Origin of the sequence: Chitinophaga sp. YR627 (genome assembly GCF_900114995.1) — a bacterium.
In the GTDB taxonomy this organism is placed as follows: domain Bacteria; phylum Bacteroidota; class Bacteroidia; order Chitinophagales; family Chitinophagaceae; genus Chitinophaga.
This window is the reverse complement of record NZ_FOUX01000006.1, coordinates 692,058-749,728: the sequence shown is the minus strand read 5'-3', so window position 1 is coordinate 749,728 and position 57,671 is coordinate 692,058. Positions and strand designations below refer to the sequence as shown.

Sequence of the window (57,671 nt, the reverse complement as noted above, 5' to 3'; positions counted from 1 at the left end):
CAGTGCTATCGGAATAGCACAAACCGGCCACAGATAAATCAGGGGAATAGCTACCTTAGGATCATAAAACGGGCCTAGAGCTACCGCTACAAATGTAAATAACATAATAGCCAGCAGAATATACATCAGGATCTTAAAACCGCGGGATAATGCAAACACTTTCATACAGTACAGGAGATTGTCTTAATTCCTGTAAATATATGCTGGGAAATCCACCTGATGAAACGTTTTGTGTTATCTTCTGTCTACCACTTCAAACCAGGGGATGCCCAGTGCACCCTTCTGGTAGTGAAGGCCCGCCCGGCCTTTTTCCGGCAGCATCAGATAAACCGATTTTCTCACGACAACATTTTCGTTCTGCCGGGAATGCTCCCACGGTCCAAGCTCAAGCGTATAACTATCGGCAGCACCGCCGGTTGAAGACTTTTTCTCAAGGACGACAGCCTCATAATATACGGGGGCATCGTTTGCTAAGCAATTTATTCAGCAATATGGTCAGGAAAATCCCATTCCCTGCAAATGCCAGCAACATAACAGCAGACACCGTATAAAACAGCTTCTTATTTACTATAAAACGACGTATACACCTCCACATTAGCCAGGTAAGTGCTGCAAAGATCAAAGCTGCCGGCGTCAATACATCCACATAATGGAGGATTTCTATAAAATTACACGCAGCCATCAGACCAGCTCCTACTATTAATGGAATAAAAAATACACCGGATAACCCTTCTGACGGGTTCATTTCTGGTGTTAGAACGTTTTTGTGTCTCGCTATAAGGTATAATGACAAAGGTGTACAACAAAAGAGCACAAGTCCCAACCAGGGATATCCTGCAGAAAAATACCCTGAGAGTACAGCCAGGACGATACTGGTCATGCCAAGCAGGCGCATTTCTCTTTTAGACCTCTTTATGCTGCGGATCATTTCAGGGTCATAGTGAATATTAGTAAACTCCATATGTTTTGGTGATTATTACTTTTAAATAGACAGGGAACTTTTCTTTTGGAGATCTCTCAGCAACCTTTATTTCAGGCAGTAGTCTTTCCGCTTATACATCTATTACATATAGTCCATCTCTTTCAATTACCCAGCCTCCAGCATCTTCATCACTTTCCACAAATGCTCGCATTGCTCCAGGTCTTTGACAGGTGACAACTCAAGTACCGACTGACGGATATGATTCAATACCGCCAGATCAGGTTGCCTACCTTCCAATATTACCATACAGGCCAGGGCCGTCTTTAATACTGTCGCTTTTACCCGGATGCTATGCGGGGAATACCGTGCCGGATGCAGGTGAACATAACGGCCCGGCTCAATGCCATGCAATAATATCCAGCGGGAGCTATCGGACAAAGTGATCTCTATATAACCACCATGGTCCTTTAAATGTTGCAGATATCCTGCTTCATCAGAAAGTCCTGCAGCAATCAGCTGATCAGTAACTTCCCGGAAGATGTCCGGCAGGTCCAGCAGACCATAATAAATATCCATCTGGGAATTGCCCAATACCTTTAACCGTTCGGGTAGTGTCTGTTCGGTCACGTCGGTTAGTTGCCGCCGTATAAATCCCCGATGGTGTTTCAGGGCATTAAAAAGGATATTATCGGCATTCATCGCTTGTCTGACTGGATTCATCATAAAATAAAAAAAAACGTCACAAAGAATGTGACGTTTTTTCCAATATACAATTAATTGTACATCTATCGCCAACCGCCCCCGAGGGAACGGTAAAGATCTACTACAGCGTACAGCTGATCTCTTCTGAGATTGCTGACTTCCAGTTCACTCTGCAGTACATTACTTTGCGCGATGATCACTTCCAGGTAACTGGCACGGCCACTTTCAAACAGCTGGCCGGCATTGTTTACAGCCTGCTGAAGTGTCTTCACCTTAGTAGAAGCGATGTCATATTGCGATTTGAGCTTTTCTATTTTCACCAGTGCATCTGCCACCTCTCCTGTCGCTTCCAGTACGTTCTGACGGAAACGGAGTACGGATTGTTCCCGCTCGATCTTAGCCACTTCAAATTGCGTCTTCAGATTTTTACGGTCAAACAGCGGTTGTGCGATAGCACCAGTTGCCAGTCCGAAGAGAGAAGTAGGTACCTGAAACCAGTCGCTGAACTTCACGGCATTGAGACCACCACTAGCGGTGATCACCAGGGATGGATACATATTTGCCTTCGCAACGCCTACTCTTGCATTTGCAATGTTCAGGGCCAGTTCGCTACGCTTTACATCCGGACGACGGCTCAGCAGATCAGAAGGGATACCGGCTGACAGTTTATCTGTCAATGGATACTCATTCAGTTTGGTATGTCTTTCTATCGCCGCAGGCAGTTCTCCTGACAGGATACGGAGGGCATTTTCCTGTACGGTCATGTCCTGTTCGATCTGCGGGATCAGCTGAGCGGCTGTCAGCTGTTGCGCTTCTGCCTGTTGTACGGCCACCAGCGTTACCTGTCCGGCGTCATACTGTAAACGAATAATACGCAGGGTGCTATCGTTCAGTTTCAGGTTATTCTGTGCTACTGCAAGCTGTTCATCCAGCATCAGCAGGTTATAGAATGCCTTTGATACGGTAGCCACGATATCTGTCTGTAACAGCTTACGGGATTCTTCTGTCTGCAGGAAAGCAGCCAGCGCTTCTTTCTTCTGATTTTTGATCTTACCCCAGATATCTGCTTCCCAGGCAAACTGGATATTCGCGCTGTAGTCTTCCAGGTGTTGTGTACCCAGGAACTGACTCAGACTGATACCATTCAGGCTGTTATCGGAAGGACGGCTGGTGCTGGCAACAACATTCAGTTTTGCAGAGGGGAGATTCAGCAGTTTTGCCTGTTTCATCTGCAGTTTGGCTGCCTCCACACTCAGGATGGCCGCCTGCATATCATAGTTCTTTTTGATAGCATTATCGATCAGCGCTTTCAGGGTCGCATCTGTAAAGAAGTTCTCCCATGGAAGATCTGCGATGGTGGTGGAATCAGCTGTTGCACTGTTTCTGAATGCAACAGGTAACTCGGGTTGAGGCGCCGGCGTATCCTTCGACACTTTACATGCCTCCAGTAGACCGGCACTCAACAAACCTATAAGGAAATATTTATTTATCTGTGCTTTCATACTAATTCCGGTTTAGCGACTTTCGCCTTTTCATTGTTTTCCACGGAAGTGGGCGTACCACTTACCTTTTCCTGCAGGTACTGGAACATCACGAAGAGTACAGGGATCACGAACAATCCAAGTATTACTCCGCTCACCATACCACCCGCAGCACCGATACTGATAGAGTGGTTACCGATCGCAGAAGGACCATTATCACTCATCATCGGGATCAGTCCCACGACAAAGGCCAGGGATGTCATCAGGATCGGACGTAACCTCAGTCTCGCGGCCTCGATCGCAGCAAATACCAGGTTCTTACCGGCCTTTCTTCTCTGCGAAGCATATTCCACGATCAGGATGGCGTTCTTAGCCAGCAACCCTATCAGCATCACCAATGCTACCTGTACATAGATATTGTTAGAGATATCTGTGAAACGGATAGACAGGAACACACCCAGGATACCTGTAGGGATTGAAAGGATCACCGCCAGTGGCAGAATGTAGCTTTCGTATTGTGCTGCCAGCAGGAAGTATACGAACAGCAGACAGAGTGAGAAGATGATCACGGATTGTCCGCTGGAAGAAATTTCCTCTCTGGTCATACCGGAGAACTCATAAGAATAACCGGTAGGCAGGTATTGCTCTCCTACTTCCTGTACTGCTCTGATCGCATCACCAGAGCTGTAACCTGGTTTCGCCATCACGTTCAGACCGATAGAGTTGAACAGGTTGTAACGGGAAGTGGTTTCAGGACCAAATACACGTTTCAGGGTTACCAGTGATTTCACAGGCACCATTTCACCCAGTCTGTTTTTCACGAAAATACCTTCCATGGAAACAGGTGCTGCACGTTCATCTTTTTCTGCCTGCATCATCACCCTGTAGTATTTACCAAAACGGTTGAAATCACCCGCCTGGCTACTACCAAAGTAAGCGCCCATTGTCTGCAACAGATCTTTAACGTTTACATTCAGCTGTTCTGCTTTTTCCGCTTCTACTTCCATTTCATACTGTGGATAGTCGGCACGGAAAGAAGTGAATGCGAACGCTATTTCAGGACGTTTCATCAGTTCACCGATAAAGCCCATCGCGATACCACTGAATTTATCCAGTTTACCACTTGTCTTATCCTGCAACACGACATCCAGGGCATCTACGTTACTGAAACCCGGTACTGTTGGGAAGGTGAATACGAAGAAACTACCATCCTTAATAGTGGCCAGTTTACCTCTTACCTGGTCCATGATAGCGTTGATGTCTTTTACCTCACCTCTTTCCTTTGCTGGTTTCAGCAGGATAAAGGCCACACCCGCAGAAGGGCTGGAAGACTGTGTCAGGATGTTAAAACCAGACAGTCCCATCAGTGCACTTTTAGATGGCAGATCACCCAGTGTTTTCTCTACGTCCTTGATCATGGTCGTAGTTCTGTCAAGGGATGCACCTGCAGGCATTGACATGGAGATCGCGATAAAGCCCTGGTCTTCGGATGGAATAAATCCAGTTGGGGTTTTCCTTACCAGGTAAATTGTTGAAACAATGACGATGATCAGGCCGACAATACTTACCCATTTATGACGGATCAGGAAACGCAGGCTGTTCACATACTTGCTCGTCATGCGATCAAAACCCCTGTTAAATCCGGCAAAGAATTTCTCTTTAAAAGTCGCTTTATGCGTGCTGTCATGCCCGCCATGATGTGTTTCTTTCAGGAAGAGGGCAGCCAGTGCAGGACTCAGTGTCAATGCGTTCACCGCAGAGATCACGATGGCGATAGCCAGTGTGAAGGCGAACTGACGATAGAACACACCGGTAGAACCTTCCATGAAACCTACAGGCAGGAACACAGCCGACATAACGAGTGTGATGGAAACGATCGCACCGCTGATCTCACTCATGGCAGAGATAGTCGCTGCTTTCGGAGGGAGGTGTTTCTTTTCCATCTTCGAGTGCACCGCTTCCACGACGACGATGGCGTCATCCACCACGATACCGATAGCCAGTACCAATGCGAACAATGTCAGCAGGTTGATAGAGAAGCCCAGCAGTGATATGAAGAAGAAGGTACCTACGATCGCCACGGGTACAGCGATAGCAGGGATCAGTGTGGATCTGAAGTCCTGAAGGAATATAAATACCACAATGAACACCAGAATGAACGCCTCGATCAGCGTGTGTTTTACCTGCTCTATAGATAGGTCAAGCGTATCTTTTGTATTATAAAGGATCAGGTATTTCACTCCCTTAGGGAAGTCTTTGGATGCCTTCTCCATGAATTTCATGATAGCGATCTGGATCTCGTTGGAGTTAGATCCTGCCAGCTGGAAAGACGCAATGTTTACGCCCGGCTTTCCGTTAACACGGGTATAGTTACCGTATGTATAAGCGCCAAATTCTACTCTGGCAACGTCTTTCAGACGCAGGAAGGAACCATCACCATTGGATTTGATCACGATGTTTTCGTAATCTTCCGGTTTGGTGAGTTTACCTTTATACTTGATCACATATTCGAAAGACTCTGCACTGCTTTCACCGAATTTACCGGGAGCAGCTTCCAGACTTTTGTCCTGAATAGCAGCCATCACTTCTTTTGGTGCAAGATTATAAGCGGCCATCTGTTTAGGATTCAGCCACACCCTCATGGAGTAATCTTTGTTACCACCGAAGATCAGCGCCTGACCTACACCAGGAATCCTTTTGATATCAGGAATGATGTTGATCTGTGCATAGTTGGCGAGGAAGGTCTGATCGTATACTTTCGGATCTTCTGAGTACATATCTACCACCATCAACAAGCTATTCTGCTGTTTGGCGGTGGTTACACCTGCCTGTACCACTTCAGCGGGTAGCTGAGCAGTCGCCTGCGCTACCCTGTTCTGTACGTTTACGGCTGCCTGATCGGGGTCAGTACCCAGTTTAAAATATACGGAGATCACCAGTGAACCATCGTTACTGGCAGTGGAGTTCATGTAAATCATGTTCTCCACCCCGTTGATGGCCTCTTCGAGTGAAGGAGCCACTGAACGCAGGATAGTTTCCGCGTTGGCGCCCGGATACAGAGCGGTTACCTGTACAGCGGGAGGAGCGATATCAGGGAATTTCTGGAGCGGAAGTTTCCACAACCCCAGGATACCCAGTATCACCATTATGATTGAGATCACCGTTGCTAAAACGGGTCTTTGTATGAATTTCTGCAACATAATTTTTTATTTTAGGAGGAAGGACTGCATGTAACGATCAGCTCTGTGGTGCAGGCTTAGCCTTCTCCGGTTTGATTTCCATACCTTCTTTCAGACGGTCAACACCAGATACAACAACCTTGTCGCCTGATTTTACGCCATCACTTACCAGGTACTGATTGCCAGTGCTACCGATAACGGTGATGGCCTTACGAACAGTTTTATTGTCCTTATCTAAAGTGTATACGAAAATTCTGTCCTGTACTTCGACAGTAGCCGCCTGCGGTACAAGGATAGCTCCTTTATACTCGCGCAGTAATCTTACTTTACCGGTATTACCTGTACGGATCGTACCTTTTGCGTTAGGGAATACGGCACGCAGCGTGATAGCGCCTGTGTTCTTCTCAAACTGTCCGTCGATCATATCTACCTTACCTTTTTCCTCATAGATATGATTGTCTGCCAGTACCAGTACTGCTGGGGGCAGGTTTTTCAGTTTCTCTTCCAGGGTAGAACCTGCGTAGTTGTCTTTGAAGTTGAAGAAATCGCCTTCACTCAGAGAGAAGTAAGCATAGATCTCGTGTACGTCAGACAGTTTAGTCAGCGGCTCAGGATCGCTCAGGGAGATCAGTGCACCGGCTTTCTTTGGAATACGGCCGATATAACCACTCACAGGAGCAGTGATATTCGTGTAGCCCAGGTTGATAGCTGCAGAAGCTACCATTGCTTTCGCCTGTTCTACATTGGCGGTAGCTACTTCATGAGCCGTTTTAGCAGTACGCAGCTGCATATCAGACACCACTTTGTTATTCACCAGCGGTGTTACCTTGTCTATTTCCAGCTGAGCGTTCAGCACAGATGCTTCTGCTGCATGTAAAGCTGCTTTGGCATTGTTGAGCTGTTCGCGGTAGCGATGTTCGTCTATTTTAAATAAAGGTTGACCTGCTTTCACATAAGCGCCTTCATCTACATATACTTTTTCCAGGTAACCATCTACCTGTGAACGGATCTCTACATTTACCTTACCTTCAAGTGATGCGGTATAATCGTTCTCTGTGTTCGCATCAGCTGCGCCGATCGTTACCACTTCCGCCGGAGTAGCAGCAGGGGCTTCGTTGTGCGCAGAGGAAGACTTACAGCTGTACAGGCCTACGAGGACTGTCAGGACAAGCATGCTCCGAATTAATACATCTTTTTTCATGTTTATGTTTGTTGAGTGTAATTGACAAAAAGTTTCCCCGGTTGCATAGCTGACTATGCAAGCAGACATGAACAGTAAATACATGTAATACCCTGGTCAATGCGAGGGCTGCATTGATTACAGTGCGTTGTTGTTGTTGAAGGTAAAGCGAGCGTTCACACGACGATCGTCGGCGGATCGTGTGGATAATACGAATCAGTGAAAGTTTTGTCGTACGAACAGTAAGATGGTATATACCACCTGGATACGACAATCATAAAAAAGTACCTGTTCACGGTCCTTTCGGGCAGATAAGAAAGCTTACGTGCCTTCTGCTGCGGTTGATTTCTTTTTTATCTTGTTACCATCATTTCTGACACTAACAGATTTTCTAACATTGTTAAAGGTACGTTCTGAAACGATCGTTTCAAAATTTGCGCAAAAAAAAAGCGAAATTTTAAAATGGACTTTTCAAATGTAACTTGGTATATCCTGCCATCTTCTTTACAAGATTGGCATCTTTAAACTGGAGATATGATTGTTTCCAGCCACAAAAGCCATTGAATATAATATGTGCCAGGACAGCAGGTTCTTTGTCATCTGACAACTCTCCCTGTTCTTTTGCCCTTCTCAGGAGGTCGGTAAAAATACCGATCGTTCTGTCACTGGCTGTTTTGATCACGCTACGTACCTCATCATCATCTCCTGCCAGCTCAAAGGAGGATTTCATCCCCATACAGCATTTGCAGTCATAAACGATACCCGCTACGTAGACATCGATGATCTTTTCCATTGTCTCCAGGGGAGAAAGCTCCTTCAGGGTGAGGACCGACTCATAGTCCTTTGCCGCCAGGTAACCATATGTCCGCAGACATTCCAGGAAAAGGTTATGTTTATCGCCGAAAGAGTTATAAAGACTGCTCCTGTTGATCTGCATAGCTTCCACCAGATCCTGCATGGAAGTGGCATTGTAGCCCTTCTCCCAAAACACGTCCAGTGCTTTTGCTATCTTTTCCTCAGGAATAAAATCTTTATCTCTGGCCATAACGGGAACAAAGTTACATTCTGAAACGATCGTTTCAAAATATTTTTTTCTCTGTCCCCGCAAGATGGTATGAACATGTTATCTGAAACGTACTGAAAACCCGACATTTATCACATAGTCGGCAAAGGCGGCATCGCCGTTCACCTTATTGGTAGGCGTACTTCTGGCTTTGTCTGTGTTGCTCTGCGTCCTGTCCCTGCGTAAAGCGACGGGAACACCCGCAAAGACGTTCATCTTCTTAAAAGCATAGGAAACGTTGGGCTCCAGGGAAATTACATATCCCGGACGACGGAAATCACCGCTGCCACCAATCAGGTCATTGACCGGAATACCTTCCAGTCTGGCGCCTAAAGCGGCGCTGAAACCCTTTGTCATATAATTTACCCCTGCCCGCGCCATATACTGGTCAGGCACGCTGCAGATAGCCTCATTGGCCAGTGCGGGCGTCAGTGTTTCCCTGTAGGTACGCACCCCGTTCTGTTCCCTTGGATTGCTCAGATAATAGAAATTACCATACACCCCAAAATGCCTGGAAAAGTACTGATAGAGGTTCAGTTCTGCGGTCAGTCCGGTACCACCGTCTCCCAGCTGAATAGACTGGTCAACAGTACGCAGTTGTTTCGTACCATTGGGACCGACATTATACCAGTAATCCTGGTAATCATAATCACCGGTAGCAAATTTAATCCCCAGTCCTGCCTGGATATTACCCTTTTTATGCTTTTCCGGGTCCAGCAACCAGCGGTACACCGCAATACGCATGTCTCCCATCCCATAGGAATGCATACTGTGACGCTGGTTATAGTTATTTACCCCGTTTACCAGACCATGTTCATATAACGAAGACCTGGTATTTGCCAGCAGGGGTACATCCAGCATCACGCTCCAGCGGCTGTTGATCAGACGTGTCAGCGTGAGGTCGATGGCTGTCTGATGGTTAATTACTTCTGTGCCGTTCAGCACTCTCTCTTTCTGTTCCTCAGCACCTTTAAAATGTTTGTAAGACTTAAAATACCGGGCGCCCATACTGAAGATCCATTTGTCAGAACGATCCTCATCCGGATGGGTAATGGTACAGGTGGCCGGTCCGTTACCGCGTAAAGCGACACAACCCTGTGCCTGGACGCGTGAAATCACTCCTGTGCAGATCACTGACAGGAAAGCAGCTGATAAAATTCTGTTCATAGACTGTTCTATTTATGTTTAGAGAGGACATAAATTCATTGTTCAATAGTCACTTCATTGTTCAAATAGCATAGTGGAATACATCACTGTTCACATAACAAAATAAAAGGTATAGTGTACTTAATAACGCTAATGTGTGATCCTGGTTGAATGCTGTAATATTGTTAATAGAAATGTAAACAATTTCCCTGATATAGGGAAATATATTTCTTATGGTCACATTCCGGATGATAGCCACTTTTATCGCTTCTCTCCCAATCCCATAGCAGTCTATCAGCATAATATTGCAATAAATATTGCTTTCCGGATTAAAATAAAGGAGGGGCATTGATCGTCTACGCTATAAAACAGGGTCTGATCATACTCATCCTACATTGATCCTTCATTAAAAAACGGAAGATCTACGATGGATAACTATAGGTGAACACACTTCAGACACCGGCTCCTTATTTATCAATATAGCGCTTATCCATGCAATATCAGTCAATACTACCAGACAGTGTGCTCCGGGAACAGATAGGTCAATACTGGGTCACGGAAGGGCAGATCCCGGCCGGTCAATCCATGACATTCCGCTCCATGGTAGACGCCTACCCAGGTATGATCTTCCTGGAAGATCCTGCTGCCTTTTTTCCTGAACATCCTGGCACTGAAAGACCTCATATCTTCCTGCATGGCGCCAGTACTTTCTGCTTTGAAAAAAAACTGACGGGAAACGTAAAGATCATCAGTGTACATTTCAAACCAACCGCCATCTGCTCCTTATTTGGTATTGCCGGTCATGAACTGGCCAATAATGTGACGGACCTGGATAGTCTCTGTAAGAATCACCTGAGTGACCAGCTACTCAATGCGGCAACTACGACTGAAAGAATTGTCCTGCTGAATAATTTCCTGACAGCACAATGGCAACAACATCAAGCCGTAAATACCTCAAAAACACAGTACGCATTAAAGCTGCTACAGGAAGGAGATACCACCGTTTCCCTTCAGTTATTACAACAGCAGTTACACCTGACAGAACGCTCGCTCGAACGCCTCTTCCGGGAGCAGATCGGTCTTTCTCCAAAACTGATCTCCCGCATCATCCGCTTCCAGAAAACTGTTAACGCATTAAGTCGGCCGGACGCGGAAAGTCTGGCAGCGATTGCCTATAAATACGACTATGCCGATCAGTCACATTTCATCCGCGAATTCAGGACATTTTCCGGTACCACACCTCAGCAGTTCCGGCAACAGGCAGGCGCCGGTGTCGAGAATTTCATAGAATGGAATGACTAAAAATGTCGGTTTTATCCTATACCACCCCTCCGGCGGACGATAACTTTGCCCTGCTAATCTGATATACAAAGAGACAATACATGGCTAAAGTATTATTGCTGAGCATTCCTTCTCACGGACATATGAATCCGACACTGGGACTTGCAGGCGCATTGGTAAAACACGGAGAAGAAGTGACCTTTTTCAGTTCGGAAGAATTCAGGAAACCGGTGGAGGCCACCGGCGCCACTTTCATCTGTTATAAAGAGGACCTCAATATCTTCAAATTCTCACAGGGACAGGCAGCAACAGCAGCTGGAAAGATAAAGCCTGCCGGTAAACCAGGCTTTATCAATGCCTTATTACAACCCGAACGTTTCGTAGATCATCTGATGGAACAGATCAGAGACATGCAGTTTGATTATATCGTACATTCCGCCGCATACCCCTATGCCAGTTTGATCGCACAGGCCTTGAAAATACCGGCCGTTTCCTCCTTCGCAGTATTTGCGACGATGAAGGATTTTGAAAAGATGCGGAAAGGTAAAACCTGGACGCCCGCGGATCTGATCCCTTTCAGTTGGAAAATCCGCTTATTGTACCTGCTTTTCTATCGTAGAAAGTTTGATAAAGTACGCAGGTATTTCCAGGACAAATACAAAGTACGGATATCTACAGACCTGCTCAGTCACTTCTTCAATAAGGGCGAACTGAATATCATTTACACCTCCCGCTACTTTATACGGGACAACAGCCAATATGATAACAGCTTTATTTTCGTAGGAGCACCGGTATATGAGAAAAAATACCAGGTGGATTTTCCGTTTGAAAAACTGGAGGGTAAAAAGGTGTTATACATCTCCCTGGGAACTGTTTTCGGTAATTATGCCGCAGGCGTATATGAACTCTTTTTTAAAGCATTCGCAGATATGGATATCACAGTGGTCATGACGGCCTATGGTGTAGATCTGTCTGCCATGACAATACCTGCCAATTTCATTGTACGGGATTATGTACCACAGTCCGCCATACTGGAACGTAGTGCAGCTGCTATTACACATGCCGGGATGAACAGCATTGGTGATCTGCTATATGCGAATGTACCGTTTGTGTCCATTCCTATGGGCGCTGATCAGTTTTTCCTGGCAGAGCGGGCAGCCGAACTGGGCGCCACCATTGCACTGGACGTTCATACCCTGACAGCAGCAGAATTGAGAGCGGCAACAGAGAAAGTAATGACGGATAAAAGTTATGTCGAAAGTAGCCGTAAGATCAGTGATTCTTTCCGGGAAGCAGGGGGTTATGAAAAAGCGGTGAAAGAGATCTTTAGCTGGAAACAAACAAAAGGGATCAGACAATAACAAAAGCGAAATACGCAGTCACAAAATGCAGTAGTGTACACCAGCAACTGTCTGCTGACCAAATTGTAATGGGGTGTTTACCGTATGGTTGACACCCCATTGATTTTAGAAGTTGAAAACGCAGTTCAGTGCGCCGATATTAGGTTTATACGATGTTGCCCCCTTCATATAAAAGGTACTGATCTCAATATTGTGACGTTTTTTAGCGCCTACACCGATACGTAATCCGATATTTGCAGCTGGTCCCACCGTACTTGCAGTCGTGTGCAGATCATCATAATCGATATAGTCGTAATATCCTGCCGGAATTGTTCTGTCTACGGAACTGGCGTGATAGGAAAATCCGGCTCCAACAAAAAAGCCCATTCTGCTCTGGCACCCCTTCGCAGAACCCGCACCAATGTTAAAATTGAATAGGAGCGGTACATTCACCATAAATCCCAGGTTATTATAGCCATACTCTCCCGTATAGCTGTCATAGTAGTATTCATCTACGCCGTTGATTCCCACACTCAATGGGATGCCTAAGGATAAGGCGGTGTTCTCTGTTTCCGCAAAACTCATGCGGATTGAATACATCAGCGTACTGGAGACTTTGGTTTCAGTTTTGGAAGATCCGTCTACAAAAACGCCCGTTCCTATGCCGTGAATGAAACGCTGGGCATGTACAGAATAAACGCATGCAAGACATGCAGCGGCTAACAAAAAGATCTTTTTCATGGGTAATAGGTACAGTTATAATTTAGGTAATATGCGCTAAATATAAAACATCCCGATGAAATAAATTAACTTTGCCGCGTTAAATTTACCTGATACCTATGACTGAAACGTTGTGCTGATACTATGCCTCAGCAGCAGTTAAATACCAGTCCGGTTGAATGCTAAATCCCTACCAATGAACTACTATAAAATCATACAGGACGAGGCTATCTTACGCTCGTTCATAGACTGGTTACCCGATCTGGAAGAAGGCGAAGCCTATTATGTCTCTTTACTGGCAAGGAGTAAATATTCCGATGCCATTAAATCTGACAAACAGCAACTGAAACGCTTCACCAGCAGAAAAGAAGACCTTTATTCCAAGATACTGCAACTGGAATGCCCTATAGGCGCTTATACACAGAAAGGGCAGGCGATACCACAGGAAGCACTGGCGATCTATATTACACCGAATCCGAGGAGTTTGTATGATGCCATGTTCAGCGGACTGACAGCCCTGGCAAAGTGCATACAAAATCAGAACAAACATGTGAATCCGCACCAGGAGATAATGAGTGAGATCCAGAAGAATAAGAGCAGAAGCTGTTATGTTGATTTTGATTTTGATATCAAGGATGAGGCGTTTGCGGCTAATCTGAAAACACTGATCTACGAACGCGTCGGACAATCAGCCAAAGTACAGTTTGTCGAAACACGGGGCGGTTTTCACGTACTGGTAGATCCACTCAGTGTTGAAGAAGCTTTCCGCAAACGCTGGTACCAGAGTATCGCGGAACTACCGCATGTTGACCAGACGGGCGATCAGATGATACCGATACCCGGCTGTTCGCAGGGTGGATTTGTACCACGTCTGCTGTAAATAAAAGATGCCGGAGCAATATGTCTCCGGCATTACTTTTTACCTGCCTCTTATACTCTCCAGAAAATCCTGATAATTAGAATAAGGTTCTTTACTACGGCCGTTCGGTTTCAGGTAAAGCATCCCCTCCCGGTTGTCCAGTATCACGTTAAAATGATTGAGGATCTGATTACCGAACAAAGTCGTTCTGCTGCCCGGCTTGTCAGGAGGATGCGCGTTGGTCACAATATCCGGAAAGACAACACCCGCAATCTCCGCATTCAGCCGCACAATCTTCCGCCCATTGACCATAGTTAAACTATCCAGTTTTTGCCACAGCTGTTCATGACGGCTAAAATCACTTCCCAACGCCATAGTCGCATCCCTGCCGGTGTCAAAAAGGAACCAGAAAGGATAGGACTTCCCTCCCACTACAACGACGGCCTGGAACTTCGGCCTGTTCTGTTCAAACCATACCGCTTGCTTTTTAAACCTACTGCTGTAGACAGGTAGTTTTTGATGGATGATCATCCTTTTCTTATCATAGTCTATCTCGATGATCTTCTCGCGGAAGAGGGAATTACCGATGATCAGGTCTTCTCCTTCCTGCATATTGCCTACCTGTACCAGGCGTACTGTTTTCCAGCTGATAGTGCCGATCGTAAGCGTGTTACCGGAGCTTGTCCGCGTTTCATTGGTACCCTGTGTATTGGTGACTACCGTATTACCATCAAACTGTAAACCTAATTTTTCCGCTACCTGCCTGTTAACGCAGGTAGTACCTGCGCCCAGGTCAAATTGTATATTGACGGTTTTACTATCGTTCAGGATGCCTTTCAGATAGATCCGCGAACCATTCAGTTCAAATGGCAATGTATCGGGCGCAGGATGGGTGCTATTCCCACTCAACTGCGTGAGCGTATCCTGTATAGATGCGATTTTTATAAAGCAACTGTCTTTTCCGTTTAACAGGGTAATGAAGTCGTATACCTTTCCGGGTTTGGTATTGAAGCGTATACTATCCTGATCGGTTTTCAGCGTGACCTGACTTTGTCTGAAAGGCACATTGACATAGTAAATGTCCGGTTTGGCGTTGGGGTCAAGCTGCCAGTTCAGGTGCACATATGCACCATCCGTAATAATGGCATTAGCGTTGCCGGCTTTAATAAGGGGCAGGCGTTGTGCCTTTGTCGTGAGACTGAACAGGCAAAAAGCTGTTATGGAACAGGAAAGAAGAAGATGCTTCATAGTTGGCATACGGAGTCAAGAGATATGCCAACTATGAAGATACTATAAATCAATGAGTTAAAATATCACATGCCGCATAGGCGTCCGGCATTGGACAATGATATGTCCGGCGTTGGGACAAATCATGTTCCTGAGCACCATTATTGTTTAGGCTTCGGCGACATTTCCTCCAGTATATTATACACCACGCCTTTCGTCGGATGCTCTTCCAGCCATATGGTTGTTCTGCTGAATTCCTTCTTCGTTTCCAGTGCCACAACCGTATCCGCAGGCTGATCTTCATATTTAGTGCCTTCCCAGCGTGCTTTACCACCTGCAAAGCTAAGCAGTGCTTCCCTGCTTCCTGTCGCCACCCTGAAAGTATAAACGCCAAACTTCATGTCACGAACCACTCGTTGCGTCTTCGGTTCTATCAAAAGGGTATATACCGGGTGTCCTTCTACCCCTACCATTACCATCTTGGCGAGTTTATCCATTTTGTTGATGACCTTCACCATCGGCGTACGCTCAACAGGGTCTTCTGCACTCGTCTCCTCTATCGGAGCGAGCCTGCCACTTGTACTAACGGACGCACCGTCCACGGTGGTAAATGACTTCGGCATATCGTTCGAAACCGGCTTTGGCGTTTCCTCCGGTCTGGTATTCTTTGTAGCTGCCAGGTAAATACCCACCAGTACAACCGCAATGACCACGTACGCAGCAATAGGCAGGGGTGGTTTACTGGCTTTAACGTCATCCAGCATTCCCTGGTTGTTTTCCAGCAATTGCAGGGTCTCAGGGGTGAGCCCTTCTATTTGTCTGGCCAGCTGGGCATAGATCACGTGATCGTTCTTACTGTTGTGTTTATTAAAGACGGTAAGCGCCAGTTCCTGCAGAGCAATGGCAATTGAGTTACGCAACTCATCCAGCGGCCCCTCCGTCCGGTTAATCATATTGATATCAATACGGGTTTCCGCCCATTTCTTCAATGTCGATAAGGATATCGCATGCGTGTTGATGGCGTTTTTCTGGGCAATGATCTCATCGAGCAGCGCCACAAAAGACTTGATAACCGGCAGATACTTAGGGTCATTTACGTCCGGCTGAGATGTACCGGAACCGTTAAAGTTGGTATTCATGGAAGGTGTATAGGGATTGTCCTGGGTAAAAATAGAAATAATATATTATAATTTTTTACAAAATATCTATATCGGACAAGTTCTTTATAAGATTCACTGCATCTTTATGCAGCCTGAAAAGCACGAAAGTAGCCGGGATTTATCAGGCATAAAAAAGCCCGGTTGGTTACCGGGCTGATTATCAATTTTTTTTGTATCCGATTTCATGATTGTCAGCATGCAGCCAGACCGTATATCTATCTGCCAGCTCCACAGCCACAGAAACATCTGGTAAAGGTGACAGGATCTCCTGTAGCTTCTTCTTGGCATCTTCAATTTTATCCTCTGCATTCTTTATGCTTGACTTAGCATTCTCCGCCTTTTCATTCAGGCGATGCAATTCATTGAATACGTCGGTGGTAACCAAATTGCTCTTTTGCGCATTTATGAGCTGGACCTGATAATCTTCCATCGCCTGTTGAGACAATTTCTTCAATCCGGGAAGATTTTCGCTATGTTCAATCAAAGTTGATAGAGATGTTCGAAGATCTCCTGCTCTGTCTTGGTATGTGGACATAAGTAAAATGTTTATTGTTTTATGTTGAATCGCCTTATAATGGCGTTTTAGCCTCTTTTTTTATATCCTGGAAGGTCCTTATCTGCAGATTTTCTCAAACTCCGGGGCATAAAGTAACACATCTTTTTCAGGGCCATCTGAAGGAGTGACTGCAGCAATAACCTCTGCTACTATAATCCGAAGTATCATGAGGGGCATGTAGCCAATGATTTTCACGTATTCTCTCTACAATATAAGCACTCTTTGGATTTTTAAGCGTTCAGGAATGGTTAAAACTTTACAAATGTCGGGCCAGCAAAGTAAGGATATAGTATGATATGGATTTTATTGCGGGAATACAGCCCCCTGTAACCAATCCGGCTAACAGTGGATCCTCCCTGAAGTGTACGCATAATTTACGACCTTTACCCTATGGAAAGGTTGATACAGATCACTGCTGATGGTTCACATACCATCGCCATTCCGGACATGCATGTTACTTTCCACAGCCTGCTCGGAGCGATACAGGAAAGTGTGCATGTTTATATCAATAATGGCCTGCATCATCTGCCGGCAGATCTCCATGCTATATCCATCCTGGAAATGGGATTTGGTACCGGTCTGAATGCCCTGCTGACCTTACGTGAAGCGATCGCCTTGCAGCGTAATATTTACTATCAGACAATAGAACAGTATCCGCTGACAATAAAAGAAGCCGCCTCACTGAATTACCCGGAACAACTGGGAGAACCGGATCTCGAACCTTTTCTGCAATCGCTGCATACAAGTGCATGGGACCAGGATGTGCAGTTACACCCCTGTTTTACTTTACATAAAACACATGTTTCCCTGCAGGAAGCTGTTTTCAGCCAGTCGTTTGACCTTATTTACTATGATGCGTTTGCCCCCAGTGCACAACCGGAGTTATGGACGACCGCTATTTTTACAAAGCTGTTTGAACGATTAAATCCGGGAGGAATACTGGTCACCTATTGTAGTAAAGGCGACGTAAAAAGGGCTATAAAGGCAGCAGGATTTGTACTGGAAAAGAAAGTACCCGGACCCAAACGGAAGCGGGAAATGGTCAGGGCGAAGAAACGTTCCCTTTAACGACTCCATTTGCCCGTTTAGCGATTGCCATTGTGTACGGCGCCTTCCTGTTCCTAGCTTTGGATCATTGATCAATACAACAGTGACATCACGCGCGTGGGTCATCTTACCAGCCCCCGATTGTTCACTTTCAATATTGTTGTATGAAACAGCTGAATAGCGGTGTAAAACACACCACCTGGTTTGAACGCGATATCGCATTGAACCTGAGTTTCAAAGAAAGCGGTATCCGTGCTATCTGTGGTATACTGGCGCCGGTCGCAATGGCAGCCATTCATCCCCTGTGGATATTTTACGTCGTTCCTTTTACGGTATATATGTACATCACGGCGTTATCTCATTTCTGTCCGGTGAAATATCTCTGGGGGAAATTACCCTCCCATCGACAAAGACATACGTCACTGGACTGGCCGGCAGATCAGGCCTCACAGATCGATCCAACATTAGGGTAAATAACATATTGCTGCTTAGCAGTAAAGTCATGTGCCAGGTAGATTCATCGTGCGCCGGCATCACAGATAGTGGTGCCGGCTTTGGTTTGTCTCCCCTGCCCTGCTGAAAAAATATATTTTTTAGTTTCAGGAACATATCATTACTTTGAAGTACAAAGTGCTTTTACAGCAAGCAATTATTGGCATAAAAAGAGCAACTGTAATATCAATAGCCTGGAATAAGCTGGACGCATTTTTTTATGACATACCGGAGCAGGAAAACAGCTCCGTACAGGATACCTATACACTTATCTCTCAAACGATACGCTATGATGACGCAAAACAAACGGCTTGCCGGTATTATATTTACCGCCGCCCTCTTACTGATGGTACCACTGGTGGCCATGCAGTTCACAGCCGAAGTAAAATGGTCCTTTTTTGATTTTCTGGTGGCCGGTTTCCTCCTGTTTGGAACGGGGCTTTTACTGGAACTGATACTAAGAAAAGTAAAGACAATCCGGCAACGTATTATCCTCTGTGCTGTGCTGTTTATAACACTGGCACTGGTATGGGCAGAACTGGCAGTCGGTATCTTCGGTACCCCCTTTGCCGGTAGTTGAAACAAAGTACAACCGTTTCGCAGATTCTGTTATATTTGCTGTCCATTTGTTAACAAAACCCTTGTGAACAGAGTTATGCAAACAGTATCTGCGAAAACCTTTAGTGTCAGCTTCCCGGAGATTTATAATAATATACGCGTAGCGTGGGAAAGTATAAAAGCAGAGCAGATAAAAGATAACAACTATGTTTCTTTTATTACTGCCGGTCTGAATAAGGTCAGTTTTTATAAAAAGTACCCCGGCGCTGATCTGACCGCCCGCTTTCATGCAAGTTGCCCGGAACAACGTGGTACCCTGGAAGGGATCAGCGACAAGACATTATCTGTTGCCGGACATACCGCATTGGTACGTACCGCCAGATCTACAGACGGTTTCTTCTTTTATTACTTCGGTCTGGTACAGATCAATGAGAAATATTGTTACACGATCATTGCCGATTGTGATACAGAAGAAGCGGCGAAATATGAGCCTATATTTGACGAAATATGGCAAAGCCTGCAATACTTTGGTGATCCCGAAGCGGGATTAAAGGAGCAGGAAGCGGGTATTGACGAAATACTCTCCAGATACACTACTTCTGAAGAAACGGAAGAGAAAAGAGAGAAAACACCCATTACGCCTTTTAGCATACCCGCTGATGGAAATGACTACTGGGAACTGGATGATTATCAATTGCGTTTACTGCCAGGCGGCGACGTCTCTGTGTCCGATGGCGATGGCGCATTGTATATTAAGCTGGAGGCTGAAATGCCTGATTTCGACGAAGCAAAACACGGACACCTCCTCAACGATTATGAGCATGGGAAGGTCTATCTGCAGTTTTACTTCAAAGGCGTCTATAAAAACGGTATTCCTACAGGTGTGTTTACCTTCGAAGATGAACGGGATAGCTCTTATCTGACCTACCTCTGGAAAGGTGGGTTTCACTATAGTCTGCAGTTCACAGGAGAGGTTACTTTACAGGACGGATGGCTGGGGATAAACGGCCATTTCGAAAACTATCCCGTAAGTATCGCAAAGAAACTTCCGCTGGAAGAGATCAACTGGGGCAACTACCGTTTCCTGAGCATAGCAGAACTGGAAACAGCGCCTGCTTCTATCGTGCGTCATGTACAACTGACCGACCCTTATCCGGCGTTACTGCATGAGACACTGGCGCCGCTCAAAGAGATGGAAACATTGCATATTTCCTTTTCTGCGGATAAGGATTCGGCAGCAGATTTCAAAGAAGTACCCAAGCCTGTTAAACACTACAAATCACTCCGTAAACTGACCCTTTCCGGTATCAGAGCAGTAGATACGCTGCCGCAATGGATCGGTGATCTGAAAGAACTGGAGCATCTCTATGTGTCAGAAAGCAGGATAGAAGGGATCCATCCTTACATCTTCCAGTTGCCCAAACTGAAATTCTGCTACCTGAGTAATAACCAGTTACAGTCTATTTCACCCGGACAGTCAGATTCCCTGGAAACCCTGACAATAGAAAATAACAAACTTACGTCATTGCCGGATTCCCTTACAAAAATGCCAACACTGAAATGGCTGAGTATCAAAGGGAATCCTTTTACGAAACTACCTCCCGGACTGGAAAACATCGAACATCTGGACCTGGAACTGGAGAAGAAAATGGCGCTGCTGGATTATAGTTATAAAGGAGCTGACGACAAGGGCACCGTTCCGATTGATCATACACTCTTCCCGGCGAAATATGACGATAAACTGCGTAAGCAGGTGGAACAGGCTATTGCGGCACAGGAACTCCAGCCTTATCAGCAGGGACTGACAGAACTGGCCCGTAAAGCCGTTGCTTTTGCAACAACAAAAGAAGATACTTATTCGGGTAAAGGGAACAGCCGTTTTGGCGGACTCCCGGACTTACCTGCGGGTGTCCCCTACCCTTCCTTCAAAGACTATCAGGGAAATGAAAAAGGCATGCAGTTCATTGCACAGATCAACTGTACCGATATTGCCCATTTGCAGGATTACCTGCCCCGTACCGGCATCCTGTATTTCTTTATTGAGGACCAGGAAGATACAGACGCTTCTGTGATCTACTACGACGGTGATCTGTCCACCCTGGAATCAGCCGGTCAACTGAATATCACAGAAGATTACATCTATGACCAGCATGGCATATATACGCCTTATAAGGTCATTGCAGATAAATATGCCAGTCTTCCGTTCTTTTACAATGCCCGGGATTATTACGAGCCCTCCTGGCCGGAACTGGAGGCACTGGATGAAGCGGATGAAGCTACGGATGCACTAAAACAGGCATTAGAGCCTGAATTTAAGGCTATACACAGTATCAATAGTTATGTTTTCAAACAGCACGATACGCCGGAAAAAGAGGCCGTACATGCCTTAAAAGGCAATCCGGAGGACTGGATGGTGCTATTGCGGGTAAGTAGTGATAGTCAGCCGGGATTTTGTTTCTGGGATGCGGGAGAGATTTATTTTGTGATACATAAGAGCGATCTGGCGAAGAAGGACTTTTCGAGGGTGTACTGCGGACTGGAAAGCAGCTGATCTATCTGATATAAATAAGAAGGGGCGACAGATGATCTGCCGCCCCTTCTTTTATTTAAGGTTATATGCAATCAAACCCAATCCAGCGTCACCGGTGTGCCATAGATATACCCCATATCAGTATGCTCACTATAAGGCTTCGCCCTGCCGCTATGCCGGGCCGCCTGCTGATAACACTGCTCCGCTTTCTGCTGATCTCCCTGCAGATGATATACCAGTCCCAGTAACCAGTTATTACTGAAAATAGACGATATCCCCAGAGACTTCTTCAGATAATCTTTTGCATCGTCCAGGTGCTGTGTCAGGATCGCTGCCTCTCCTATCACACGCATCGCAAAATAAGCTTCATTATTTGTTTCAAGTACATCCAGGCACCATTCGATCGCCTGGTTATATTCTCCTATGCGCACAGCGCATAAAGCAGCCTGCTCGGCACAGGTATTTTCATAGGCCAGCTTCTCCGGTTTGAATGGAATACCTTTGGCAAATACTTCCATCGCCTGGCGATAGGCTTTCTCTTTGAAAAGTAATTTACCACCCTCACTATACGCCAGGTAATAACCCGGTGCCACTTCCATCGCTTTCTTAAAGCATGCCCATGCACCCTGTACATCTTCAGCAGCCAACAGACGTTGCCCTTCGTTGACTAACAGGATACCTTCTTTCGTCACACCTTCTTTGAATATTGACTCCCCTTTCTTCAACGCCGCATAGATACCGCCGATATTCAGGTTCAGGTTGTCATGATGTTCTTTCTCTACCGGATAATATAAATCAGTGCGGAAAGCCGAAGCAAAATCATGCCATGGCAGGAAGGCGTTTGTCGTTTTATAGGCTGATAGATCATCATACTCATACAGTGCGGTAATCAGGGTATCAGGCGCAAACTCGAAACAATGCAGGTCATAGAACCAGGACAGGAAAACAGGGGCGTCAATCTTCCGGCGTGACAGCTTATTCAGCATCTCATGATCGTCTGCCCAGGCATAGGCGAGATAACGCACCGATTCCTTCCCCAGGGTCTTCTGTAATTCATCGACCTGTAATTTGTCAATCGTGGTGTTGCCGGTCACATAATAAGCGATACCATCTCCACCCCAGCCAGCGACACTGTCGCGGACCGTCAGGTTACCTTTTACTACGAGCAGATCAATATACAGACCGTCGACATCCAGGCTGTCTACGTCCAGATCACCGTCACAGAAGTAAATACGGCTATAGTCTTCGAAGTACGAAGGTTCATCTTCATAGTTGTCCAGGGACATGATACTGACGCCGCTTTTGCCATCCCAATAGTCAAACAGCTGCTCCAGTCCCATACGCTCCAGTACCTCCTCATAGGTCAGTTCCTCCAGCCTGTGTTTTTCAAGAAATGCCTGTTTGGCTGGATCTTCCTCATCTTCCTCCTCCTCTTCGTCCGTCTGATCTTCATCTCTGCCAGACGGGAAATCTTCGTCTTCATCCGGCAGCTTTACAGTAGCCATAAAATCTGCAAGTGCCTCCCGCTGCTCCAGGATGGAAGCAAGTGCAGTGCGTAACGCTTCGTCATCCTGTTGCGCAAAAGGTTTATCTATATGAATGATGTGCATCTTTCCCAATGCATCGCTGACAAAGAAAGTCCTTTTATCGCCTTCTTTGATCATACCCACGATCCAGCAGGCGTATAAAAGGCGTATCTCCTGTTCCAGGAACTCGCTTTTCCTGCCGGAGAACAGCAGACTGGTAGCTAACATCCTGTATAATGTATTATCTGCGCTGCTGTAATCTGTATAGCAATAGCTAAGGACGGTCAGCTGCTCATCTTCCCAGTAGGCAGCACCTCCTTTGAGCCAGAACTCCCGGAATGCAGGAGGCATGGAAAACCCTGCTGTTGCTTCCATTCTGGCTAAGTCGGCCGGAGCTACTTTACTACGGTTTGCGTTTTTGGGCGCCTGCTTTTCCAGATAGGTGATCAGGGCAATAATGTCTTTGTGTAAATATTCGGGGATCTCTAAATTACTGGCGTTCATGTTTGATCAATGGTTTCAACTGATATGTGATAGTGCTGAAAAGCCGCTAATATATAGCAAATAATATTAATTGTAAATAGTTCATCAGGGATCTGTACAGGTCTTCTCCGGAAAGTCGGAAAGAGGGGAAAATACTCTTCAAACAAAAAATTGCCGTAAATTAGTAATAAGAATCAGCAGATCAGGCGTTTCTATTAGCCGCGTACCTCATAGCCTTATCAATCCTCTTATTTCAGATCAGATTTTAATCTTATTAACGTGCCCCAAAAGTTTCATCGTCTCCGTTCAGTCACCTGTGCTGTTGAATATCGTCATGGAACATATGGAACAAAATAATTGAATGCATAAATCTCTCCTATGTTTTCAGAAAATGATAAAATGTATATCATCGATGTCCTGGCGAAACGGCTGGGAACAGAAGGTTCTCCCCGTGCAGCCATTGCAGGTCCTTTCGGAGGCACCACGCTGGCCACAGACCTCATCACCGAAGGCTCTGTATACCGTATCGCAATGGATGCCGTGCGTCTTTGTATCCTCGACGGATTTAACAACACGCCGACATGGATGGAAACGCTGATCACTGCCTTCCAGTTAACGCTGGATGACAAGATCAAAGAGATCTGGGAATATGCCAGAATACCACCGCCACCGACAGCCAATCCCTATATACAAACGGTATTGAACAATACGATCCCGTTTGTCAACCGTACGCTGTTAAGAAATCATCTGGACCGGCTATCCCAGCCGATGGCCAATACACAGCCTATCCTGGTTGTGAATGGTGGAGACAAATCAGGGAAGTCCTACTCCACCAACTACATCGACCATTTTTCCAATCTGAAAAATACAGTACTGGCCTGCAGCGCCAAACTTGATAAAGAAATAGGGCTGGATCTGACAGCGGAGAAACTGGCCAAAGACCTGGTATCACAAATGGCCATGTCCACCAGCGATATACCGGGGCCGGAGGAGAACATGCGCGCATACGCCGAAACACTGGCAAACTGGGTATTAAATAAAGGCTCACAGATAACAGGTATGAACTGCTGGTTTGTGCTGGACAACTTTAAAAAGAGTCCATTTTTACATCCCAGTACAGACTACTTTATTACCGCACTTTCCTATAAGATCACATTGGGCATGTTTCAAAAAAGATGCCGCCTGATACTGATCGGATTTGACCGTGCCATGCTGACCGTAGAACCGGGCAAAGCAGATGAAGAGATCATCCGGCAATGTAACCGTAATGATGTGGAAGTAGTCGTAAAGGAAATATGCCAGCGGGCGATCAGGACAATAGACGCAAGGATTATAACAGACTTCCTCCTGAACGGACTCCCCACCAACGATACTAAAATGGCGGTACTCAACGGCAGACTAAGATCACTTCTGCAGGCCATTAACAGACTCAATGAAATACTGGCGCCACACCCTGGACCGGACTATGCCACCTTCCTGCTGGAGATGCTGAAAGACCTTCCCGATACGGATGAAAGGAAGGCCGAACTGGAAGAAAAACTACAGGATCTTAATGACAGCCTAAGTTAAGCAGCCATGGAAAAAAATCAGACCACAGCAGACATACTCGCCCGATACGCACAGAAGCGTAAGGAAAAGGAAGCTGGTTCTCCTAAACAGGAACATAATCCGCAACTCCAGTCTTACCTGCAGGCAGCAGCTGTACTCCATTGTTTTGAACCGGAGACCCTGCTTCCGATCAATAGTCAGTATGTGCATCCCCAGGTACGGGTGTTACTCTATGATTATATCACACACGTAGCCGGCGGACTGGGATCAGGATCATTTGCCCTGAAGATGCCCGTTCGTCAGCAGACGCTAAAGGAACTCGGTACTAAAGCTGCCATGGCGGAGGTGCTAAAAGCCAATCCCAAACGTACAATAACCGACCTCCAGCAAACATTTGAAACGTATGTCAATAGTCCGGAGCCGGACTATGAGATCGCAGACATGAAATACCAGGAACTGACCCTGCTCTGTCAGCTGGTGACCTGGCTGGATGGTCTCGATCCACAGTTACCACCCCTCTCTGACCTCCTCCCCTTACTGGAAAAGAAAAGTGTGCTTGCCGGGTTTGAACACCTGGTAGATAATAATTTCATGGGGCGGCAGGACGAACTGCAACAACTGCGTGAGTTTATTCATATCAGTGATAAAAAGCGTACGCTTGCAGGCAAGATCCTGAAAGACCTGCTTGTCAATAACCCCGAGGCCGGCCGTAAACCGATCCTTTCTGTCTGCGGACCAGGCGGCATCGGTAAGTCAGCCCTGCTGGCACGGCTACTAATGGAAAACAGCGTTGGTAAAAAAGCGCAGCGTATTCCCTTTGCCTATCTTGCCTTTGACCAGCCGACCCTCCGGATCGAAGCGCCTTTCACCATACTCCTGGAAGCCATCTCACAATTGGAGTTACAGTTACCCGACCATAAAGCACACTTTGACGATTTCAGGGATCAGGTACGCAACTTCCGGGATGATCAGGGCAACATCAAGTCAAGGGGTCTCTCCTTTGATACCAGGGCCGGACGTATTAACGTCAGTCTGGGTATCAACCAGTCCCTCTATCAAAACTTTGGCGCCCTCTTACAGGAATTACAAACAGACTTCAATCAGGCAGTAGTACTGGTACTGGATACTTTCGAAGAAGTAGAATACAGGGATAAAGAGAGTCTCTCCGGTTTCTGGACCATGTTGCAGGAGATCCACCAGGTATATCCCCTGTTCAGCGTGATCATTGCCGGCCGTACTTCCGTCCGGGATATGCGGGGAGATACCGGTTTTGTAGAAGAAATACACCTGGAACATCTCAAACCGGCAGATAGTATTCAGCTGCTCAAAAATCTGGGTATCGAAGCGGCTACAGCCGCAACGGTTGTAGAACATATAGGAGGCAACCCCTTGTCACTCCGTCTGGCGGCGAACCTGATCACTTCCATGAAGGCCAGCGGCGAAAAGCTGGCATTTGACGATTTTACCTATAACAGCGCCCTGACCTTCGAACTGAATGAGCAGCTGATCCAGGGGCAGTTGTACAACCGTATACTGAACCACATACACGATGAAAATGTAAGAAAGCTGGCACATCCCGGCATGGCTTTAAGGGTGATAAGTCCCGAAATCATATTAGCGGTGCTGGCGCCTATCTGCGACCTTCCGGTGAGTAACCTGGATGAGGCGATGCAGCTCTTTGAAGACCTTAAACGGGAACATGCACTCGTCAGGATCGGACCGGAGGATACGCTGATCTATCGCCCGGAAATACGTCAGGCGATGATTAAGTTATTACAGCAGGATAAATTCGACCAGCTGCGGGAACTGCACCGGCAGGCGATCTTTTACTACTCAAACAAACAGTACCCGGACCAGCAGAAGATCGTTGCCGGCAGAGCGGAAGAAATGTATCACCGGCTGGCATTAGGGGAAGATCTACCAGATGATCTTCGTACCAGATGGATGGATGGGATAGAAAGTTCTGTTGTACAGAACCTGCAGGAATACTCCGCTACTATGCAGGCATGGCTCGCATCTGTGATCAGTCTAGAAGTATCCAGGGATGTATATGCGCATGCTTCGCTGCTGGAATGGGAGAACAATATCACCCGTAAAGTACAGAAAGCGCTGGCGCAATACAATATCGACGAAGCGCTGCAACTGTTACACGAAAGACCTGACCGGTCAGCAACCAGTCCCCTCTATGCACTGGAAGCGAAAGCCCTGCTGATCAGGGAAGATCTGGAAGAAGCGGACTGGATACTGCAGCAGGGGATTACAAAGATTTCCGGCGAAGCTAATCCCGGCAGACTAGCGGAACTTTTCTGGTTGTATGCGCAGGTATGGCTGCTGAAAGGTAATTATACAAGTCCGATCGTTGCATTGGAAATGGCGGGAAAAGCAGCATCAAAACTAGCTTCTCCCATCGCGCAGATGCAGATATTATGTCATCTGCTGAAGATCACGACAGACAATAACGGCACCGCTGCACAGATACGTGATTTGCGGACAAGGCTCAATAACGCCGCCAAAAAACTAACAATTCTCTACAATCATCAGGACGCGTTCGTGATACGGATGGCCAAGTTCTATCTACAGGAAGAATTCCCTGATACCTATGACATGCTGGACATGTTTGAGCCGGATACGCAGGAGGTATGGAATGACATGCTGACAAACGAAAATATCCGCGGACTGGATGAATCCCGGGGAAACTGGGAACAGGGAGATCAATTTGAAACCTTTGAAGCACTTGCATAATGGCATATTTAGATCCAGGTGAAGTAAATGATCTCAGCGTGGCGATCGCGTCCGCGACAGATCCGATCGCCAACAGGGGCGCATTATATCAGTCAGTCGATCCCAGGGTCATGATGGTGATGCCCATCGGTGGAGGGGCCATCCTTCCGAAACTGATGACGGAGATCGCCTTTATGAACAACCTGGAAAGGATCACCACCGGACAGGTCCCTTTACAGATATTTCTGCAGAATGCAGCCCTGCTGGTCAGTGTGGTACCGGCCAGCGAGAAGACGGTCCGCCTGCTGCTGGAAAAGGTCATTCAGTTATCCTCCGGCGCCCCGCCTGTCAATATTTCCCTGGCTCCGATCATCAACCAGACCTTTATTCACCGGGATGATACTGTCACCTTCTCCTTTGTCGATAACGCGCTTAAAACGGCTAATTCCGTCTTTAAACTACGCATTCCCGCTATTGAGCATGGACAGCCCCGGCTGGATCAGAGTGGTAGTCCGTTACAATTTCTCGGTACCGGCTGGCTACTGACAGATTCTTTGCTCATCACCAATCATCATGTCGTCAATGCCCGGCAGGATGGAGAAGGTGAAGCGGCAGAAGCAGACCTCCTTTTACAGGGAAGTGGTGCAGGGGTGATCAGTGATTATAATGTGGAAGGTGTAGCAGAGAATTTGCCTGTTCAGGCGATAAAACTGGAAGCCTGGCAGAAAAGCCTTGATTATGCGGTTATCCGTATCCCTCCCAGCGGCAGAACGCCGCTCCGGAGAAATCTGGTGACCATACAGGTACAACATGACCCGATACCCGTCAATATTGTCCAGCATCCGGGAGGACGCAGTAAACGCTATGGCATCCGTAACAACCTGGTCTATGCATCTACGCCAGAGAGCTTATGTTACTTTACCGATACGGAATCGGGTTCTTCCGGAGCACCCGTACTCAATGATAAATGGGAAGTAGTGGCTTTACACCGGGGGGCTAAATATGTAACCGGTGTCCGGTTCCAGGGTAAGGATACGGCCTACGTAAATGTAGGCACGCACCTTAAACTGATTATCGACGATATACAGCAACGATACCCTGCATTAGCCAATGAGATTTTACAGGGATGATTATTCATTCATGCCGGCTAAAGGCGGCGGGAGCAGGTTTGCGTACCTCGTGGATCAATCTTTTATTATCTGTGTATAAGCATGTACACGGTAACCGGATGTGTATAATAACTGCCGCCATCAGGGAAAATAATTTACGCAATCCGGAAAAAGACAGGGATTAATAATGCCTTAACATAGTACTTCTATATTTGCTCCCATCAAAACAGTGATCTGATGGCATCCTCTCCGCTGACCGATATTTTGCTACATGACTGGCTGACTGGTGATGATTCGCATTTCAGGCCCTTATTTGAGCACTATTTCCCCCGTCTGAAACGTTATGCTGCCGGCTTTAGCGGCGACGCTGTAACGGGCGAAGAACTGGCCATGAATGTCCTGCTGAAGGTATGGCAGCAGAAAGAACGTATCAGTACCGTAAAGGATTTTGATAGTTATCTGTTCACGATGATGCGCCATGAGGTCATCAGTATGATACGCCAGCGGAAAACGATCACAGATAGTCTTACTGACAGTACGGCCGAAACACCGGCGCCGGAAAACATCAATGATACAATTAGTTACCGGGAACTATTACGCCGTTACCGGCAGTGTCTGGACAAGCTCCCTCCCCGCCGCCGGGAAGCATTTATCCTGAACCGGGAGAAAGGTATGAGCTATGCAGAAATAGCTGCCGCACTCAATGTCTCCATCTTTACCGTACAAAATCACATTGCCTCTTCCCTGAAGTTCATGCGCGCAGAACTGGATGATTATGCCGATTTTCTGCCCGTACTACTCTTATTTGCCTTGCCAATGTTAACTGTATATTAATTCAACTTTACCGGATAGTTTGACGCCTCCTTTGCCTGCGTCCTTTAGGATGAACAAGCTATTATGGTCCATCATCCACCTGGCAGAGCACAGCTCATCGCCTATTTTGAAGGTAAGATTACAGACGCCGCCACTAAGGAGGCAATAGAAGCATATATTGCTGCGGATACTGATCCGTTGCTGGTACAGGCCTGTATGCAGACTGCCTGGGAAAAGATCCGTGAAGCGGATGTATCTGACAGTACACCGGCGGACTGGCACCGGTTCCGGATGTTGGCGGGTATCCGTACATCACGGAACAGATTCCTTCGTCCGATGTTAGCAGCTGCGGCCACTTTATTATTACTCCTTTCTTTATCCTATATCTATTTTATGCTGCGCAAACCGGCTGTGACGATTCCACTCGCCTGGCAGGAGATCACTGCTGGTCCGCGGGAATTGCGTACTATCCGCCTGCCCGATGGTAGTGACCTGACCCTTTTCCCGGGATCAACGGTCAGCTATAGTAATGAATATAATAAAAACGCACGTGCGATCAGGCTGAAGGGACGCGCCTACTTTAACGTCGCTACTGTTGCCGGTAAACCGTTTACTGTTTCCGCTGGCAACTATACCACACAGGTACTGGGTACCTCCTTTGAAATATTTGAACGACCGCAACGACAGGAGCTGTCTGTTGTACTCGTATCCGGTAAGGTCAGGTTGTTGAATGCACAGCAACAGCTCTTATCTGATCTGCGTCCGGATGAGCAGATCACCATCCACACAGACAATGCCCATTTCAATATCCTGCCGGTTACCGCGCAAAATATGGTTGCCTGGACCACAGGAAAGCTCTCCTATGATCAGGCGACGCTGGCAGATGTATGCCGGGAACTGGAGAAATGGTATGGGGTCAATATTACGATACAGCGGCCGGCGCTGGAGAAGAAACGTATTACGGCCGACTTTGAACACCTCTCCCTCCCAGCTGTTCTGCATATCCTGTCAGAGACCGCGGGCTTTAACTATACAGAGAAGGACCATCACATAGCAGTGTACTAACAAAAATAAAAACGCCCCGTAGCAGCGGGGCGCCTTTCGCAACTGACTGGTTTATCAGCCAAGTAACGAGGTATGCAGGCGTGAACCACCTGCAAGGAATTCAACTGTAAAATAATGAAAACATTTTTAATGCATCGATTACTGATGCTTGTTTTCCTATTGGCTGTCTGTAGCAGGCTATTTGCACAGCAGCCCCTGGAAAAGGTACTGACCTTCAAAGGCAGCGCCATCACTGTACAACAGTTCATTCAACAGGTAAAAAGTCAGCAACAGCTGCAGTTTACCTTTGATGAAGATGTGAATGCCCTGCTGTCCCGCACGGTGCATATCCGCAAAAACACTGTCTCTTTAAAAGAAGCCCTCGACTGGCTAGCCACAGACGCCTCCATCCATTGCCGTATCCTCAATAACTATGCGATCCTCAGCGTGCTGCCTGCCCAGCAGAAAACACCTGCAGCCACACCCAATCCGACCTCTCTGGAACTGCCTCAGCCCTCTACCAAGGCACTGGGAGAAGTCGTGGTAACCGCCCTGGGTATCAAAAAAAGCGAACGTAACCTGGGATATTCCGTTGCACAGCTGTCTTCCAAAGACGTCAGCGATGTACCGCAACCCAATGTATTGAACAGCCTCGCGGCCCGCGTACCAGGTGTAAGTATCCGTAGTACAGGGTCGGATCCGGGTTCAAGTGTGATGGTGACCATCCGCGGACAATCCTCTATCAGCAAAGACAACCAGCCGCTGTATGTAGTGGATGGCGTACCGGTAGCACCGGCTATCCAGAATCCCGCACAGGCAGTAGATGGTAAACAGACCATTGACTATGGTAGTCCGATCAGTGATATCAGTGCAGACGATATCGCCAGCATCACCGTATTGAAAGGCGCCAGCGCAGCTGCCTTATATGGTAGCCGCGCCGGATCAGGTGTTATCCTGATCACGACTAAATCGGGTGCTGCGAAAAAAGGTCTGGGCGTTAGCTTCAACTCCAGCGCTGTATTTGACAAAGCCTGGATGTTCCCGCATTTCCAAAATGAATTTGGTTCCGGTGACTGGACTGGCAGCGACAATACCATCAGTACCGGCGCCTGGGGACCTAAACTGAATACCGGTCGTAAACTGGTACAGTGGAATAGTCCGCTGGACGAAAACGGCGACCCTTTACCATTAGACTGGGTGGCTTATCCAGACCGTGTAAAGGACTTCTTTCGTACGGGTCATACCTTTACCAATAATATCGCCGTATCTAAAAGTACAGACGCCGGCAACTTCAGACTGTCCTATGGCAATCTGCAGAACCGTGGTATCGTGCCGAATACAGATCTGAAACGTGATAACCTGACCTTCTCAGGCACCTATCATCTCAATAAATCCATCCACCTCAGCACCAACCTTGCCTATACCAATAACCGTAGCGCCAACCGTCCTTCTGCCTATACAGAAAGCGTGACCATGCAGGTATATAAACTGACGCCAAACGTCGATATCCATGCACTGCGTAACTACTGGATACCAGGTAAAGAAGGGTTGCAACAGTACAACCCTTACAGCACGGATGACAACCCTTACCTGATCGCATATGAAGAAACCAACAGTTACACCCGTAACCGCATGACGGGTAACGTACAGGCTTCTTTTGATATCAGACCTGATCTGACACTGATGCTGCGTACGGGACTGGATTATTATGCACTGAGTGAAGACCAGCGCAGACCGTTCAGCGCCAAGAGAAATCCTAAAGGCGCCTATGTGCTGGAGAATGACAATTTCAAGGAGCAGAACAGCGATTTCCTCCTGACCTATAAACCGAACCTGAACAGCGATTTCAAAGTATCTGTGGCTGTCGGTGGTAACCGTATGGACCAGGAAAGCACCTCCAATCAGCAATCCACCGGAAGTCTGACACTGCCGGGTGTATACAACCTGTCCAATGCCGCTGCAGGCGCATTAGTGAATACCCAGTCCTTCCGTAAAAAGCGGATCAACAGTATATACGGTATCGGTGAGGTAAGTTACCATAACTACCTTTTCCTGAACCTGACGGCCCGTAATGACTGGAGCAGCACCCTGCCTAAACAGAACAATTCCTACTTCTATCCTTCCGTATCCCTGAGTGCGATCCTCTCTGATATGCTGGACATCAAATGGCAGGACCTCTCTTACCTGAAACTGCGTGCCAACTGGTCACAGGTAGGTTCTGATACGGATCCTTATCAGCTGTACAACACGGTACCATTTGATACCGACTGGGGTAGTGTAAAACGTGCAACTATCAGTTTCAATCAGAAAAACAGTCTGCTGAAACCGGAGATCGCCACTTCCTATGAAGCCGGTGTAGATGCAAGCTTCTTTAAAGACCGTGTAGGCTTCAATATCACCTGGTATAAAACCAACAACCGCAACCAGATCATCCAGGTACCTACCACCATTGCTTCCGGCGCCAGCACGATGCTGATCAATGCAGGTAATATCCAGAACAGCGGATGGGAAATCGGGCTGAACCTGGTGCCTGTAAAAAGCACGGCTTTTACCTGGAAATCTGACATCAACTTCACCCGCAACGTCAATAAAGTGATAGAACTGACACCGGCGGTGACCAGCTATATGTTGGGTAGTACAGACGGTAGCAACATCGAATACCTGATCAAAGAAGGTACTAAAATGGGCGATTTCTACACCAGGAGCTGGGTGAAAGTAAAAGAGGGCGCTTATGCCGGACAGGCATTACTAAATAGTAATGGTTTACAGCAACAGGATGTTGATTTTGTAAAGATCGGTAACTACAATCCGGACTTTATGGTTGGTTTCAACAACAATTTCCGTTACAAAAACCTGAGCTGCAACTTCCTGATCGACTGGCGCAAGGGCGGTTCCTATTACTCCTATGTAGCGAAAAGCCTGATCCAGGATGGTCGTACGACCAATACCCTGCGCGGACGTGATGCGGCGCATGGCGGTCTGACCTGGACTGATGCCAATGGTACTGTACGCGATGACGGGATGATCATGGAAGGTGTGATCGCTAATGGCGATGGTACTTACAAACCGAATGACGTGATCATTGATGCCGCGACCTATTATGACAATAAATACTGGAAATATTACGAGAATGAGACTTACAGCGCTACTTATGTAAAGCTGAAAGAAGTATCACTCACCTATGCATTTGGTCGCGGTGTAATGCAGCGTATCCCATTCCTGAGCAACCTGTCCCTTTCGCTGATCGGCAACAATCTTTATACCTGGGCAGCAGCAAAGAATGGCTACGATCCTGAGATCACGATGAGCCTTTCCAGCCAGCGTTACCAGGGTGTAGGTCACTGGACCTTACCAGGTACCCGCTCTTACGGTGCTAAACTCAGTTGCAATTTCTAATCAATGACAATCATGAAACGATCTAATATACTATATAGTCTGCTGACAGCAATGACGCTGACAGCCTGTACAAAAGACTTCGAGGAAATCAATACCAACCCTAACAGTCCGTCTGAAACCAGACCGGAATATCACCTTACCGAAGCGGTGACACAAACGGCCTATGCCTATGCGGAGAATGGTTTTGCAAGAAGACCAGCTGCCCTGGGCCGTTATATCACCCTGATCCGTAACAATGATTATGAACTGTTCCGCTGGACGGCGGTAGACTGGTCAGATATCTATCAGCGTGCGATGATCATCAAAACCATGCAGCAGGAAGGAGCGGCAAGCGGTCAGCCGGCATATACCGCTGCCGGTAATGTCCTCCTGGCATTCAACATGGCCTACCTGACGGACCTGTATGGCGACGTACCTTATTCCCAGGCCTTACAGTCAGTGGAGAACGGTAATATCAAGCCTGCCTATGACAAACAGGAGGAGGTGTATAAAAGTCTGCTGGCTGTATTGAAAGAAGCCAATACACAGCTTAAAAACGGCGGCGCTGGTCTGAATGCAGGTGCGGATGCCTTATTTGGCGGCGATCTGCTGAAGTGGCGTAAACTGGCGAACTCCCTGCGACTGCGGATGCTCTTACGTTGTTCAAAAAACTATGCTGCTGCCTTTACGGAGATGCAGGAGATCCTCAATAACAAAACCGAGTATCCTATTATGGAAAGCAATGCGGATAATGCGGAAGTAGCTTATCTCGGTGTTAAAAAGGATGATAGCTGGGCTGGCGGACCACTGAACATGATTGACAATGATTTCCTGAAAACAAAAGCCAGTAAAGAACTGGTAGACGTACTGATTGCACGTAATGACCCGAGACTGGAACTCTGGATCGCTCCTGTGAGCGGTAAAGAGGGTGCTACCATTGATCAGCACCAGTATGTTGGTATCCCGCATGCGTATACCAATCCGGCGGACTATAACGGTGGCGAAACCCATCAGTCTACCCTTTCTTCCTTCTTCAGAAAAGACAAACCGGCCACTTTCAAGGCGAGTCTGATGGTCTATTCAGAAGTATGCTTTATCCTGGCGGAAGCGATGCAACGCGGTAAGGTGACTGTAAACGGTAGTACGGCAGAATCCCTGTATAACAACGGTATCCAGTCTTCTATGGCCTATTACGGACAGACAGACGAGGCTCAGAAACGCGACTACTATAACCAGGCTATTGTAAAATACAATGGTACACTGGAGCAGCTGATCACCCAGAAATGGATCGCGATGACCTTCAAAGGTGCTGAGGGCTGGTTTGATTTCAGACGTACCGGTTATCCGGCATTCGTCGTAGGACCGATGGCTTTCCAGCCACAGTTCCCGGTACGATATGCGTGGCCAACCTCTGAGCAGGACGTAAATCTGGACAATTATAAAGCGGCGATCAGTGTATTTGGCGCAGATGACATCAATACAAAAATGTGGTACCTGAAATGAGTATGGATATGGAAAAAAAGACAGTTGCCAGAAGGAAATTCCTTTCCGGTTTTATCAAAGCAGGTGCGTTGCTTCCGTTTACGGGAGCAGCCGCCTTTGCCAAAGCCGCTACCCCTCCTGTGGTGCAACATACGGAGGGATATATTGCAGGCAATACACCTGACAGGATCATTCTCACGATCACGCAGGACCCTGCCACCAGTGCCACGATCAACTGGCGCAGCGCAGCAGGTATCAATACGGCTTATATAGAATATACCACAGCGGATGCGCACCCTGAGTTTGCGGCCAATGTGAAGCGGCTTACGGCCAATAGTGAAGCGTTTAAACTGGAAGCACTGGATGTGGTTTATCATCGGATCACACTAACAGGCTTGCAATCAGCTACATTATATACCTACCGGGTAGGCAGTGACAACGGCTGGAGCGAATGGCTGCAATTTAAAACAGCGGCGGCCACACCCGGTAAAACTTCCTTTATTTACCTGGGTGATGCACAGGTGGGTATCCGTCCGTTCTGGAGTCGTGTGATCAGGAAAGCGTATGCACAGTTGCCCGATGCGCAGGCGATCATTCACGCCGGGGATCTGGTGAACCGGGCCAATAATGACGAGGAATGGGGACAATGGTTTGAAGCAGGCGGATATATCCACGGCAGCATTCCTTCGCTGGTAACGCCGGGCAATCATGAGTATACCCACGAGGATGGCCAGCCACATCTGTCACTCTTCTGGAAAAAGCAGTTTTCCCTGCCGGGAAATGGTACCGGTGATGCGCAGCTGGAGGGATCGGTATTTTATGCGGACATACAGGGAGTGCGGTTCATTTCCCTGAATACGATGATGATGGAAGAGGCCAGCTCAGATGCGCTGATCGACACACAGGTGAAATGGCTGGAAGCAGCGTTGGAAAACAATCCGAATAAGTGGACGGTGGTAACGATGCATCACCCGGTATTTTCAACGAAAAAGGGGCGTTATAATGAGAAAGTGCGGGCACATTTTAAGCCTGTCTTTGACAAATACAAAGTAGATATCGTCTTACAGGGGCATGACCATGCCTATGGACGTGGTATGCAGCAGGTAGCCCCTTACGGCACCATGTATGTGGTATCCGTAAGTGGCTCCAAGATGTATGAATATGAGAAAATGGAATGGGCTGATATTGTAGCCGGGCATTTGCAGATGTATCATCTCATTACCATTGAGAATGACCGGCTGAGTTTCCGTTCCCATCTCGCTACGGGTGAACTGTTTGATTCGTTCATCCTTGAAAAACGGCGTAACAAGCCAAACAGGTTATTGCCTTTTCAGCCATCCGTTGTCGCGTAACCAGTTTTCCAGTCTGTCTAACCAGTGTTCATCAGGATTGCTGGTTCTCATCCCAAAGCCATGACCGCCGCGCTGGTAAGCATGTAGTTCCGCAGGAACGTTATGCTTTACCAGTGCGGTATAAAAGGCGATACTATTCCCTACTACTACCCCTTTATCGTCTGTCGCGTGTACCAGGAAGGTAGGCGGCGTTTGATCCGTTACCTGGAGCTCATTACTGAATGCCTGTACGGTTGCCGGCCTGGCATCTTTACCGATCAGGTTATTCTTTGAGCCCTGGTGTGTAAGACTATCTGCCATGCTGATCACGGGATATACTAGCACCAGGAAGTCAGGACGCAGGCTGGTCTGCTCCGGATTGGGAATATACGCGTGATCGAAATGCGTACCGGCTGTAGATGCGAGATGTCCGCCGGCAGAAGACCCCATCAGTCCTACCCTGTTCACATCGATATGCCATTCTTTCGCCCGCTGGCGTACCAGGCGGATTGCCTGCTGCGCATCCTGTAGAGGACCGATTGTGCGATCCCGCATAGTGGCATCGTCCGGCATTCTGTATTTCAGCACGAGGACAGTGATCCCCATTTCATTGAGTCTTCGGGCAAAATTGATCCCTTCATGCGTATAGGCGAGAAAGCTGTAGCCACCACCCGGACAAACGATCATAGCAGCGCCGTTTGCCTTATCTGCCGGTGGCAGGAAGAGCTGTACTGTCGGAACGGATACTTTTTCAAATGACAGGCTTCCGTTATTATCGTTTTTTACTTCCTTATCGGGTACATTACGGCTGTTGACAACACTATCCGGATACAGCGGTATGAACTGCTGTGCTTTGGAGGCACCTGCGATCAGGGTCATAGCTGTCAGACAGATAAGACGTTTATTCATGTGGAATCTTTTCTTTTGCGAAAGATAAGGCAACAATATCGCATCTTATAAAAAAAACTATATTGCGAAATTGTTGCTAACGTCGTTCTTCCTGGTAACCTGTCACCTTATGGAAATTACAGACTGTCTGCATCATTTCCCTAAATCCTGCATATGAAACGTTCGTGTCTGATCCTGACCATATTACTATATCTCTGTCTATCTACCCTGGCGCAGACAAAAGACACGCTTCCTGCACAAAACCCGTATGCTAAATTATATTATTCCAGGAGTGATATAGAACAGCTAAAGAGAACGGCAGATTCTCTGAATCTCAAATACCTGGAATGCGTGCCTAATCCTCTATATCATTCACTTCCACAGACAGAGGGAACCGTTGTCACATTAAGCGGAGTCAAAAAGGAGGACAAACCTAAACTGGAAGATCTGCTGAAAAAAGGAGCTACTTTACAGGAGATACGTGCTGCTGAACTGAGTATAATCGAGGATAGCGCACATGTTCTTATCGCCTATGAAAACAGTTACGACCAACGCAGGAAACAAATGGTCACCACCATTTATAGTGGGGATGCAAAAAGAATCACGAATCAGGAACTTTCCGACCTCTTCTCTCCTTCCGATACCTGGATGTATGTTTCGCATTTTTGGAATGATAAATATTCTTTCGTGGCATGGCGGCGAGATCATTCCTTCAGTAGCATACAGTTACCTGTGGAATATGCAAAAATGATACAGTATGTCGATTGTATGGTAGATCCCTGTATCAGTATCACGTTGTATGATCAGCGGGAAGAAGGTGCGACCAATGAGTCCCTTAAGAAGCTGGTAACTTATATGATGCTGAAAAACCCCAGACCGGCGGATCTGGGAGATGATCCTAATCTGACCCTCAGTGACTACAATTACCTGTACAATGACCTGAAAACAAATGCCCGGACAAGAGAACTATTCGACGGGGCTATAAAGGAAGCCATAGAAAAAAGAATCGGAAACGAAACCCTGGAGCTGTTGGCAGATGGTAGGTATTCCCCGGATACGCTTCTGCTGCTTAAACGCATACGCCAGGTGGTCGGCTTCTGCAGCATGGACAATGCACCCAGCCTACACACAAGAGATATTGCCAAACTTGCAGCACAAACACATCAGTGGCCGGTGTTTATCAGATCACACCTGGATATCATGAACGATCGTTTCCAGCGTAACAGCGATGCCAGTTATGGAAAAGTCATCCGGGGAACACACTTTCCTGAACTGGAATTACTGGATATTCCCGTGCAACAGCTATTGCTTGGTACCGTCTTCTGGGCGAGTGATCTGGCAGAAGGGCATTATTGGGGTAACATCGGCCGCCTGGGACGCGCCTTCACGGAATCAGCGCATGCCGCAGATTTTGAGAAACAGGTACTAAAATGTATGCAGGATGACTCGCTTGATCCAATTAACCGTTGTCTGTTTTTCATGTTATATACCAGCTATTGCTTCGAGCTAAAAGATACAGCTGCATCATCAGAAAAAATAGCGGCGCTGAAGGCTGATGCAGCTGCTTATCCGGAATATATCAGCAGGACCATCCACAAGCTACATTGATGTTAAAATAGCCGGACCAAAAGTTAAAATTACCTGTATTATCTGCATGAACATCAGCTGGCCGAACTGGCGGATGCAAATGGTATGAGCAATGGAAGTGTCAGGGCTGCTGATTTTCCTGCCTATATCAGTGCAACACTGGGTTACCCATAATAAAAAAGGAAAAGGAGTATCAGCTGAACCGTGTGATACCCCTTTTCCTTTAATAAGCTGATCCCTTAATAACTCATATATACTGTTACAACAGCATGATGGTTATTCGTATTGGTGGCGTTCACGATATGCGTGCCACTGGCTACCACCGTAGTACCTGACTTCACCGTGATAGAGAATTGCTCTCCCAGTTCTCCAGATGCATAAAATTCATAGAACTGCCGGCCGGATACGATTTTGCTTTGGACAGGCGTTGGATAGTTGACACCAGAAGATTCATTCTTTATACTGGCGGTCAGACCGGCATAAGACTGGCTTGGAGAATCCACGTACACGTGAAAGTTCATCACCGCTCTTCTGGCGGCTGGTGTTGTCAGCTGACTGAATACACCTGCACGGAAGCCTGAAAATACAAGGGCGCAGCATACTAATAAAAGCGCAATACTCAGTTTCATTTTCATAAAATGGATATTTTAGTCGTGCTAAAATATCGTGCACTGATGCAATCCGGCTGCGGAGAATTTGTTATTATTTCTGGTAAGCGCCGATAGCAGGAATTGCTTTAATATTGTTCCAGTACTTTCCGCAGAATTGCCATCACCTTTTTCATCTCTCTTTCATTCAGGGAAGCGAAGCCCATTCGCAACCCATTCAGCCTGTCTGCCACCGGATCATAGGCTGTCCCGTCAGACATTTTCAGCCCCTGCTCCCCTGCCCTGGCAGCGATGACAGACAGTTTAAATTTAGGGGCAAACTGTACCCATACGGCCATGCCCCCATCTGGTTTGCGGAAGCGGACATATTCACCCAACTCCTTTTCCAGTAATTCGCAGAAAAGATCTCTTCGTTGCTGATATAATTTCAGGGACTTACGGATATGTCGTTGTATGACGCCGTCTTCAAACAGGGCTGCCAGGGAGTCTTCAAATAAGAGGTCACCCCGGAGATCAATGACTTTTTTGACCTGTGCCGCCCGGCTGACAAACTCCTCTGATGCTATAAGATAGCCCAGGCGCATAGAGGCGGCCAGGTTTTTGGTCACCGAGCCTATATACAACACATGGCCCCCATGGTCTGCACTCGCCAGTGGTAATATCGGCCGGTGGGTATAGTGAAATTCATAATCATAGTCGTCTTCAATGGTATAGAATCCATGTTTTCTGATCAGTGACAACAGTTTCATTCTCCTTGCCGCGCTTAAAGTCACCGTTGTAGGGTGATGATGATGCGGGACGATATATAACAGCCTGAATTTTCGTTTACAGGCCTTTTCGACCTGATCAACATCAATCCCTTCCTCATCCACCGGAATACGGGTTATTTTAGCCCCTAACTGCTCAAATACGGCTGTTGCCAGTCTGTAGCCCGGGTCTCCTACCAACACCTCATCCCCCGGTTTTATCAGGGTGGCTGCTACCACATAAATGGCCATCTGTGCGCCGCGTGTCAATAGTAACATTTCCGGCGTCATCGCAATGCCTCTTGAGCCACTGATATGTTCTGCCAGGGTTTTTCTTAGTCTGAAGCTCCCCCGGCTATCGGAGTACATGGAAGTACGTTCCACATCGTCGTTATAGAAAGCCTGTCGCTGGAGTTTGAACAACTGTTCTACCGGGGCAATCCGGTGATCCGGAAAACCGTCATTGATCACATAGCGGAATTGTTGCTGCGAACCGGAGCCTGCCAATGATCTGTCTGTTGCTGCCGGTAAACTACTCCGGAAAGTACGGGGCTTCAGATCGGGCAGATTCTCCGCCACTACCATCCCCGAACGGGGCTTACTATAGATCCAGTCCTGGGCCGCCATTTCATCATAGGCTGCTACCACCGTCCTGGCATGAATATGCAATTCCGCCGCCATTACCCGGATAGAAGGTAAACGGGTGCCCGGTTTCAGTACACCACTCCTGATCAGGTTGATCAGTCCGTTCGCCAGCTGCACGTATACCGCCTGTGACGACTGTTTATCTATATGGAGCAACATTGTATCCAGCATAATCTGTACTACCTAATTAATAAAATCTGTATGACTAAGGTAGTACAATCGCTTCATAACTTTGTGTCAACAAAAACAAACAAAATGGCAACAAGAACATTCATCGGCAAAAACAATCCTGAATTGTACAAAGCGATGGCAGACCTGGACAAGGCGGTACATGCGGCAGGTATTGATAAATGGCATCATGAACTGATCAAGATCTCGGCTTCACACTTTAATGGCTGTGCCTACTGTGTTGATAAACACACGCAGGATGCCCTTTCTCTGGATATTCCTGTCAGGAAGATCATATTGATCCCGGTATGGCATGAAGCTACTGATCACTTTACAGCGGAAGAACAACTGATCCTGCAGCTGACAAAAGCAGTGACCTTTATACATGAACATGGTATTGCCGACGAACTGTATGATGAATGTCTGCGTGTATTCGGAGAAGATTATACGGCTAAACTGATCGCAGCAGCTACTGTCATCAATACGTGGAACCGTGTAGGCGTTTCTTTTAAGCTGCAACCTAAATTCTGATCTCTTCTTTTATGAAAGTATTACATATTGACAGCAGCATCCGCAATGAGCGTTCTGTATCAAAGGAATTGTCTGCCTACTTCATGACAACACTGCATGCCCGGTTCGGGAAGTTGCCGGTTGACTATCTCGATCTGTCTGTCGATACGCCTTCGCATCCTTCTGCGCTTTTTGTACAGGGTAACTATACACCGCCGGAAGAGCGAACACCGGCAATGATCGCTGCGCTGGCGGAGTCGGAAGCGCTGGTGGACAGATTACATGCTGCGGATATCTACGTGATTGGCATGCCCATGTATAACTTCTCTGTGCCTTCTTATTTCAAGGTGTTTATAGATAACATCGTGCGGATCAACAGGACATTTGGCAAGAAGGATAACCATTATGAAGGCTTACTGAAGAACAAAAAAGTCTATATCATCAATACGAGGGGGGCGGACTTCTCAGCGGGCTTTATGCAGGAACAATCTATGGACCAGTTGCAGCCTTACCTGGAAAGGGTATTCGCCTTCCTCGGACTACATGATCTCCACTTCATCAATGTGTATCCTGTGCAGTTTGCCGGTGCAGAAGCCAGGGAAGCAGCGATTGAAAATGCCAGAAAGAAAATAACCGATCTCGTTCACACGCTTTAAATAATGCGCTATGGCTATTAAAACAGCCGTCACAAAAGAGGACCTGTTGCACTGTAAACAACCCGTATTACAGTTTCGTACGCACCTCGATCCTGATACTTACCTCGATACCATGCAGGAAGTGATCGAAGGTGGATTTATACTTGACTTTATCACGGATAATACGGGCAAAGCAGCAGGGATCATCGGCTACCGGTTTATCAATATGCTGCGTACCGGTAAAACGATCTACATAGATGATCTGTTTGTACTGCCGGAATATCGTGGTAAAGGATATGCGTCACAGTTACTCGGTCATGTAAGGGAAGTAGCCACTACCCACGCTGTTAAACAGGTACATCTGGATAGTGGCTATCAGCTCCATCCCGCGCACAGGTTATACCTGAATCACGGATTTATATTGAACTGCCTGCATTTTGCCTATGCCGTCTGACTACCATTGCAGACTAGCCGATCTCTCCAGAAATCCATATCCATAGGCTACTTTAAGACGATCGCCTTTTTTTAACGACAGTCGTTTTCCCTCCAGTACCAGGGCGTCTTTTTCAACAGGTGCATTCCCTGTAAATGTCATGCTACCCTTTTTTGTAAGGGTGAGCAATACCCTGCCGGCCGGCACTTCATTGACATATAACGTAACAGGCAATGTATCTGCATTCCCCAGCGGTGCCTGCCAGTTGATCTGTATGGCATCTTTCTCCCGGTTGATGGTCTGCGGATGATTGTCATACCAGCTTAGTACCGCCAGACTCATATTCCAGGCGGTATTATGGTTGATCCATCCTTCCAGATGACGGTCTTTCCCCTGCGGATTGAACGGATACATCTCCGTTCCCGGCAGACAGCTCAGTCCACCACGGGAGAGTTCCAGCCGTGCACAAACATCCTCCTGATAGCCCCTGGGATATCCTTTTGTGATACCTGCGAATCCTTTTTCCGGATGATGGGCGGCATGCACATTCAGGGGATTGCGCCCATACAGGTTATCAAAATGTGCAAAGGCGATCTGTTTCAGCCGGTCTGTCTTTGTTTTATCTTTCAATAGCGTAATGGCCATTAATGCGGACGCAGGAAAACCGGCCACATTCCCTACTTCATTCATCTCCGGTACGGTCCAGTTTTGTTCCATATCATACCTTCTGAAATCCCAGGCATTGTCTGAGCGGCTGATCACTATATCCGCCCATTCCGTTATCTTTTTCTCCAGACCCGCCGGCGCCTGTTCTGGATATTGCTGCAGATAGACCGCCAGTCCGGTCATCAGCATGTGCTCACTCATACGTTGTCCCTTTGTGACCAGCGGGTCCTGCAGGGAAAGGGAATCGATCATCCATTTCGTCTGCTGATAAGCTGCTTTCATATAAGCGTCTGCATCCGGTAGTTTATCCCGTTTTGCTACTTCGTACATCAGCAGATTCGGTAGCACAGAAAAACCAGGTGCATGTCTCCCCTTCGTCGTACCGACTTCCCGCTGTATATCGAACAGGCCCGTCTCACTCCAATGCTGACGTGCGAAAGTCAGTACCTGCTGATAAAACGCGGGTGAAAACCATTTATTGATATAGGGATAAGCATAAAGGAAAAAGGCAAACTGTGCGAGGGTTTGCGGATGTAATTGTTTGGGTAAAGGATCTTTACTCGGATCCCTTGTTTCAGGATTTACCAGGTAATAACCCAGGCCCCAGTGCAGGTTCATGATCACATCCGGAATGCGCGTACCCTGTGGTGGTTCTATCGTTGTAAAGTATCTGCGCGCCGCTTCCATGGCTGTTTCATCATTGGGGTTACGTACAAATACATAGCCCGGGTCCATCACGACCTGTTTCAGACTATCGTAGGAAATAGTCGCGGGCATGGCGTCATATGCTGCCGGATTGGACAGGTACATCCATATCAGCGATGGGATCTCGTAGGAATAGTAAGTACCATCCCTCCATGGACAACCACCATATGCAGAATGATGCGTACCTGTAATACTGCGTGTATCGTTCATGAACCAGACGGAGGGTTCCAGCCCCGCAGTTTCTATGAGACAGGGACCGATGCGAAACGGATAGGATACGCCTTCCGGCAGGTCGCCCCCTTTCACATGGATGAGATATGCCCTTGCTTGTCCATCGGGAACAAAACCGGTAAAGTCGCCGGTACCGTTCTTAGTTTTGCCTTTATATAACACCGCCTGTCCGTCATTCGCAGTAATATAAAAATCTACACTACCACTCATGGCGGTAGGTACGGTAAAACGCATTGGTTCGCCGCTGTTGTAGCCCGTCTGACTGACACATACCCAATGTGCCGCCGGACGAACCGCATCCTGTGCAGTGACATACCGCATGCTATACAGCACGATACAAATCAACAGAAATATCAATTTTATACATTGCTTCATCATGCGTAATTCTTTAGCATTGTTTTACAATCAGTTATCTTCTATGTCTCCGTACTATACCGTTGGTTGGCCGCTATTACGCCGGATGTGCTTCGCTCCGGAGCGGATAGATCCCGGCGTAGTAACGGAATAATGACGGTATAATCGAAGGAATTGACCGGGATTCCCTGCTGATAAGGATGTTCACCTAATAACACCTTACAGCAAATAATCCGGCCGGCGTATTCCCATGCGTCCCTTTCAGGTGGATGGTCAGTTTGCTGGTGATCACCGGCTCCGGCAGCACAATACGTTGCAGCGAATGGTGATTATCATCTACCCGTATGATAGCTTCGTTCCGGTCGTTACAGATCACAAATGCATTTACACAAAACGGCATGGCTCTTTCCGGGTGATGATAGATCACGTTTTCCATCGGATGGTCAAAGTCAGTATCAAATACCAGCTCTATCTCGCGTATGGTCTTTTTTTCCGGCCAGTTCAGCGTCAGTCGCGGGTCGCTGTCCGTGCTATCCGCCAGCCAGATATTCGGCTGAAAAGTGGGACGATTGATGCCGTTCCGCACGTTAGCCGCACTAAACAGCGCAATCCCTCCGGGTATGTCGATCGCGAGATTTTTACCCGCAGGACGACGTTCCGGGCACCAGAATTCAAAGGCTTCCACGCCTATATCCTCCGGAGGCGTTTGTGCGCCATAATTGGATACAGCAGGATTTGTTTTATTGAATACGGTGAGAATGCCACTGACCCGATCACTGCTGCTCCGCAAACGGATATTTTCATTTTGCATAAAGCAGACGAATACGTAATGATCTTCAGGGAGAAATGTATCTAAAGATACAAAAACTGCCTGCTGTCCCGGCTTCAGCGGAAGAGATAGTTCCTGCAAAATCACATCAGGTGTATGATGAGACTGACGGCTACTGGTACGCAGGGAGACCTGTAAAACCGTTGCTTCCTTTACATCTGCATAAACAGTTAACGGGGGGATATGCCCTGCTTTTAGTGGCAGTAACTGGGCCATGGAAGCATCCAGGGAGATATAGTCTCCATCTGCTTTTAAACTACGCAATACATATTCACTGCTGGCAGTAATGACCGCATCATGCACCAGGTCCTGTTCATCGTACACGTTCAGCTGCGGAATGTACTGCCCTGTTCTGGTCAATGCCGTTTGTAACTCCTTTAACCGCTCTTCCTGTAATAAATCACGCGGATGCATATTATGCGCACGACACAAGGCAGCTGCCATACCAACGGCCTGCGCGCCACAGGCGCTGGTACCCATTACCCTGCTGGAGCCAAAAGCGACGTGAGACGCACTGATAATACGACCTGCCAGGAACAGGTTACTAACGTTATGGCTATAGAGACATCTGTAAGGGATCTGATAAACGCCTTTGCTGTGCCATTGATTACAGGCAGGCTTTTCACTGAAGATACCATCTGCAGGATGCAGGTCGATCGACCATCCGCCGTAGGCGACGGCATCAGCGTGTGTATTCTGCAGTACAATATCCTGTTGACGCAGCATATAATCTCCTTCAAAACGTCTGCTTTCGCGTTTACCAGGTATCTGTCCCACCCATTCCAGGGTCATGGTATCAGCTTCAGGAAATAAGCCGGAATTCTTGATGTGATTCCAGATCCCATATACGACTTTCCAGAGTTCCCACTTAATGGTTTCTGTATCGTGTACGGTATCCAGCCGGCCGCCGTATTCTATCCACCAGAACTGACAACCCTGATCCTGACTGTTGATACGTCTGTAACGGGGGATTGCAGTAATATCTTTCAACGCATAGGCCGGTGGTACAAAGGTGGTTGGACGCCCGGTATCTTTTGTGTAGAAATACAGGGAGTGTCCTAACAGTTCGCCATATTCAGCGGTAGGTGCAAACTGCTCTCCAAACTCGCCTTCACTTTCTGCACCCATGCGAAAGGCAGCGCCTGCGAGAAAGGCGACAATCCCATCTCCGGAAGCATCGCAAAACAGTGGTGCATTCAATTCATACAGGGTACTATTCTGACTACAGAAGGCCATTACCCCTTCAATGGTATCAGCTGATCTTTTCTTTACTTCGAATACGGCGGTATTCAGCAACAAGCTGATATTGGGTTCGCTGGTCACTTTCTCCAGTAAGATCGTATCGTAGATAAGCGGATTACCATCAGGATTACGCCAGATATTTTCTGTCATGATCTCATCCACGACACCGCCTTCGCGGGCCCAGCGGTTATTATTGCCCATGTGTGAAGTAGCACCTAATACCCAGAGCCTTACTTCGCTGGAGGAGTTACCACCCAGTACGGGCCTGTCCTGTACCAATATGACCTTTATGCCAGCACGGGCAGCGGTAATTGCACAACAAACACCTGCCAGTCCGCCACCGGTAACAATCAGATCGGTTTCATAGCGGAGCGTCTTTAACTGTCTTCCTTCACTGCCTTGTTCTTTCATCATAAGCTTCGTTTTTTGATTCCCTGTTTTTCAGGTGATGGTGAGCATCACGCGCTTCTACGGGAAGGTTATTTTGTAGCATGTATCCGGTTTGTTTACGCATCTTCCATACCGCACGCAGCGGAATAATGGCTGCCAGCAGGATGGCGCTTGCGATCAATGCCACCAGCAGATTACCGCTGGAAGCCAGTATACTCAATACGTAGAGCAATAAGGCGGTAAATGCGAGTGAGAATGCGATCACGCGCAATCCAAAAAGATTTTGTTTACGAATGGCTTCTTTTTCTGCTGCGGATTGTGCCGCTGCTTCATCCTGCTGTTGTGCGCGAAAGACGCGGTACGCCAGGTATTCCTTTGCTGCTTCTTCAGGTGCGATGACAAATTCATAGAGCAGCAATAACATGAATGGCAATCCTACACCTAACAGCATCTCTTCTGAACGGCTTAGTTTTAGTGTAGTCAGTACCGGTACCAGCAGTTTAAACACGAGGTTAATCAGCAGACTTACACCTGAGATGATATATGCCGCTTTGCCGGTCAGTTTCTTTGAAAACAATGCCCACAAGGGTGGCAGGAGTGACGGACCACCGGTAATAGCGGCGATGCTAAGTACGACTTCAATCATCCCACCTGCTGCGGGCACGAGTAAGGCAACACCGATCATCCCGATTCCCAGTAATAAACCGGAGAGGCGTGCTACTCTTATCAGCTGCCGGTCGCTGGCGGCTGGATTGATCAATGCCTTATAGATATCATTGGTGATCACGGCGGATGTGACGTTCAGGGTAGTATTTGCAGTGGCGGATGTAGAGAAGTACATACCTGTCAGCATGAGTCCCATGAGTCCGGGAGGCAATACTAAGCGGCAGACCTGCAAATAGGCATTCTCTGTATTCAGTCCTGTCAATGCCGGATCGATACTCCGATAGATCATGGGTGGCAGCATCCATATCACCGGACTAATCAGGTATAATGCCGCAAATAAAAAGGCTACTTTCTTCGCTGATTTCGGAGAATCTACACTCGTGTAACGCTGTACAAAGGTCCAGTTACCACCGATGTAGCTGATATGGTATAACGCAAAGGCAAGAATGAAACCGATGGAGTATTCACCGTTGATGATATTGAAGAAATCAGCGGGTACCTGTTGTGTGAACTTTGCCCAGCCACCTGCGGCATCGAGTGATAAAGGCAATACCATCAGTACAGCTGCTGTAAGGATCACGAACTGCAGAATGTCCGTCACCATCACGGCCCACAAACCACCGATAGCCGTATACGCGATCATCATCAAACCCAGCACGATGGTACAGGTGGTCAATGGGAAACCCAGTGATACGCTGACCAGTTTTGCTACGGGATATAATACGGCGCCTTTATTGAACAGGGAGACCAGCAGGAAGATATTGACATAAAATTTCTGCACCGGTGTACCCAGTCGCTGGCGAATAAATTCTGCCGCTGTCAAAGTACCTGTACGTTTCCAGCGGGGCGCCAGCAGGAAGGCGGTGATAATGCCCCCGAGGCACATGGTCCATTGTATTGTAACGGATACGAACCCATACTTATAAGCGATACTACCCCAGGCGACAAAAGTGCCCGCAGAAAAGAAGCTCATAAAAAGAGAGAGGCCACCAATAAACCAGGGGACTGCTTCGCCACCGGCAAAGAAAGATTTCATATTTCTGCCGGTACGGGCAAACAGCAATCCTATGATCAGTACGAAGGCTGAAAAAATGAATATAACCGTAGTATCTATCGCTGATTTCATCATAAGCTGAGTGCAATTATTTTCAGGCCATATGGCGGTATGTTCACCGACCATTGCTGACCAGATAGTTTTTCATCTTCAACGCTTCCATCTGCATTGAGCAGTTTTACCTGCTGTGCTTTCACAAGCGGCGTTTTACCATTGTTGATAGTGACCGTTGTCTGTTGTGGCGTATCATCATTGTTGAGCAGCAGGATATATGTTTCTTTTCCGGATGGGCTCTTTGCACTGAGATAATCGACCAGCGGATTATTTACTTTCAACCATCCATCGGGCATATACAGGTTGACCGCTTTACCAAATAACTGACCAGAGGCGAATCCGTAACAGGCATGCGGCCCCACCTTGGGTGTGACGAATCCTTTCGGGAAACTGATCCCGTTATTACTGCGGAGCGCAACTTCTGACACCAGATAGTCGGTCAGCAGTCCTACCTGCCACCAGGCATGATGCGGATAAGGGCCTGCGCCTTTATTCATGGTCCGCCAGTAGTAGGAAGCTACACTCGTTTCTGTGTCAACAAAAGCGTCGCGACCCAGTACAGCGGCTCGCGCCATATTGATAAAGAGTGAATCATGTGTGAGGGCGAACAGGCGGACGAACATACCGGCATGACTGGCCAGCATGATCGGACCGTGTGCATTAGCCGATCCCAGACTACCACCGTGTTCAAAACTGAGTCCTGCCTGGCTGATCTGCCAGTCTGCCCATTGCTGTCCATTAACCATTTTACTTTCTGTGGAAGGGATCGGATGTGTGTAGATGGAAGCCGTATAAATTCTTGCAGCCGTGATTGCAGCAGCTTTATACTTTTCATCACCACAGCTTTCATAGAGGTCAAGCAGCGCCTGTACCGTCTGACCAGTGGCGAAGTCGGCCACAAAACGCGCATCCCCGCATACGCCGAGGAAACTACCTTTACGGACGCCTTCCCGGATCAGCCAGTCTGCCCCTTTCCTGGCAGCCGTCAGGTACTTATCATCCTGCAGGATACGGTAGGCAACGAGCAGTCCGTAGAAAGTCGGCCGCAGGTCCGGGATATCCGTAAAAACAGCCTTTGTGCTGCTGCCGTCATATCCCACTTCCCATTGACCATCCGGATGCTGCCATTCCAGCAATTTATCAGCGCCCAGTCTAAGGCGTTCTCTCAGTGCCTCGTCTTTGGGCTGAAAGAGGAGGATATTCCCGATATCCAGCATGGTGTAGTAGGTGAGTGCCACCGGCTCCACATAAGTGCCCCATTCCTCCGTAAAACGCTGTTTTTTCCAGAGGTAATATTGTCCTACGGCAGCGCCCTGGAAAAAGCCGGGTTCCGCCTGTTGCTGTACGAGTTTAAAATTACGGGCTGCGGGCAGACGCTGGTGCAGTAAAGTAGTATCTCCGGTGATGGTAGCCAGCATCCACATAGCGCCGTAATCGGAGTTTTTCATGGCATCCCCTCCGGAGCCGACCACACCGCCGAGATAGGACTGCGCACCTATTTTCAGGCCTTTGTAGTCAAAGGTCTTCCACATGGAGGTGCTGTCGTCTCCGAGATAGTGCAGGATCGACATGATCCTGTCGGAGAGTGATTGCCGGGTCGTCTTCAGTTTGAGGAAGTCTGCAAAGTGATAAACGTCGTTCACCGCATGCTGGTACACGGTGTACCAGTCTGCCGCCTGGATCGTATACCGGAAAGAGAAGGTCCGTTGTTCTCCGGACTGCATATAAGAATCCATTTCTCCCAGGACGGGGTGATAGGCGACCGGCGTAAAGCGGCCTTCCCGGTTCATCACGGACAGTCCCAGTTTCCATTGCTGGTGCGTGTAATGGTCCTTTTCCCAGGGATCACGGCTGGAACCGGGTGCGGGAATGACAGCCATGGTGATGCCTTGTGTCGTGATCAGCGGACTCAAAGTACTGGCAGTGCGTTCGCGGAAAATGACTGGTTTATTGGGAATGCCTTGTCCGTAACCATAGCTGAGTACCAGGTCAGGTTGTACGATGGCGCTCTGGAAGAAGCCGGGTATCATCCCAAACTCAGGCGCATCCTGTTTAGCGGTGGCCAGTGTGGGGGTAGCGATGGCGTAGTAACCGGCTTTTTTAGCGGTAAAAGTGATATTGACTAAGATATCATGTTGAAACTGTTGATCGAGTTGCCAGCTGGCTTTATATTCTCCATAACTGTCTTTGTGGGTAAAGACCAGTTCTCCGGCAGCTGTTTGCTCTACCTGTTCAGGATAGAAATGAAGCGGTATACCGGCCGTATTCATATTCACCGGGCGGAGATTGTCTTCCCAGTTCTTTACCAGGTAGCGATAGTCGGCCAGGGAGAAACCACCCGGATGTGTATTGGCCAGTTGCAGGTCAGGTATACTGTCTGGTTTATCCGCACTATAGAGCAGCAAATATTTGCCGGATGGGTTGAGCAGGGTCTTTCCATCTGTGCGGATAGCTGATAACTGGTATCCATCTTTCTGCTTTGTCCATTCCAGTTGTAGTTTTTCATTCCGCAGGCGCAGTTGCGCGGTGACGGTCTGCACGAACAATAGCAAAGCCATGCTGTATAATATTCCTTTCAATCGCATATCGCTTTGTTTACGATTAACTGTTTATTTCCACGCCGGATTCTGTTCCAGCAGGTTATTGGCATTTACTTCGTTCTGAGGGATGGGGAAATACTGGTTACGTGGCTGCGGACTACGCGTCTTATACACATCATTGACTACCGGTGGCACTACCTGACGGAAGGTATTGGTACGGCTCAGATCATACCAGCGATCACCTTCTGCATACAGCTCCCAGCTGCGTTCCTGTAATACGGCGGCGATGAAGTCTTCTTTGCCCAGCCCTTCTGTTAGTCCGTCGAGCCCGGCCCGGGTTCTGACAACATTAATATACTGATAAGCAGTGGCAGATCCGCCATTTATTCTTGCTTCTGCTTCCGCAGCGATCAGGTATACATCTGCCATGCGCAGGATCGGAATATTGGTAGCGTGACTACCTCCTATTGAATTCTTATCTGCATACTTCCTGACCAGCACACCCTGTTTGGTGATAGGCGTGATGGCCGACTGGTGGATGATCACGCCCTGTTTATTGGTGTAATTGGTATCCATGAGCTGGCGGCGTTTGTCTTTCGGATCAAATGAATCGAAGAAAGACTGGTAAGCGAAAGCAGAGCCGTAGGAAGTAGCTCCATATGCCGGTGCCGCACTGTTTGGCGGACCGTACAGACTCATGATCTGAGAGCTCCGACCGTTGACGATAGACTCTGCTTCAAAGGCCCAGAGGTTTTCTCTTCTGGCGGCATCTTCCTTTGTCACATCGTATACATCCAGTACATTGTCCAGTAAACCGACACCGGAGGCACTCGCCAGCACTACTTTTGCTTCCTTTAAAGCCATTGCCCAGTCTTCTCCGTATAAAGCAGCTTTAGCATGGAGTGCAGCGGCGGCTTCTTTACAGGGGCGGCCTTTTGCCAGGGAATTGCTATAGGCAGGTAATGCGGCTTCTGCGGAATCGAGATCTGCATAGATCTGTTTATAGATATCTGCTTTTACACTTTTTCCAACATAGGCATCTTCGATGGTCTGGCTGGGTTTTGTTCTGATCACGATCTCACCAAAGTTCTTTGCCAGGAACCAGTGATAGAAAGCCCGCATGAAGTAAGCTTCCCCGAAGATCTGCCGTTTACGGGTTTCATTGCTCATGTTTGTCTGCGGTAACTTTAGCAGCAACCAATTAGCATTTTCAATACCGGAATAACAGTTATTCCAGATATCTACAGGCGATTCGTTCGTACGACTGTAACTGGCTGCGGCGCTATACTGCGGATCAAAACTGAACAAGGTGTAGGTATCTCTGCCGACTACCGGTCTTGGATAGATCTGGTCGGCACTGAAATCAGGTACGATCAATGCGGAGGGACCGGAATACAGGTCTGCCAGTTCAGTATAAACAGACGCTAATGCAGCTTCTGCATCCTCTGCTGTTTTATAGAAATTATCAGTATAGATCGATGAATAAGGTGTTTCTTCCAGTTTACTGCAGGAACAGATCAACGTCAAAAGAATCAAGCTATATGGGAGTATTTTTTTCATGTCAGATAGTTTAAGATGAGATCAGAATGCAACCTGCAAACCAAGCAGGAATGAACGGGCGGTAGGGTACACCAGGTTATCTACCCCTATCTGTTTATTGGAGTTACCGAAGGTATTCACTTCCGGATCGTAGCCAGAATAGTTGGTCAGGGTAAACAGGTTGTTGGCGCTGACATATACCCTTGCGGAACTGATGTGACTGATCTTTGGCAGGCGATAACCAAGGGTGATATTTTTACAGCGAAGGAAAGAACCGTCTTCCATAAAACGATCACTCAAAGGCAATCTGCCACCCTGAAAACCGCTGACGTATTCGTTGCTGGGATTATCAGGCGACCAGCGGTTGACCAGCGACTTGTACATATTCCTGCCGCCTAATGGATTTTCGAAGGTATAGCGGATCAGGTTGTATACTTTGTTGCCCTGTACACCGGAGAAGAATGCGCTTAAGTCGAAATTTTTATAATTCAGATTAGTAGAGAACCCATAGATGAAAGACGGATTGGCGTTACCGACGATGGTCTGGTCACCCGCGCTGATGACACCATCTTTGTTGAGGTCACGTACTTTCACACCACCGATACGGCTACCGGAGCCTTCGAGTACGGTTTCTCCCGTTTGATAAATACCGTCAAAGACATAGGTTTTGAATAAGGCGAGTGGTTGTCCGACCTGCATGACCTGATAGTTGCTGACGGAGTATTCTGAAAGACCATCTGCCAGTGAGAGGAGTTTATTTCTGTTGAAGGAGATATTACCAGCTACTGACCATTTCACGGCTTTATCCAGTATGACAGCGTCCATAGAAAACTCGAGGCCTTTATTTTCCATACTGGCGAAGTTGCCGGTTACTTCACTATAGCCGGATGAGCCGGGGAGTATCTTTACAAATAAGAGATCATCTGTTTTCTTGTGATAGATATCTGCTGTTACGTTTACCCGGTCATTAAAGAGACCGAGGTCAAATCCAAAATCGGCCTGTAAGGAGCGTTCCCATTTCAGGTCACGGTTGGCGATACCCGTTGGGCGGATACCGATAACGGGATTGTGATCGAAGTAGTAAAGACCAGAAGTACCCTGCAGTGAAAGCGATTTATAAGCGTCGATGGCGCCGGCATTACCGGTGAGACCGTAGCTGAATCTGAGTTTCAGGTTACTGATACCGGACATACCTTTCATAAAAGGTTCTTCCGAAGCACGCCAGGCGATAGCGGCAGCGGGAAAGAAACCGTATTTATTGTTGGAGCCGAACTTCGTAGAACCATCTACACGGGCGATCAGGTCCAGCAGGTATTTATCGCGAAAGCCGTAATTGATACGACCCATATAGGAGTCGAGTCTGTCTTTGGAGCGGCTGCTGCTGACTGTTCTTTCTGTGGCCAGTTGCACGGCTTCGTTAGCCGTGGCATCGTTGGGGAACTTGCTGGCGTTGATGGTATTGGAATTCGAATTATTGCTCTGTGTGGCGAATACACCTGTTACTTTCAGGGCGTGTTCTTTGGCGATACGCGTTTCGTAGGTAACAATGCTTTCATGGAGTAAGACAACGTTGTTAGAATTCGTCTTTGATGCGGAACCGCCACCACCCGCGAGATCACCTGTATTCATGATCGAACGCGGAGAATAGTAATCGGCCAGTGTACCGGATAATACCGGATTGAAATTAGCGCGATAGGTCAGTCCTTTGAATGGAGTGATCTCTGCGTAGATATTTCCTAATGTACGGTTGATCTTATCCCTGTTCAGGATCATGGACAGTCCGATGGGATTGACCACCTCCCGGTATCTCCCATTCATCTGATCCCCGAAGGGAAAAATCGTACCATCCGGCCGGTAAGGCTCCAATGTTGGCGGGGCGCCCATTGCGGCACCCAGCATACTACCCGTTACGGCGCCTGCGTCTATACTGGTGGAGCCGGCAGGCACGGTATTGTTGACTACATAACTGGTGAACATACTGGCTCCTACCCGCAATAAATTACTGACCCGGTGGTCAAAATTCAGACGGAAGGAATAGCGGGTAAAGTCAGAGCTGAGCATGATCCCATCCTGTTTGAAATAGTTGCCTGACATGGCGAACTGTGTTCTGTCAGAACCGCCGGCAATTGTTACCTGGTGATTCTGCATGGGCGCATCGCGGAATATTTTATCCTGCCAGTCTACCCCTTCGCCTAATGCAGCGGGGTTTTCGTATACATTCGTTTTATAGATCTCGTTTTCAAGTGCGGCAAATTCGGCGGCGTTCATCATGTCCATCCGTTTGGTTGTGCGCTGTACACCGTAATAGCCGTCATAGCTTACGACCGTCTTACCGGACTTTCCCCTTTTGGTTGTGATCAGTACCACACCGTTTGCACCACGCGCACCATAGATGGCTGTTGCGGAAGCGTCTTTCAATACGGCGACAGATTCAATATCATTGGGATTGATAATAGACAGGGAGCTGATATCATTTACGCCACCGGAGTTAGAGAGCTGCACCCCGTCTACGACGTAAAGCGGTTCGGAGGTACCGTTGATGGAGTTGACACCTCTGATACGCATACTGATGTTGCCACCAGGCGCAGCGGAGTTCTGCGTGATCTGGACACCTGATACACGGCCCTGTAAGCCCTGCACAACGTTGGAGATAGGCGTTTGTTTGAGATCGGCAGTTTTTACTGAAGTGATGGAACCTGCGACGTTGGCTTTCTGCTGCGTACCATATCCTACTACCACGACTTCATCCAGGTCTTTTTTACCTGATTGCAGTACCACGTCCAGCTGGCTTTTTCCATCTACGGCTACTTCCTGTGTAGCATAGCCGGTAAATGTAAATACCAGGGAGCCGGCGGCTTGTTTTAGTTGTAAGGTGTAACTGCCATCAGGACCCGTTACGGCTCCGGTAGCGGCGCCTTTTACTCTGACGGTAACGCCAGGTAACGCCTCCCCGTTATCAGCGCTGGTGACCCTGCCCTTCACCGTCAGCTGCTGCGAAAAACAAAGTATGGGGATGAGCAGTATTGGGAAAATTCCCAATAATTGGAATAAACGTTTTTTCATAACTGTGGTAATTGGTGTTAAAGCCGGGTTGAATACGCTATCATCTGAATGCCTTGAATACCGGCGGATATATGTAACATGGAATGCTAAACTGCTTCAAATTTTCACAAACAAATTGATGAGACAAAACATTTTTACAAGTTTTTTTCATGGGAACGGTCCCAATTCTTTGGGATAGTTCCCAAAGTCTTACTTTTATATTCCCAGCGACTGAAAAACTTCCACGTATGAAAGCAAAGTACATTACGATCATCGATATTGCCCGGCAACTGAACATCTCTAAATCGACGGTATCCCGTGCATTAACGGGGCATCCCAATGTGAAGGAACACACCCGTAAAGCGGTCATGGAACTGGCTGCGAGTATGGAATACCAGCGTAATTCACTGGCATTGGGTTTTAGCAAACACAATACGAATACGATCGGCATTATGGTACCGGAGTTTATGTCTACCTATTTCCCTTCGGTGATTGTCGGCGTACAGGATGTGATGCAGGCAGCGGGATATAATGTGGTGATCTGTCAGCAGAATGAATCATATGAGTCGGAAGTCTCAAATATGAAGCTGCTGCTCTCCTATCGTGTAGACGGCATCATTGTATCGCATACCAAAGAGACACGCAACTTTGATCATTTCACACTTGCACAGCGCAGGGGTGTACCCCTGGTATTCTTCAACCGCGTGCCGGAAGATATGAATGTGCCCAATGTGATTGTGAATGACTATGAGGCGGCGTTTCAGGCAGTGGAACACCTGATCCTTATTGGCAGAAAAAGAATTGCACACCTGGCAGGGCCGGAATCACTGGTGAATACACGTTTACGCAGACAGGGTTATCTCGATGCCCTTAAGAAACATGGTATTGCGCATAATCCTGATCTGATGTTGTCTTATGATCTGACAACAGAAAAGGTGAAGATCTATATGAAGCATTTCCTGGAACTGGATACACCACCTGATGCCTTATTTGCAATCAATGATCCGACGGCTATTGCGGCGATGGAAGTGGTCAAGGCGAAGGGACTGCGGATACCGGAGGATATTGCTATTGTGGGGTTTAGTAATGACTTTTCTGCGGGGCTGGTACATCCGGGACTGACGACTGTTGCGCAGCCGACTTCAGAGATCGGCCGTACGGCAGCGGAAATGTTGTTACAGGAGATGCGGGCGAAGGTGAAGAATGATTATACTATCAAGAAAGCGCCGACGGTACAGTTGTCTACGCGGCTGATCGTACGCGA

At 47.5% G+C, this 57,671-nt stretch carries 42 protein-coding genes (2 of these 42 cut by a window edge); 20 read left to right on the top strand and 22 right to left on the bottom strand.

Going from position 1 to position 57,671, the window contains the following annotated elements; translation table 11 throughout:
- The 8 genes from BMZ72_RS32080 to BMZ72_RS32045 all read right to left on the bottom strand — a co-directional run.
- Positions 1-165, bottom strand: partial view of a hypothetical protein gene (locus BMZ72_RS32080; RefSeq protein ID WP_089814849.1) — the 5' portion only. Its footprint begins 999 nt before the window's first position; the window shows 165 of its 1,164 coding nt (coding positions 1-165); it begins with the start codon at positions 163-165; its stop codon lies beyond the left edge, outside the window.
- A gap of 280 nt (positions 166-445) precedes the next feature.
- Complete coding sequence (locus tag BMZ72_RS32075; RefSeq protein ID WP_089814847.1) at positions 446-961, bottom strand: hypothetical protein; 516 nt, start codon at positions 959-961, stop codon at positions 446-448.
- Between the two features lie 126 nt (positions 962-1,087).
- Positions 1,088-1,645, bottom strand: coding sequence for a hypothetical protein (locus tag BMZ72_RS32070; RefSeq protein ID WP_089814845.1), 558 nt, complete (start codon positions 1,643-1,645; stop codon positions 1,088-1,090).
- Positions 1,646-1,707: 62 nt separating this feature from the next.
- The gene (locus tag BMZ72_RS32065; RefSeq protein ID WP_089814843.1) at positions 1,708-3,126 is read right to left on the bottom strand and encodes a TolC family protein; all 1,419 of its coding nucleotides are present in this window, start codon (positions 3,124-3,126) and stop codon (positions 1,708-1,710) included.
- The gene (locus tag BMZ72_RS32060; protein WP_089814841.1) at positions 3,123-6,305 is read right to left on the bottom strand and encodes an efflux RND transporter permease subunit; all 3,183 of its coding nucleotides are present in this window, start codon (positions 6,303-6,305) and stop codon (positions 3,123-3,125) included. The genes BMZ72_RS32065 and BMZ72_RS32060 overlap by 4 nt, the downstream gene beginning before the upstream one ends.
- A 37-nt stretch (positions 6,306-6,342) precedes the next feature.
- Entirely contained in the window at positions 6,343-7,458 is a 1,116-nt protein-coding gene (locus tag BMZ72_RS32055) for an efflux RND transporter periplasmic adaptor subunit (protein ID WP_255373348.1), read from the bottom strand.
- 463 nt (positions 7,459-7,921) lie between these two features.
- A complete protein-coding gene (locus BMZ72_RS32050; RefSeq protein ID WP_089814838.1) occupies positions 7,922-8,509 on the bottom strand; it encodes a TetR/AcrR family transcriptional regulator in 588 nt (195 codons plus the stop codon).
- Positions 8,510-8,587: 78 nt separating this feature from the next.
- Positions 8,588-9,694, bottom strand: coding sequence for a hypothetical protein (locus BMZ72_RS32045; RefSeq protein WP_089814836.1), 1,107 nt, complete (start codon positions 9,692-9,694; stop codon positions 8,588-8,590).
- Between the two features lie 471 nt (positions 9,695-10,165).
- Here BMZ72_RS32045 and BMZ72_RS32035 point away from each other — a divergent pair, with 471 nt between their 5' ends.
- Both BMZ72_RS32035 and BMZ72_RS32030 read left to right on the top strand, forming a co-directional pair.
- Positions 10,166-10,975, top strand: coding sequence for an AraC family transcriptional regulator (locus BMZ72_RS32035; protein WP_089814833.1), 810 nt, complete (start codon positions 10,166-10,168; stop codon positions 10,973-10,975).
- 80 nt (positions 10,976-11,055) lie between these two features.
- On the top strand, positions 11,056-12,315 hold the full coding sequence (locus BMZ72_RS32030) for a macrolide family glycosyltransferase (protein WP_089814831.1): 1,260 nt from the start codon (positions 11,056-11,058) through the stop codon (positions 12,313-12,315).
- A gap of 105 nt (positions 12,316-12,420) precedes the next feature.
- On the opposite strand, the gene BMZ72_RS32025 is transcribed toward BMZ72_RS32030, so the two are convergent.
- Positions 12,421-13,035: a hypothetical protein gene (locus BMZ72_RS32025; protein WP_089814830.1), complete on the bottom strand. Its 615-nt coding sequence runs from the start codon at positions 13,033-13,035 to the stop codon at positions 12,421-12,423.
- 175 nt (positions 13,036-13,210) lie between these two features.
- On the opposite strand from BMZ72_RS32025, the gene BMZ72_RS32020 reads away from it, so the two are divergent.
- The gene (locus BMZ72_RS32020) at positions 13,211-13,894 is read left to right on the top strand and encodes a hypothetical protein (RefSeq protein ID WP_089814828.1); all 684 of its coding nucleotides are present in this window, start codon (positions 13,211-13,213) and stop codon (positions 13,892-13,894) included.
- 39 nt (positions 13,895-13,933) lie between these two features.
- On the opposite strand, the gene BMZ72_RS32015 is transcribed toward BMZ72_RS32020, so the two are convergent.
- The 3 genes from BMZ72_RS32015 to BMZ72_RS32005 all read right to left on the bottom strand — a co-directional run bounded on the left by BMZ72_RS32015 (position 13,934) and on the right by BMZ72_RS32005 (position 16,795).
- Entirely contained in the window at positions 13,934-15,121 is a 1,188-nt protein-coding gene (locus tag BMZ72_RS32015; protein ID WP_089814826.1) for a retropepsin-like aspartic protease, read from the bottom strand.
- A gap of 140 nt (positions 15,122-15,261) precedes the next feature.
- Positions 15,262-16,239, bottom strand: a complete 978-nt coding sequence (locus BMZ72_RS32010; protein ID WP_089814824.1) for a hypothetical protein — start codon at positions 16,237-16,239, stop codon at positions 15,262-15,264.
- Positions 16,240-16,420: 181 nt separating this feature from the next.
- Complete coding sequence (locus BMZ72_RS32005; RefSeq protein WP_143087840.1) at positions 16,421-16,795, bottom strand: hypothetical protein; 375 nt, start codon at positions 16,793-16,795, stop codon at positions 16,421-16,423.
- A 411-nt stretch (positions 16,796-17,206) separates the two neighbouring features.
- Here BMZ72_RS32005 and mnmD point away from each other — a divergent pair, with 411 nt between their 5' ends.
- The 4 genes from mnmD (at position 17,207) to BMZ72_RS31985 (ending at position 21,464) form a co-directional block, all read left to right on the top strand.
- Positions 17,207-17,884, top strand: coding sequence for a tRNA (5-methylaminomethyl-2-thiouridine)(34)-methyltransferase MnmC2 (gene mnmD, locus BMZ72_RS32000; RefSeq protein WP_218155309.1), 678 nt, complete (start codon positions 17,207-17,209; stop codon positions 17,882-17,884).
- A gap of 143 nt (positions 17,885-18,027) precedes the next feature.
- A complete protein-coding gene (locus BMZ72_RS31995) occupies positions 18,028-18,336 on the top strand; it encodes a hypothetical protein (protein WP_089814820.1) in 309 nt (102 codons plus the stop codon).
- Between the two features lie 308 nt (positions 18,337-18,644).
- Positions 18,645-18,935 carry a hypothetical protein gene (locus tag BMZ72_RS31990; protein ID WP_177222992.1) on the top strand — a complete coding sequence of 97 codons (291 nt, stop codon included), beginning with the start codon at positions 18,645-18,647 and terminating at the stop codon, positions 18,933-18,935.
- 75 nt (positions 18,936-19,010) lie between these two features.
- On the top strand, positions 19,011-21,464 hold the full coding sequence (locus tag BMZ72_RS31985; RefSeq protein WP_255373347.1) for a DUF1963 domain-containing protein: 2,454 nt from the start codon (positions 19,011-19,013) through the stop codon (positions 21,462-21,464).
- Between the two features lie 71 nt (positions 21,465-21,535).
- On the opposite strand, the gene BMZ72_RS31980 is transcribed toward BMZ72_RS31985, so the two are convergent.
- A complete protein-coding gene (locus BMZ72_RS31980; RefSeq protein ID WP_089814818.1) occupies positions 21,536-23,473 on the bottom strand; it encodes a tetratricopeptide repeat protein in 1,938 nt (645 codons plus the stop codon).
- A 357-nt stretch (positions 23,474-23,830) separates the two neighbouring features.
- On the opposite strand from BMZ72_RS31980, the gene BMZ72_RS31975 reads away from it, so the two are divergent.
- From BMZ72_RS31975 to BMZ72_RS31940, 8 genes are all read left to right on the top strand, one after another.
- Positions 23,831-25,021 (top strand): hypothetical protein, encoded by a 1,191-nt coding sequence (locus BMZ72_RS31975; protein WP_089814816.1) that lies wholly within the window; start codon positions 23,831-23,833, stop codon positions 25,019-25,021.
- Positions 25,022-25,027: 6 nt separating this feature from the next.
- Complete coding sequence (locus tag BMZ72_RS31970; protein ID WP_089814813.1) at positions 25,028-27,742, top strand: ATP-binding protein; 2,715 nt, start codon at positions 25,028-25,030, stop codon at positions 27,740-27,742.
- Positions 27,742-28,851 carry a trypsin-like peptidase domain-containing protein gene (locus BMZ72_RS31965; RefSeq protein ID WP_089814810.1) on the top strand — a complete coding sequence of 370 codons (1,110 nt, stop codon included), beginning with the start codon at positions 27,742-27,744 and terminating at the stop codon, positions 28,849-28,851. The genes BMZ72_RS31970 and BMZ72_RS31965 overlap by 1 nt, the downstream gene beginning before the upstream one ends.
- Positions 28,852-29,067: 216 nt before the next feature.
- A complete protein-coding gene (locus BMZ72_RS31960) occupies positions 29,068-29,664 on the top strand; it encodes an RNA polymerase sigma-70 factor (RefSeq protein WP_089814808.1) in 597 nt (198 codons plus the stop codon).
- Positions 29,665-29,727: 63 nt separating this feature from the next.
- Entirely contained in the window at positions 29,728-30,708 is a 981-nt protein-coding gene (locus tag BMZ72_RS31955) for a FecR family protein (RefSeq protein ID WP_089814806.1), read from the top strand.
- A 129-nt stretch (positions 30,709-30,837) separates the two neighbouring features.
- The gene (locus BMZ72_RS31950; protein WP_089814804.1) at positions 30,838-34,083 is read left to right on the top strand and encodes a SusC/RagA family TonB-linked outer membrane protein; all 3,246 of its coding nucleotides are present in this window, start codon (positions 30,838-30,840) and stop codon (positions 34,081-34,083) included.
- A 12-nt stretch (positions 34,084-34,095) separates the two neighbouring features.
- Positions 34,096-35,565 (top strand): SusD/RagB family nutrient-binding outer membrane lipoprotein, encoded by a 1,470-nt coding sequence (locus tag BMZ72_RS31945; protein ID WP_089814986.1) that lies wholly within the window; start codon positions 34,096-34,098, stop codon positions 35,563-35,565.
- 8 nt (positions 35,566-35,573) lie between these two features.
- A complete protein-coding gene (locus BMZ72_RS31940; RefSeq protein ID WP_089814984.1) occupies positions 35,574-36,896 on the top strand; it encodes a purple acid phosphatase family protein in 1,323 nt (440 codons plus the stop codon).
- On the opposite strand, the gene BMZ72_RS31935 is transcribed toward BMZ72_RS31940, so the two are convergent.
- A complete protein-coding gene (locus tag BMZ72_RS31935; RefSeq protein WP_089814802.1) occupies positions 36,864-37,784 on the bottom strand; it encodes an alpha/beta hydrolase in 921 nt (306 codons plus the stop codon). The genes BMZ72_RS31940 and BMZ72_RS31935 overlap by 33 nt on opposite strands.
- Before the next feature lie 153 nt (positions 37,785-37,937).
- Here BMZ72_RS31935 and BMZ72_RS31930 point away from each other — a divergent pair, with 153 nt between their 5' ends.
- Entirely contained in the window at positions 37,938-39,371 is a 1,434-nt protein-coding gene (locus BMZ72_RS31930; protein ID WP_089814800.1) for a hypothetical protein, read from the top strand.
- A 218-nt stretch (positions 39,372-39,589) separates the two neighbouring features.
- On the opposite strand, the gene BMZ72_RS31925 is transcribed toward BMZ72_RS31930, so the two are convergent.
- Both BMZ72_RS31925 and BMZ72_RS31920 read right to left on the bottom strand, forming a co-directional pair.
- On the bottom strand, positions 39,590-39,985 hold the full coding sequence (locus tag BMZ72_RS31925) for a hypothetical protein (protein ID WP_089814799.1): 396 nt from the start codon (positions 39,983-39,985) through the stop codon (positions 39,590-39,592).
- Positions 39,986-40,086: 101 nt separating this feature from the next.
- Complete coding sequence (locus BMZ72_RS31920) at positions 40,087-41,520, bottom strand: MocR-like pyridoxine biosynthesis transcription factor PdxR (protein ID WP_089814797.1); 1,434 nt, start codon at positions 41,518-41,520, stop codon at positions 40,087-40,089.
- Between the two features lie 84 nt (positions 41,521-41,604).
- On the opposite strand from BMZ72_RS31920, the gene BMZ72_RS31915 reads away from it, so the two are divergent.
- Genes BMZ72_RS31915 through BMZ72_RS31905 form a run of 3 tightly spaced genes read left to right on the top strand, consistent with a single transcriptional unit; the run spans position 41,605 to position 43,116 of the window.
- Positions 41,605-42,048 carry a carboxymuconolactone decarboxylase family protein gene (locus BMZ72_RS31915; RefSeq protein ID WP_089814795.1) on the top strand — a complete coding sequence of 148 codons (444 nt, stop codon included), beginning with the start codon at positions 41,605-41,607 and terminating at the stop codon, positions 42,046-42,048.
- Between the two features lie 11 nt (positions 42,049-42,059).
- Complete coding sequence (locus BMZ72_RS31910) at positions 42,060-42,683, top strand: FMN-dependent NADH-azoreductase (protein ID WP_089814793.1); 624 nt, start codon at positions 42,060-42,062, stop codon at positions 42,681-42,683.
- Positions 42,684-42,693: 10 nt separating this feature from the next.
- Positions 42,694-43,116: a GNAT family N-acetyltransferase gene (locus tag BMZ72_RS31905; protein WP_089814790.1), complete on the top strand. Its 423-nt coding sequence runs from the start codon at positions 42,694-42,696 to the stop codon at positions 43,114-43,116.
- Here the strand turns inward: BMZ72_RS31905 and BMZ72_RS31900 are convergent, their stop codons facing one another.
- The 6 genes from BMZ72_RS31900 to BMZ72_RS31875 all read right to left on the bottom strand — a co-directional run bounded on the left by BMZ72_RS31900 (position 43,117) and on the right by BMZ72_RS31875 (position 56,428).
- The gene (locus BMZ72_RS31900; protein ID WP_089814788.1) at positions 43,117-45,075 is read right to left on the bottom strand and encodes an early set domain-containing protein; all 1,959 of its coding nucleotides are present in this window, start codon (positions 45,073-45,075) and stop codon (positions 43,117-43,119) included.
- A gap of 184 nt (positions 45,076-45,259) precedes the next feature.
- On the bottom strand, positions 45,260-47,536 hold the full coding sequence (locus BMZ72_RS31895; RefSeq protein WP_089814785.1) for an FAD-dependent oxidoreductase: 2,277 nt from the start codon (positions 47,534-47,536) through the stop codon (positions 45,260-45,262).
- Positions 47,514-49,307 (bottom strand): sodium:solute symporter family protein, encoded by a 1,794-nt coding sequence (locus BMZ72_RS31890; RefSeq protein ID WP_089814783.1) that lies wholly within the window; start codon positions 49,305-49,307, stop codon positions 47,514-47,516. Before BMZ72_RS31890 ends, BMZ72_RS31895 begins: the two co-directional genes overlap by 23 nt.
- On the bottom strand, positions 49,304-51,871 hold the full coding sequence (locus BMZ72_RS31885; protein ID WP_089814781.1) for a glycerophosphoryl diester phosphodiesterase: 2,568 nt from the start codon (positions 51,869-51,871) through the stop codon (positions 49,304-49,306). Before BMZ72_RS31885 ends, BMZ72_RS31890 begins: the two co-directional genes overlap by 4 nt.
- A 24-nt stretch (positions 51,872-51,895) precedes the next feature.
- The gene (locus BMZ72_RS31880; RefSeq protein WP_089814780.1) at positions 51,896-53,386 is read right to left on the bottom strand and encodes a RagB/SusD family nutrient uptake outer membrane protein; all 1,491 of its coding nucleotides are present in this window, start codon (positions 53,384-53,386) and stop codon (positions 51,896-51,898) included.
- A gap of 21 nt (positions 53,387-53,407) precedes the next feature.
- On the bottom strand, positions 53,408-56,428 hold the full coding sequence (locus tag BMZ72_RS31875; protein ID WP_089814778.1) for a SusC/RagA family TonB-linked outer membrane protein: 3,021 nt from the start codon (positions 56,426-56,428) through the stop codon (positions 53,408-53,410).
- A gap of 227 nt (positions 56,429-56,655) precedes the next feature.
- On the opposite strand from BMZ72_RS31875, the gene BMZ72_RS31870 reads away from it, so the two are divergent.
- Positions 56,656-57,671: the 5' portion of a LacI family DNA-binding transcriptional regulator gene (locus tag BMZ72_RS31870; RefSeq protein ID WP_089814776.1), read on the top strand. 49 nt of this gene lie beyond the right edge of the window; 1,016 of the gene's 1,065 nt are visible here — the first part of the coding sequence; the start codon lies at positions 56,656-56,658; its stop codon lies off the right edge, out of view.

Coding starts and splice junctions, on each gene's coding strand:
- BMZ72_RS32030 (WP_089814831.1), top strand. CDS start 11,056: ATGGCTAAAGTATTATTGCTGAGCATTCCTTCTCACGGACATATGAAT.
- BMZ72_RS31915 (WP_089814795.1), top strand. CDS start 41,605: ATGGCAACAAGAACATTCATCGGCAAAAACAATCCTGAATTGTACAAA.
- BMZ72_RS31905 (WP_089814790.1), top strand. CDS start 42,694: ATGGCTATTAAAACAGCCGTCACAAAAGAGGACCTGTTGCACTGTAAA.
- BMZ72_RS31970 (WP_089814813.1), top strand. CDS start 25,028: ATGGAAAAAAATCAGACCACAGCAGACATACTCGCCCGATACGCACAG.
- BMZ72_RS32075 (WP_089814847.1), bottom strand. CDS start 961: ATGGAGTTTACTAATATTCACTATGACCCTGAAATGATCCGCAGCATA.
- BMZ72_RS32015 (WP_089814826.1), bottom strand. CDS start 15,121: ATGAAGCATCTTCTTCTTTCCTGTTCCATAACAGCTTTTTGCCTGTTC.
- BMZ72_RS32025 (WP_089814830.1), bottom strand. CDS start 13,035: ATGAAAAAGATCTTTTTGTTAGCCGCTGCATGTCTTGCATGCGTTTAT.
- BMZ72_RS31985 (WP_255373347.1), top strand. CDS start 19,011: ATGCAAACAGTATCTGCGAAAACCTTTAGTGTCAGCTTCCCGGAGATT.
- BMZ72_RS32070 (WP_089814845.1), bottom strand. CDS start 1,645: ATGATGAATCCAGTCAGACAAGCGATGAATGCCGATAATATCCTTTTT.
- BMZ72_RS32055 (WP_255373348.1), bottom strand. CDS start 7,458: ATGCTTGTCCTGACAGTCCTCGTAGGCCTGTACAGCTGTAAGTCTTCC.
- BMZ72_RS32020 (WP_089814828.1), top strand. CDS start 13,211: ATGAACTACTATAAAATCATACAGGACGAGGCTATCTTACGCTCGTTC.
- BMZ72_RS31930 (WP_089814800.1), top strand. CDS start 37,938: ATGAAACGTTCGTGTCTGATCCTGACCATATTACTATATCTCTGTCTA.
- BMZ72_RS31965 (WP_089814810.1), top strand. CDS start 27,742: ATGGCATATTTAGATCCAGGTGAAGTAAATGATCTCAGCGTGGCGATC.
- BMZ72_RS32035 (WP_089814833.1), top strand. CDS start 10,166: ATGCAATATCAGTCAATACTACCAGACAGTGTGCTCCGGGAACAGATA.
- BMZ72_RS31895 (WP_089814785.1), bottom strand. CDS start 47,536: ATGATGAAAGAACAAGGCAGTGAAGGAAGACAGTTAAAGACGCTCCGC.
- BMZ72_RS32010 (WP_089814824.1), bottom strand. CDS start 16,239: ATGAATACCAACTTTAACGGTTCCGGTACATCTCAGCCGGACGTAAAT.
- BMZ72_RS31990 (WP_177222992.1), top strand. CDS start 18,645: ATGATGACGCAAAACAAACGGCTTGCCGGTATTATATTTACCGCCGCC.
- BMZ72_RS31880 (WP_089814780.1), bottom strand. CDS start 53,386: ATGAAAAAAATACTCCCATATAGCTTGATTCTTTTGACGTTGATCTGT.
- BMZ72_RS31925 (WP_089814799.1), bottom strand. CDS start 39,985: ATGAAAATGAAACTGAGTATTGCGCTTTTATTAGTATGCTGCGCCCTT.
- BMZ72_RS31960 (WP_089814808.1), top strand. CDS start 29,068: ATGGCATCCTCTCCGCTGACCGATATTTTGCTACATGACTGGCTGACT.
- BMZ72_RS32045 (WP_089814836.1), bottom strand. CDS start 9,694: ATGAACAGAATTTTATCAGCTGCTTTCCTGTCAGTGATCTGCACAGGA.
- BMZ72_RS31885 (WP_089814781.1), bottom strand. CDS start 51,871: ATGCGATTGAAAGGAATATTATACAGCATGGCTTTGCTATTGTTCGTG.
- BMZ72_RS31975 (WP_089814816.1), top strand. CDS start 23,831: ATGTTTTCAGAAAATGATAAAATGTATATCATCGATGTCCTGGCGAAA.
- BMZ72_RS31900 (WP_089814788.1), bottom strand. CDS start 45,075: ATGATGAAGCAATGTATAAAATTGATATTTCTGTTGATTTGTATCGTG.
- BMZ72_RS32060 (WP_089814841.1), bottom strand. CDS start 6,305: ATGTTGCAGAAATTCATACAAAGACCCGTTTTAGCAACGGTGATCTCA.
- mnmD (WP_218155309.1), top strand. CDS start 17,207: ATGGAAAGGTTGATACAGATCACTGCTGATGGTTCACATACCATCGCC.
- BMZ72_RS31875 (WP_089814778.1), bottom strand. CDS start 56,428: ATGAAAAAACGTTTATTCCAATTATTGGGAATTTTCCCAATACTGCTC.
- BMZ72_RS31950 (WP_089814804.1), top strand. CDS start 30,838: ATGCATCGATTACTGATGCTTGTTTTCCTATTGGCTGTCTGTAGCAGG.
- BMZ72_RS31995 (WP_089814820.1), top strand. CDS start 18,028: ATGAAACAGCTGAATAGCGGTGTAAAACACACCACCTGGTTTGAACGC.
- BMZ72_RS31890 (WP_089814783.1), bottom strand. CDS start 49,307: ATGATGAAATCAGCGATAGATACTACGGTTATATTCATTTTTTCAGCC.
- BMZ72_RS31935 (WP_089814802.1), bottom strand. CDS start 37,784: ATGAATAAACGTCTTATCTGTCTGACAGCTATGACCCTGATCGCAGGT.
- BMZ72_RS31910 (WP_089814793.1), top strand. CDS start 42,060: ATGAAAGTATTACATATTGACAGCAGCATCCGCAATGAGCGTTCTGTA.
- BMZ72_RS31920 (WP_089814797.1), bottom strand. CDS start 41,520: ATGCTGGATACAATGTTGCTCCATATAGATAAACAGTCGTCACAGGCG.
- BMZ72_RS32050 (WP_089814838.1), bottom strand. CDS start 8,509: ATGGCCAGAGATAAAGATTTTATTCCTGAGGAAAAGATAGCAAAAGCA.
- BMZ72_RS31945 (WP_089814986.1), top strand. CDS start 34,096: ATGAAACGATCTAATATACTATATAGTCTGCTGACAGCAATGACGCTG.
- BMZ72_RS31980 (WP_089814818.1), bottom strand. CDS start 23,473: ATGAACGCCAGTAATTTAGAGATCCCCGAATATTTACACAAAGACATT.
- BMZ72_RS32005 (WP_143087840.1), bottom strand. CDS start 16,795: ATGTCCACATACCAAGACAGAGCAGGAGATCTTCGAACATCTCTATCA.
- BMZ72_RS31940 (WP_089814984.1), top strand. CDS start 35,574: ATGGAAAAAAAGACAGTTGCCAGAAGGAAATTCCTTTCCGGTTTTATC.
- BMZ72_RS32065 (WP_089814843.1), bottom strand. CDS start 3,126: ATGAAAGCACAGATAAATAAATATTTCCTTATAGGTTTGTTGAGTGCC.
- BMZ72_RS31955 (WP_089814806.1), top strand. CDS start 29,728: ATGGTCCATCATCCACCTGGCAGAGCACAGCTCATCGCCTATTTTGAA.